The organism is Streptomyces sp. NPDC090032 (genome assembly GCF_044748025.1).
Classification (GTDB): Bacteria; Actinomycetota; Actinomycetes; order Streptomycetales; family Streptomycetaceae; genus Streptomyces.
This window is the reverse complement of the sequence record NZ_JBIVFF010000010.1, coordinates 260,263-316,760: the sequence shown is the minus strand read 5'-3', so window position 1 is coordinate 316,760 and position 56,498 is coordinate 260,263. Positions and strand designations below refer to the sequence as shown.

Here is a 56,498-nt window from a genome sequence, read left to right as displayed (position 1 = left end):
GACGCCCGACGCCAAGACCGTCGTCTTCAAGCTGAAGCACGCGGACGCCACGTTCCCGAGCAAGATCGCGTCCGGCGCCGGATCGATCGTCGATCACGCCGCGTACTCGATGGACGGCCTGCGCACGGACGGCAAGGCCGTCGGCTCCGGGCCCTACAAGCTGGACTCCTTCGACAAGAAGCAGGCCGTCTTCTCGGTCAACCCGGACTACAAGGGCACCGCGAAGGTCCAGAACTCCGGCATGACCATCAAGTTCTTCCACGGCGACCAGACCGGCCTGAAGAAGGCCCTCGTCGGCGGCAAGATCGACCTCGCCTACCGCGGACTCGCCGCCAAGGACATCGCCGGCATCGAGAACTCCACCTCGACGAGCCAGAGCATGGACGTCGTCGAGGGCACCAGCGCCGAGGTCCAGCACCTGGTCTTCAACATGAAGGACCCCGTCGCCGGACGCCTGTCCGTACGCAAGGCCATGGCGTACCTGATCGACCGCGACGCCCTGGTCGACGAGGTCTACCAGGACACCGCCACCCCGCTGTACTCGATCATCCCGGCGGGCATCAGCGGCCACAACACGGCCTTCTTCGACACCTACGGGGCCCACCCCTCGCCCGCGAAGGCCCGCGCCGCGCTGCGCGCCGACGGCATCACCGGCAAGGTGAAGATCACCCTCTGGTCGACGCCCTCGCGCTACGGCCCCGCCACCGACCAGGAACTGTCGGCCATCGCCAAGCAGCTCAACGCGAGCGGCCTGTTCGACGCCGACATGAAGTCCATCGAGTTCGGCCAGTACGAGAAGGACATCAAGACCGGCAAGTACGGCGTGTACGTGAAGGGCTGGGTCCCGGACTATCCGGACCCCGACAACTTCACCCAGCCGTTCTTCGGCGCCGGCAACGTGCTCGGGAACAACTACACCAACAGCACCATCACCGGGAAGATCATCCCGGAGACCGGGGCGCAGAGCGACCGCGCCTCCACCGACCGGGACTTCGAGCAGCTCCAGAACATCGTCGCCGACGAACTGCCGGTCCTGCCCGTCTGGCAGGCCAAGCAGTACGCCATCGCCCGCGACAGCGTCTACGGCCTGGAATCCTGCCTCGACGCGTCGACCGTGTTCCGCTTCTGGGAGATCAGCAAGGGCACCGCATAACAGACCGGTGGCCGCCCCCCTTCGCGGGAGGCGGCCACCGGACCGTTCCTTCAGACGCTCGGCCTCACTGGGCGCCGGGACGCACCAGACCACTCTCGTACGCGTACACCGCCGCCTGCACGCGGTCGCGCAGCCCCAGCTTCGTCAGCACATGGCCGACATGGGTCTTCACCGTCGTCTCACTGACGAACAGATCCGCCGCGATCTCCGCGTTCGACAGGCCGCGCGCCACGAGCTTCAGGACCTCGACCTCACGCTCGGTCAGTGTGTGCAGCGCGTCGGGCACCGGCTCGTCACCCGACGGCAGATGGTCCGCGTACTTGTCGAGCAGCCGCCGCGTGATGCTCGGCGCGAGCATCGCCTCGCCCGCCGCGACCACCCGGATCGCCTGCACCAGCTCATTGGCCGGAGCGTCCTTCAGCAGGAAGCCACTGGCGCCGGCGCGCAGTGCCTCCACCACGTACTCATCGAGGTCGAACGTGGTCAGGACGAGCACCTTCGCCGGGCCGTCCCGGCCGGGGCCGGTGATCTGCCGGGTCGCCTCGACACCGTCCATCCGCGGCATACGGATGTCCATCAACACCACATCGGGCTGCAGGGCACGGACCTGGTCGAGCGCCTGCAGGCCGTCTCCGGCCTCGCCGACGACCGCGATGTCCTGCTCGGCCTCCAGAATCATCCGGAACCCGGTACGGAGCAGCGGCTGGTCGTCGACCAGTAGGACGCGGATCGCCACGTAACTCTCCTTCGGTAGTCCGGCCCCATTCTGCCCTGCTAGCTGCTCTCCGACCCGGACACCCTGATCTGAAGCGGATACGGCGGGGGAGTCCCACCGAACTCCGGGCAAACCGCCTGATGGTCGCACCAACCACACAACTTCGTCGGCCGCGGCCGCCACTCACCCGTCTCCGTGGCCAGCTCGATCGCGTCCCACAGCGCGTGCAGCTTGCGCTCCACCCGCTCCAGGTCCTCCACCACCGGGTCGTACGTGAGCACGTCACCGCTGCCCAGATAGACCAGCTGGAGCCGCCGCGGCACCACGCCCTTCAGGCGCCACACCACCAGGGCGTAGAACTTCATCTGGAAGAGGGCGCCCTCCGCGTACTCGGGGCGGGGAGCCTTGCCCGTCTTGTAGTCGACGATCCGGACCTCGCCCGTCGGCGCGACGTCGACCCGGTCGATGATGCCGCGCAGCTTCAGGCCCGAGTCCAGCTGGGCCTCGACGAACAGCTCCCGCTCGGCGGGCTCCAGCCGCGTCGGATCCTCGAGCGTGAACCAGCGCTCGACGAGCTGCTCGGCCTCCCCGAGCCAGCGCGCCATCCGCTCGCCCTCGCCGTCGTCCGCGAACAGCTCGGCCAGCTCCGGCTTCACCTCACGCAGCCGGTCCCACTGGCCGGGGATGAGCGACTTGGCCCGCGGGGCCGTCCGCTCGCCCGCGGGCGCGTCGAACAGTCTCTCCAGCACCGCGTGCACCAGCGTGCCGCGGGTCGCCGCCTCGCTCGGCTTCTCGGGCAGCTTGTCGATCACCCGGAACCGGTAGAGCAACGGGCACTGCATGAAGTCGCTCGCGCGCGACGGCGAGAGCGACGCAGGGCGAGCGGCCGCGGTGGCCCCTTCGGTGCTGGTTTCCATGACGACAGACCATACGGGCCGCCACTGACAGTCAGCTACGAACGCGTCGCCGGCGTCCCGGGAACCGGGGCCCGGCGGCCCCGCAGGGGAGTCGACGAGGGCAACGCCACACCGGACGCATACCATCGACGGCAGACCCCCTCGCCCTGCATGATCGTGCAACGGCAGGAGCGAGGGATTTCTGACGAGGGGACCGAGGGATCACCGTGGACGAGAGCGGCCGGCCGCAGCCCGGCAGCGGTACGACGGACGACCACCAGGCCGCCCGCCCCGGCCCCACGCACCCAACACCCGTCAACGGCGCGGACCGCGCGAACTCCGTCCCACAGACCCCTCGGGATCCGGAAGACCCCCCGCACACGGAGCACCCCGAGCCCGCCACCCCGGCCGACGGCGACGACACCACCCCGCCCGACCAGGGCGACACCTCCGCCCCGGCCCCGGACACCACTCCAGGCCCGGACCCGGACACCACCCCCGGCCCGGACCCGTTCACCAAGGCCGGCACGGGCAGGGGCGATGACGCACCCCCGCCCGCTCAGGACCCCGGCCCCCAGGGCAACCCCCCAGCCGACCGAACCCCGGCGACCAGCGGCCGCCGCCCCACCAAGGCCCCCGAGCCCCGGGGCGGACTGCTCATGGGGCGCCCCTTCGGCGTCCCCGTCTACGTCGCGCCCAGCTGGTTCCTCGTCGCCGCCCTCATCACCTGGGTCTTCGGCGGCCAGCTCGACCACGTCCTGCCCGGACTCGGCGCCACCCGCTACCTCGTCTCCCTGTTCTTCGCGGTCGCGTTCTACGCCTCCGTACTCGTCCACGAACTCGCCCACACCGTCGCCGCCCTCCGATTCAAACTGCCGGTGCGCCGCATCCAACTGCAGTTCTTCGGCGGGGTGTCCGAGATCGAGAAGGAGTCCGAGACGCCGGGACGCGAGTTCGTCCTCGCCTTCGTCGGACCGCTGCTCTCCCTCGTCCTGGCCGGCGTCTTCTACCTCGGCATGCTGGTCGTGGAAGCCGGCACCGTGCCCGGCGTCCTGCTCGCGGGCCTGATGATCTCCAACCTCATCGTCGCCGCGTTCAACCTGCTGCCCGGCCTGCCCCTCGACGGCGGCCGCATGCTCCGCGCCGTCGTCTGGAAGATCACCGGCAAGCCCATGAGCGGCACCGTCGCCGCCGCCTGGGTCGGCCGCGCCCTCGCCATCACCGTCCTCATCGGACTGCCCCTGATCACCCAGTCCGGAGCCCTCGGCGAAGGCGCCGCGGACGTCAGCGGCATGGACACCGTCACCGACGCCCTGCTCGCAGCCATCCTCGCCGCGATCATCTGGACCGGCGCCGGCAACAGCCTCCGCATGGCCCGCCTGCGTGAACACCTCCCCGAACTGCGCGCCCGCACCCTGACCCGCCGCGCCGTCCCCGTCGAGAGCGCCACCCCCCTCTCCGAAGCACTGCGCCGCGCCAACGAGGCGGGAGCCCGCGCCCTCGTCATCGTCGATGCTGACGGAGAACCCAGATCCCTCGTCCGCGAGGCCGCCATCGTCGGCGTACCCGAACACCGCCGCCCCTGGGTCGCCGTCAGCGGACTCGCCCAGGACCTCACCGACGGCATGCGCGTCTCCGCGGAACTCGCCGGCGAGGAACTCCTCGACACCCTCCGCGCCACCCCCGCCACCGAGTACCTCGTCGTCGAGGAGAGCGGCGCCATCTACGGCGTCCTGTCCGCTGCCGACGTGGAGCGCGCCTTCGTCAAGGCCATGGCCCGCCCCTCCTGACCGCCCCGCGCCCCTGGTCCGCGGCCCCTCCGCGGACCGGTAGGCTGGTCACATGTCCGAACCGACCGGTGCCGCCCGCCGACGCGGGCCCTTCAAGGTCGGGGACCAGGTACAGCTGACCGACCCCAAGGGCCGCCACTACACGTTCACGCTCGAGGCCGGGAAGAACTTCCACACCCACAAGGGTTCCTTCCCCCACGACGAGCTGATCGGCGCTCCCGAGGGCAGCGTTGTCCGCACCACCGGAAACGTCGCCTACCTCGCGCTGCGCCCCCTGCTCCCCGACTACGTCCTGTCCATGCCCCGCGGCGCCGCCGTGGTCTACCCCAAGGACGCGGGGCAGATCCTGGCCTTCGCCGACATCTTCCCCGGCGCGCGCGTCGTCGAGGCAGGCGTCGGCTCCGGCTCGCTGAGCAGCTTCCTGCTGCGCGCCATCGGCGACGAGGGCATGCTGCACTCCTACGAGCGCCGCGAGGACTTCGCTGAGATCGCCACGCAGAACGTGGAGCGCTACTTCGGCGGCTCCCACCCCGCGTGGCAGCTCACCGTCGGGGACCTCCAGGACAACCTGAGCGACGCCGACGTGGACCGCGTCATCCTCGACATGCTCGCCCCCTGGGAGTGCCTCGAGGTCGTCTCCAAGGCCCTCGTCCCCGGCGGCATCCTCTGCTGCTACGTCGCCACCACCACCCAGCTCGCGCGGACCGTCGAGTCCATCCGCGAGATCGGCTGCTTCAACGAGCCGACGTCCTGGGAGTCGATGATCCGTAACTGGCACGTCGAGGGCCTGGCCGTCCGCCCGGACCACCGCATGATCGGCCACACCGGCTTCCTCCTCACCGCCCGCCGCCTCGCGGACGGCGTCGAGCCGCCCATGCGCCGCCGCCGCCCCGCCAAGGGCGCCTACGGCGAGGACTACTCGGGCCCCAACGCGGACGGCGGCAACCCCGGACGCTGACCCGAACACCCCGCACAACGCACAGGCGCCGCCGCCGAGTTCCCCGTCACACCGAGGGAACTCGGCGGCGGCGCCCGTTCGTTGACAAGCGGCGCGCACGATACGGCAAGACAGCGTGAGGAACCCGAGAATCAGCGGACCCTGACGTTCCCCCACACTGTGAGGTATGGCACGATGCTGGCCACCCCCACCGGCACAGCCCTCACAGGAGACACTCCTAGTGCAGCACCCCGCCGTCCCGGAACTGGCGCACACCACCACCCGCCCCATCCACTGGCTCGCGACCGCCGCGGCCGTATCGGCCGTCGTCGCGGCCTCCTCCTTCCTGCAGCCCGGCGCGGCCACCGCGGCCCAGCCGGGAACGCAGCCCGTAAGCACCAGAACCACCGCCGCACCGCCCGACCCAGCCGCCGTCCACTTCCCGCTCGACTGCGGCCCCGCCAAGATCCTCGTGGTGAAGAAGGCCACCGGCGACCTCGACGGTGACGGCAGGCCGGAAACCGTCGCCGTGGTCCGCTGCGACGCCGGCTCCGGCACCCCGCCCAACGGCGTCTACGTCCTCACCCAGCCCCAGGAGACCCGCGCCGAGCCGCGCATCGTCGCCACCCTCGTCGACCCCAAGGACCGGCTCACCGCCGACGACGTAGCGGTACGCGACGGGGCCGTCACCGCGACACTCCTCGGCTACTCCAGCCCGGCCGTCCCCAGTTGTTGCCCCGACACCCAGGACAAGGCCAAGTGGCAGTGGAAGGGCAATGCGTTCGTGCGCTCCACGCCCGCGGAGGCTCGCAGCATCTGACCCGCGACACACGAAAGGGGCCCGTGCCTGCCGGGAACGGCGGCACGGGCCCCTTTCGTTGGCCGATTCCCACGCCACGTCAGGTGACGCGCGGAAACCCAGCGGTCACTCCGCGTCAGGACCGTAAACCTCGACCCTGTCCGAAACGCGCCGTACATGAATGCAGTCGCCCGGACACTCCTTCGCGGAGTCCACCACGTCGTTCAACAGCGGCAGCGGCACCGGGGTGGTGGCCCCCTGCGCCTGCAACAGCTCGTCGTCCGCGCCCTTCACATACGCCAGACCGTCGATGTCCAGCTCGAAGACCTCCGGCGCGTACTGCACGCAGATCCCGTCGCCGGTACAGAGGTCCTGGTCGATCCACACCTCAAGGGCGACACCGCTGCCGGTGCCGGATCCGGCCTCCTGCTGCACGCTCATATCTCCTGCCGTTTCCTGCCTCGAACCGCCCCGCGTACCAGCAAGTCGGGCCAGCTCCGACGGGTGTTGAACACGTCGACCCTACAACCGGCCGCTTTCCGATGTTGTTGGGTGGGTATTCCCCTGGCGTGAGGGAGAGCGCAAGGGTGAAGATCGGACACACCCCCTTCGTCTTTGTGATCTAGGGGTTTCAATCGACACCCACCCAGGTAGGGTCTGGAAGCGTCCAGCTCCCCTTGGAGGAGGTGAGGACCGTGGCAGCCCACGACGACGACATGAACCGCGGCATCCGCCCGGGAAGAGGGTCCGATGACCCCGCCGGTCAGATTGCCTATCTTGAGCAGGAGATCGCCGTCCTGCGACGCAAGCTCGCCGACTCTCCGCGGCATACGAGGATTCTCGAAGAGCGGATCGTCGAGCTGCAGACCAACCTGGCCGGCGTGTCCGCACAGAACGAGCGGCTCGCCAACACGCTCAGGGAGGCCCGCGACCAGATCGTGGCCCTCAAGGAGGAAGTCGACCGGCTCGCACAGCCGCCGGCCGGCTTCGGAGTCTTCCTCATGGCGAACGAGGACGGTACCGCCGACATCTTCACCGGCGGCCGCAAGCTCCGGGTGAACGTGAGCCCCAGCGTGGAGCTCGAAGAGCTCAGGCGCGGCCAGGAACTGATGCTCAACGAAGCACTCAACGTGGTCGAGGCCATGGAGTACGAGAGCGTCGGCGACATCGTCACCCTCAAGGAGATCCTCGAGGACGGCGAGCGCGCCCTGGTGGTCGGGCACACCGATGAAGAACGCGTGGTCCGGCTCGCCGAACCACTCCTCGACATCACCATCCGCCCCGGCGACGCCCTCCTGCTCGAACCCCGATCCGGCTACGTCTACGAAGTCGTACCCAAGAGCGAAGTCGAAGAACTCGTCCTCGAAGAGGTCCCGGACATCGGCTACGAGCAGATCGGCGGCCTGGGCAACCAGATCGAGCTGATCCGCGACGCGGTCGAGCTCCCCTACCTCTACCCGGACCTGTTCAAGGAGCACGAGCTGCGGCCGCCCAAGGGCGTCCTGCTCTACGGACCTCCTGGCTGCGGCAAGACCCTGATCGCCAAGGCAGTGGCCAACTCCCTTGCCAAGAAGGTCGCGGAAGTGACCGGACAGGCCACGGGCAAGAGCTTCTTCCTCAACATCAAGGGCCCTGAGCTGCTCAACAAGTACGTCGGCGAGACCGAGCGGCAGATCCGCCTCGTCTTCCAGCGTGCACGTGAGAAGGCCAGCGAGGGCACCCCCGTCATCGTCTTCTTCGACGAGATGGAATCCCTCTTCCGCACCCGCGGATCCGGCGTCAGCTCGGACGTGGAGAACACCATCGTCCCCCAGCTGCTCGCCGAGATCGACGGCGTCGAGGGCCTGGAGAACGTGGTCGTGATCGGCGCCTCCAACCGCGAGGACATGATCGACCCCGCGATCCTGCGCCCCGGACGACTCGACGTGAAGATCAAGATCGAGCGCCCGGACGCCGAAGCGGCCAAGGACATCTTCGCCAAGTACCTGACCGCCCGCCTCCCCCTGCACTCCGACGACCTCGGCGAGCACGGCGGCGACCGTGCCAGTACGGTCCACGGGATGATCCAGACCGCCGTGGAGCAGATGTACGCCGAAAGCGAGGAGAACCGCTTCCTCGAGGTCACCTACGCCAACGGCGACAAGGAAGTCCTGTACTTCAAGGACTTCAACTCCGGCGCCATGATCGAGAACATCGTCGGACGCGCCAAGAAGGCAGCCATCAAGGCCTTCCTCGAACACAAACAGAAGGGCCTCAGGGTCTCCCACCTCCTCCAGGCTTGCGTGGACGAGTTCAAGGAGAACGAGGACCTGCCGAACACCACCAACCCGGACGACTGGGCCCGCATCTCCGGCAAGAAGGGCGAACGGATCGTCTACATCCGTACGCTCGTCACCGGAAAGCAGGGCGCGGACACCGGACGCTCCATCGACACGGTGGCCAACACCGGGCAGTACCTGTAAAAGACAGGGCGGCTGCGGGTGCCTCTACCGGGTACCCGCAGCCGACTGTTTTCCAGGCAACAATTCCGGCCGCCTTCCCGGATTCCAGGCAGCGGCCGACTCACAAGCACAGCAGCAGCAATGACGGTAATGATCTCCCCACCAGCGCATAGGCGTTCTAGGCTCTTCGGTACCGCCGAGTCGCGCAGCGCGGGGACGGGCACCGCACGCGCACCGGAGAACCAGCGGTACTTGAGCGCCGCCCCCGAACGGGGGCGCCGCCGGGCAAGGAGGGCCGCATGACCGTACGGCGAGTAATGGGCATCGAGACGGAGTACGGAATTTCCGTCCCCGGCCACCCCAACGCCAATGCCATGCTCACCTCATCCCAGATCGTCAACGCCTACGCGGCGGCGATGCACCGGGCGCGCCGCGCCCGCTGGGACTTCGAGGAGGAGAACCCGCTGCGGGACGCACGAGGCTTCGACCTCGCCCGCGAGGTCGCCGACTCCAGCCAGCTCACCGACGAGGACATCGGCCTGGCCAACGTCATCCTCACCAACGGTGCCCGCCTCTACGTCGACCACGCACACCCTGAATACAGCGCCCCCGAGGTCACCAACCCCCGGGACGCCGTCCTGTGGGACAAGGCCGGCGAACGCATCATGGCCGAGGCCGCCGAGCGAGCCGCCCAGCTCCCCGGCGCCCAGCCGATCCACCTCTACAAGAACAACACCGACAACAAGGGCGCCTCCTACGGCACGCACGAGAACTACCTGATGAAGCGGGAGACCCCCTTCTCGGACATCGTGCGCCACCTGACGCCCTTCTTCGTCTCCCGCCAGGTCGTCACCGGCGCCGGCCGCGTAGGCATCGGCCAGGACGGCCACGAACACGGCTTCCAGCTCAGCCAGCGCGCCGACTACTTCGAGGTCGAGGTCGGCCTGGAGACCACCCTCAAACGGCCCATCATCAACACCAGGGACGAGCCGCACGCCGACGCGGAGAAGTACCGCCGCCTGCACGTGATCATCGGCGACGCGAACCTCTCCGAGATCTCGACCTATCTCAAACTGGGCACGACAGCCCTGGTCCTCTCCATGATCGAGGACGGCTTCATCGCCGTCGACCTGGCCGTCGACCAACCCGTACGCACCCTCCACCAGGTCTCCCACGACCCCAGCCTGCAACACTTGATCACACTCCGTAGCGGCCGCACGCTCACCGCGGTGCAACTCCAGATGGAGTACTTCGAGCTGGCCAGGAAGTACGTCGAGGAACGCTACGGAGCGGATGCCGACGAACAGACCAAGGACGTCCTGACCCGCTGGGAGGACGTACTCGGCCGCCTGGAGAGCGACCCGATGAGCCTGGCCGGAGAGCTCGACTGGGTCGCCAAGCGGCAGCTCATGGAGGGCTACCGCCGCCGCGACAACCTCGACTGGGACGCCGCGCGCCTCCACCTCGTCGACCTCCAGTACGCCGACGTCAGGGCCGAGAAGGGCCTGTACAACCGTCTCGTGGCCCGCGGCCGGATGAAGCGGCTCCTGGACGAGTCGGAGGTCGAGAGGGCCCGTACGAAGCCGCCGGAGGACACCAGGGCCTATTTCCGCGGGCGCTGCCTGGAGCAGTACGCGGACGACGTCGCTGCGGCCTCCTGGGACTCGGTGATCTTCGACCTGCCCGGTCGTGACTCTCTGCAGCGCGTCCCAACCCTCGAACCCCTTCGCGGAACGCGTAATCACGTGAAGGAGCTGCTCGACCGGTGCCGCACGGCCGAAGATCTGGTCCGGGTGCTGTCCGGAGGCTGAAAAGCCGGCGGCAGGGGAATCACAGAGGTGGGCCTCGCACGTTGGACGAACTGCGGGGCCGATGTCGGACCCGGCTTGTAGGGTCTGATCAAGAACGTCGAACCGAGCGGGGTGAGGTAGATGGCGACCAAGGACACCGGCGGCGGACAGCAGAAGGCGACGCGTTCCACCGAGGAGGTCGAGGAGCAGGCGCAGGACGCGCAGGCTTCCGAGGACCTCAAGGAACGCCAGGAGAAGCTGAGCGACGACGTGGACTCCGTGCTGGACGAGATCGACGACGTCTTGGAGGAGAACGCCGAGGACTTCGTTCGGTCATTTGTTCAAAAAGGCGGAGAGTAGCCGCAAAATGTCGGGAATGGGTGTCGAGAAAGCCTGCTCGGCATGCCAGTGAGACCTTCCCGCCAGTGCATTCGCGTGCAACAGGTCGGGTCTCGGTGGTCTCCGGACCAGCTGTCGCGAATGCACGGCGGCGGCGTATCGGCGTCGTCAGCAGGATCGCGGTAAGCCGGACCGCAGGTCGGACGTAGGTCAGGCCGTGGAGCGAGTGGCATCGCAACGGGTCTGCCTCAGATGGCCTGTCGACGAGCTGTGAGCCCTGCTGAGCTGCGAAAGGGCGTGCCCGCTGCCTGAAGCGTGAATACGGCAGGACCGAAGCCGAACGTGACGAGATGATCGCCTCTCAAATGGGGATCTGCTGTATCTGCTGTATCTGTTCGGATGGTCCGGCTGAGCATGTGGATCACTGCCACGAGACGGGTAAGGTCCGTGGCGTACTGTGCTTCAGCTGCAACGCAGCCCTGGGGCAGTTGAAGGATCGGCCCGACGTCATAAGGCGGGCCGCCGACTACGTGGAAGGAATCGCGTGGAAGCCAACTCTCGTAGCACCGGGCGTCTACCAGCTGCCTTCCTGACGCCTGGATCGTCGTCCTTCGTGGACTTTCTGTCCGAGCATCAGCCCGAGATCCTGCCCGGGAACCGCCAACTTCCGGCCGTGAAGGGCGCGATCGAGGCGCCGCACGGCACGACGATCGTGTCCGTCACGTTCCCCGGCGGTGTGATCCTCGCCGGTGACCGCCGGGCCACCATGGGCAACATGATCGCTCAGCGCGACATCGAGAAGGTCTTCCCGGCTGACGAGTATTCGGCGGTGGGCATCGCCGGTACGGCCGGTCTGGCCGTGGAGATGGTGAAGCTCTTCCAGCTGGAGCTGGAGCACTTCGAGAAGGTGGAAGGCGCCCAGCTGTCGCTGGAGGGCAAGGCGAACCGGCTCTCGACCATGATCCGGTCGAACCTGGGCATGGCCATGCAGGGCCTGGCCGTGGTGCCGCTGTTCGCGGGGTACGACGTGGACCGCGGCAAGGGCCGCATCTTCTCGTACGACGTCACGGGCGGGCGGAGCGAGGAGCACGGGTACGCGTCGACCGGTTCCGGTTCGATCTTCGCGCGTGGGGCGATGAAGAAGCTCTACCGCGACGATCTGACGGAGTCGGAGGCGACGACGCTGGTCGTGCAGGCGCTCTACGACGCGGCGGACGACGACTCGGCGACCGGTGGTCCCGATGTGGCGCGCCGGATCTATCCGATCGTCACGGTGATCACGGACGACGGCTTCCGCAGGCTCACCGATGAGGAGGGTTCGGAGATCGCCCGTTCCATCCTGGAGCGCCGGCTGGAGCAGCCCGACGGCCCGCGGGCCGCGCTTCTCTGACTGGTCCGTATTCGCCGCAGACTTGAGTCACTGAGTCACTGACAGAAAGGGACGGTCAGCCGGTGTCGACGCCGTTCTATGTCTCACCCCAGCAGGCCATGGCCGACCGGGCGGAGTACGCCCGTAAGGGCATCGCCCGCGGTCGCAGCCTGGTTGTGCTGCAGTACGCCGATGGCATCGTGTTCGTCGGCGAGAACCCGTCCCGTGCGCTGCACAAGTTCAGCGAGATCTATGACCGGATCGGTTTCGCGGCCGCCGGTAAGTACAACGAGTACGAGAACCTGCGGATCGGTGGTGTGCGCTACGCCGATCTGCGGGGTTACACCTACGACCGTGATGATGTGACGGCGCGTGGCCTGGCGAATGTGTATGCGCAGACGCTGGGCACGATCTTCTCGAGCGCGGCCGAGAAGCCGTACGAGGTGGAGTTGGTGGTCGCCGAGGTCGGTGTGACCGCCGATGGTGACCAGATCTACCGGCTTCCGCACGACGGTTCGATCGTCGACGAGCACGGCTCGGTCGCGGTCGGGGGTAACGCGGAGCAGATCAGTACGTATCTGGATCAGCGTCACCGGGACGGGATGACTCTCGCGGAGGCGTTGAAGCTGGCGGTGCAGGCGTTGTCGCGGGATACCAACGGCAGTGAGCGGGAGATCCCCGCGGAGCGGCTCGAGGTGGCGGTTCTCGATCGCACGCGTCCGCAGCAGCGGAAGTTCAAGCGCATTGTGGGGCCGCAGTTGTCGCGGCTGCTCGAGGCTGGTGCGGGGACGTCCGCGGAGCCGGTGGAGAGTAGTGACGCGGAGTCCGACGACGAGGAGTGAGCAGGGTTTCCTGCTGAGGTGTCCGGCGCCCCGACCGTGGAAGCGGTTGGGGCGCCGTTCGTTGTGTCAGGCCGTGGGGGCGGCGGTGGAGCCGCGGACGACCAACTCGACGGGGAGTGCGGTGGTTTCCGGAGTTCGGCCGTCCAGGACGGCGAGGAGTGCGGCCATGCCGCGCTCGCCGAAGAGCTCCGCGGGGAGCCGGACTGTGGTGAGTTCGGGTTCGACGGCGGTGGCGAGGGAGAGGTCGTCGAAGCCGGTGACGGAGAGGTCGTCGGGGATGTGGAGGCCCAGCCTGCGGGCGGCCTTGTACGCGCCGGTGGCGAGTTTGTCGTCGTCGCAGACGATGGCGGTGGGGCGGGGGCCGGGGGCGGTCAGCGCGGCCTGTGCGGCGGTGCGGGCTGCTTCGACCGTGAGGGGTGAGCGGACGGTGCTCACGTGGGTTTCGGGGACGCGGGCCGTGCGTTCGGCGAGTTCTCGGGCGCGTACGTCGAAGGTCCAGGAGGGCACGGCGGAGGCGAGGTGCAGGAATCGGCGGTGGCCGAGGGCGAGCAGATGGTCTGTCACCTGGCGCATTCCGTCGGCGATGTCGAGGTTGACGGTGGCCGCGCCGGTGGCCGCGGTGTCGTCGGGGTCGCTGTCGAGCATGACGAGGGGGAGTCCGTCGCCGCGGATGGCGGTGACGGCGTCGGAGGCCATGGAGGAGGCGAGTACGCCGTCGAGGGCCGCGCGTGCGGAGTCGAAGGGGTCGCGGGCGGGGCCGATGCCTTCGGGGGAGGGGTAGAGCACGACGCCGAAGCCGTGTTCCGCGGCGATGCGAGCGGCGCCGGTGTAGACGCCGGCGAAGAACTCGTTGGTGAGGGCGGGGACCACGAGGAGGGCGGTGCGGGTGCGGCCGAGGCGCAGGTTGCGGGCGGCGAGGTTGGGACGGTAGCCGAGGTCGCGGGCGGCGGCGCGGACGCGTTCGGCGGTGGTCTCGGCGACGCGGCCGCGCCATTTGTCGCCGAGTACGAGGGAGACGGCGGCCTGGGAGACTCCGGCGGCGCGGGCGACGTCGCGGCTGGTGGGGCGCGCGGGGGTCGTGTCGTGTGACCCGGTCGTCACTCGTGCCTCCGTGGGGTGTGCGGCGGGTTTTCGGGTGGACCCGTGGTCTGCGGACATGGTACGTATGACCCTCGAAGTTATACGTAAAACCTAGGCGCCTCGGGGCGGCGAGAGGGCGGGCGATGGCCGCGGGATATGCGGAGATCCTCAAGGCGCGGCACGCGACGCGGCTGCTGGTGGGCACGCTGGTGGGGCGGCTGCCGAACGCGACGGCCGCCATCGCGATCGTGCTGTTCGTCCGCGCGGAGGGCGGCACGTACAGCCTGGCCGGGGCGCTCGCCGCGGTGTACGGCGTCGCCAACGCGGTGGGGCAGCCGCTGCTCGGCCGGCTCGTGGACCTGCGGGGACAGCCGAGGGTGCAGCTCCCGGCGGCGCTGGCGTCGGCACTCGCCATGACCGTCTTCGCCTTCGCCGGGACCGGGTCACCGGCGCTCGCGTACGTGGCGGTGGGCGCGGCCGGACTGTTCACTCCGCCGCTGGAGGGCGGACTGCGCGCGCTGTGGCCGAATGTGCTGCCGCGCGAGGACCAGGTGCACACCGCGTACGCGATGGACGCCGTGGCGCAGGAAGTCATGTTCACCGTCGGGCCACTGCTCGTCACTGTGTGCGTGTCCTTGTGGTCGGCGCAGGCCGCGCTCGTCGTTCTGAACGTCGTCGGTGTGCTCGGCGCGTTGTCGGTGGTGGTGTCGAAGCCGTCGCGCGCGTGGCGCTCGGCGCCGCGTGAGGCGCACTGGCTGGGCGCCCTGCGCTCGCCGGGGCTCCTCGCGCTCCTCGGGGCTTTCCTGTTCATCGGGACGGCGCTGGGCTCGATCACGGTGGCGGGCGTCTCGTACGCGGACGGGCACGGCGGCGACGTGACGTACGGCTGGCTGATGGCGGCGCTGGGGCTCGGCGCGCTGGCCGGTGGCTCCGTGTACGGGGCGCGGCAGTGGGCCGGCGTTCCCGAGCGGCGGCTGCGGTGGCTGGTGGCCCTGCTGGCCGTCTTCTACCTGCCGCTGGTGCTGATGCCGGGTGTGGTGGCGATGACGGCGCTGACGGCGCTCGCGGGGGTGTTCCTGGCCCCGGCGATCGCGTGCGCGTTCATCATCGTGGACCGGCATGCTCCGCGGGGCACGGTGACGGAGGCGTTCTCGTGGCTCGTGACGACGTTCACGGTGGGTACGTCGGTCGGTACCGCCGTGGCCGGACCGGTGGTCGAGTGGGGCGGCACGGTGTGGGGCTTCGCTGTTCCTGGTGTGGCCGGGGTGGCCGCGCTGCTCGTGCTCCTCGCCACCGGAAGGGTCCTCGCAGCTCCCCGTGGCGCCGGGCGTGTCGCGGGCTCATCGGAAAATGATCGAAACGGTGCTGTCGAACCCGGTTTCAGTACAGGGCATCAGGCGTAATGTTCACTCATGGACCGCCGCATTTTCGGGCTGGAGAACGAGTACGGCGTCACATGTACGTTTAGGGGACAGCGCCGCCTGTCTCCTGACGAGGTGGCGCGGTACCTCTTCCGCCGTGTCGTGTCATGGGGCCGCAGCAGCAATGTCTTTCTGCGGAACGGCGCCCGCCTCTATCTCGATGTCGGGTCACATCCGGAATACGCAACTCCCGAATGTGACAACGTGACCGAGTTGGTCACGCACGACAAAGCGGGCGAGCGCATTCTGGAAGGCCTGCTCGTCGACGCCGAACGCCGCCTGCACGAGGAGGGAATCGCGGGCGACGTCTATCTCTTCAAGAACAACACCGACTCGGCGGGAAACTCCTACGGCTGCCACGAGAACTATCTGGTGGCCCGTCACGGGGAGTTCTCGCGACTCGCGGACATCCTCATTCCGTTCCTGGTCACACGGCAACTGCTGTGTGGCGCGGGCAAGGTGCTGCAGACTCCGCGCGGTGCCGTGTACTGCGTGAGCCAGCGTGCCGAGCACATCTGGGAGGGCGTGTCCTCCGCGACCACGCGTTCCCGCCCCATCATCAACACCCGCGACGAACCGCACGCGGACGCCGAGCGCTACCGGCGCCTGCACGTCATCGTCGGCGACTCGAACATGTCCGAGACGACGATGCTCCTCAAGGTGGGCGCCACCGACCTGGTGCTCCGCATGATCGAGGCGGGCACGGTCATGCGTGACCTCACCCTGGAGAACCCGATCCGGGCCATCCGCGAGGTCAGCCACGACATCACCGGCCGGCGCAAGGTGCGTCTGGCCAGCGGCCGCGAGGCATCCGCCCTCGAGGTGCAGCGCGAGTACTACGAGAAGGCCGTGGACTTCTGCGAGCGCCGCGGGATCCGCACCGGCACCGTCGAGCAGGTCCTCGAACTGTGGGGCCGGGTTCTCGACTCGATCGAGGCAGAGGACCTCGACCGGATCGGCACCGAGATCGACTGGGTGATGAAGTACCAGCTCATCGAGCGGTACCGGGCCAAGCACAACATGACCATGTCGCATCCGCGGGTCGCGCAGATAGACCTCGCGTATCACGACATCCACCGCCGCAGGGGCCTCTACTACCTTCTGGAGAGGAAGGGACAGGCGGCCCGCATCTGCAACGACCTCAAGATCTTCGAGGGCAAGTCGGTGCCGCCGCAGACCACGCGTGCGAGGCTGCGGGGTGACTTCATCCGCAGGGCACAGGAACAGCGCCGTGACTTCACGGTCGACTGGGTGCACCTGAAGCTGAACGACCAGGCGCAGCGCACTGTGCTGTGCAAGGACCCCTTCCGGTCCGTGGACGACCGGGTGGAGAAGCTGATCGCCGGAATGTAGGACGACCGGCTCACCGTCGACCAAAGGCCCCGTACATGATCCGTGTACGGGGCCTTCGGTGTGCGTGCGGTACCTCGGGTAAGGGACGTGAGGGCCTACAGTGGCTGGACCGTACTCACGTAACCCGCAACCTGAGGATCACTGTGCGACGCCGACTTGCTGCTCTGCTCATCGTCCCGGCTCTGGCGCTGACCGCGACGGCGTGCGGGGGTGATGACAACAAGAAGAGCGACACGGACAAGTCGGATTCGGCGTCCCCCTCGCCCAAGGCCGAGGCGGCCGCGCCCAAGCCCGTCGACTCGGCGTCGCCCATGCCGGAGATCAGCGGCGCCTACGGCAAGCAGGCCCAGATCACCGTGCCGAAGGCGGAGCCGAGCGGCAAGTTCGTCGTGCACACGCTGTCGCAGGGTGACGGCGCGGTGGTCAAGAAGGACGACCTGGTGTCGATGAACTTCACCGGCAAGGTCTGGAAGAGCGGCAAGGACCTCGGCAGCTCCTACCAGTCGGGCGGCACCCCGCAGCTGATCACCGCGGGTTCCAAGTCCGTCATCCCGGCGTTCGCGGACGCCCTGGTCGGCCAGAAGGAGGGCAGCCGCGTCCTCGTCGTCGCACCGCCCGCCGCCGGCTTCGGCAGCCAGGGCAACCAGCAGGCCGGTGTCACCGGCACCGACACGCTCGTGTTCGCGATCGACGTCGGCAAGGTCACTCCGAAGATGGTGACGGGCACGCAGGCGTCCATCCCGTCGGACCTGCCGCAGATCAAGGCTGACAAGCCGGAGCCCGCGGCGATCTCCGTGCCGAAGAACGACCCGCCGAAGAAGCTGGTCGACCAGGTCCTGATCCAGGGCAAGGGCGCCGAGGTCAAGAGCGGCAAGACGGTCACCATGCAGTACAGCGGTGCCGCCTGGAAGATCAACGAGGGCAAGCCGAAGGCGACGCTCTTCGACTCCTCGTGGAACACCGGCCAGCCCTTCACCACGGTGATCGGCCAGGGCCAGGTCATCCCGGGCTGGGACAAGGGCCTCGTCGGCAAGCACGTGGGTGACCGCGTCCTCCTGGTGATCCCCGCCGACCAGGCGTACGGCAAGGAGGCCAAGGGCGACACGCTCCCGGCCAACTCGACGCTCGTGTTCGTCGTCGACATCCTGGCCACGTCCTGACCCCTGCGGGATGCAAGACTGTCCGGGTTGCCCAACCGTTTAGCAGCAGGAGCAAGAGACGTGAGCATCGAGAAGCCCGAGATCGACTTCCCCGAGGGTCAGCCGCCGGCGGACCTGGAGATCAAGGAGATCTGGGAGGGTGACGGCGCCGTCGCCAAGGCCGGCGACTACGTCAAGGTCCACTACGTGGGCGTGGCCTTCTCCACCGGTGAAGAGTTCGACGCCTCCTGGAACCGCGGCAACCCGCTGGAGTTCCAGCTCGGCGCCGGCCAGGTCATCACCGGCTGGGACACGGGTATCCAGGGCATGAAGGTCGGCGGCCGCCGCCGGCTGACCATCCCCGCCCACCTCGCCTACGGCGACCGTGGCGCGGGCGGCGGCGTGATCGCCCCCGGCGAGACGCTGATCTTCGTCTGCGACCTGGTCGCGGTCTGATCGTCAGCGACGCGGTCGCCGTCTGATCAGGCTGCGACCGCAAGCGGTCGACCGAAGGGCCCATGCCTCCTGGCATGGGCCCTTCGGTCTCCCTCCGCCACTCCCCACCGGATCCCTTTGGGATGCACCCCTTGGCCTCGGCTTTTGCCACGACACCCCGGAGCGGTACGGTCGACGTTCGGATGGGGGAGAGCCCGGGGGCTCTCGAAGAGAGGACGTAGGGCGTCGATGGCCATTGCCAAGGCCGAGCGGCTGATGAATCTGGCGCTGTGTCTGCTGGGGACCAGGCGCCCGCTCAGCAAGCGTGAGCTGCGCGGTTCCATCGAGGCCTACCTGGAAGCCGGTTCCGACGACAGCTTCAACCGGATGTTCGAGCGGGACAAGGACGACCTGCGCGAGCTCGGTCTGGTCATCGCGACCGTGGAGAACCTCGACGGGGAGGTCGGCTACCTCGCCCGCCGTGACAGCAACCGGCTGCCCCCCGTCACGCTCGACGCCGAGGAGGCCGCCGCGCTCGGCCTGGCCGCGAAGGTCTGGCAGCAGGCCCGCCTGGCCGGTGCTGCCAGCGGGGCCCTGCAGAAGCTGCGGGCCGCGGGCCTTCCCGAGGACGTCGACCCGTACGAGGCGCACTCCGCCCTCGAACCCCGCATCCCGGCGCACGAGGCGTCGTTCGAGCCGCTGATGCTGGCCTGCCGCGACCGCCGGCCCGTCGTCTTCGACTACCGCAAGGCCACCGCCGCGCGGCCCGAGCAGCGGCACGTCGAGCCGTGGGCGCTCGAGTGCTGGCGCGGCCACTGGTATCTCGCCGGCTGGGACCGCGACCGCGGCGCCGAGCGCGTCTTCCGGCTCTCCCGCATCACCGGCAAGGTCCGCTCCCGCGCGGCCCGCTTCACCGCAGAGGTGCCCGACGTCGTGACCGTTCGCGAGACCGTCGCGAGCTGGGCCGGCGAGACCGCCGACCGCACGGCCCTCATCAGGCTGCGCTCCGGTTCCGGCTATCCGCTGCGCGCCAAGGCATCGGCCGTACGCGATCTCGGCGACGGCTGGGACGAGCTGGAGATTCCGTACGGGCACGGGCTCGACGCCTGGCTGGTCGAGTTCGGGCCCGACGTGGTCGTCCTCGAACCCGCCGAGCTGCGGGCCGAGGTCGTCGACCGGCTGCGCGCCGTGGCCAAGGGCTGAGGGGAACGAGGACCAATGGCCACGAACGCCATCGACCAGACCCGGCGGATGCTGTCCCTCGTGACGTATCTGCGGGAGCGCCCCGGAGCGCGCGTGGAGGATGTCGCCCGCGCCTTCGGGATCACCGAGGACGAGCTGATCTCGGACCTCGACATCCTGCCGCTGTGCGGGACGAGCTTCCGCGGGGGCGACCTCCTCGACATCGACACGGACGGCGACCGCATCTGGTGGCACAACCCGGACGACGTCGCCGCGCCCCTGCGGCTCGCCGCCGACGAGGCGACGGCGCTGCTCGTCGCCGCCCGCGCCGTGTCCACACTGCCCGGACTGAGGGAGAGCGACCGGCTCGCGCTCCTTCGGGCCACCGCGAAGCTGGAGGCCGCGGCCGGAGAGGCGGCCGGCGCGAGCGCCCGGCTCTCGGTGACCTTCGAGTCCGAGGGCGGCGTCTTCGCCGACGTCGACCGGGCCATCTCGGAGCGGCGCCGGCTGTGGATCCGCTACTACTCTCCGGCCCGCGACGAACTCACCGAGCGCGAGATCGACCCGATCCGCCTGGTGAGCGTCGGCCACACCTACGTGGAGGCCTGGTGCCGGCGCTCCGAGGCGCGCCGTACCTTCCGGCTCGACCGGGTCGCCGAGATCCGGATCCTGGACGAGCCGTCCGCGCCGCCGGAGATCGAACTGCGGGACCTGTCCGAAGGGCTCGTGCAGCCCGCGGCCGAGGACCCCGAGGTCGTGGTCGAGGTCGGTCCTGGCGGACGCTGGGTCGCCGAGTACTACCCGCACGACAGCGCCGAGGAGTTGGCGGACGGCGGCCTGCGGATCACGCTGCGCACGCCGGACCCGTCGTCGCTGCGCCGGCTGGCGCTCCGGCTCGGCCGCGACGGGCGCATCGTCTCGCCGCTCGGGCTCGCCGAGAGTGCGCGGCAGGCCGCGGGGGAGGCGCTGGCCGCGTACGACGGGCAGGGGTAGGGCCGTTGGCCGCGGGCGGGTGGGTGATGACCCTCACGCGCATGGCCCGGTGAGAAAGGTGGGCGTGCCGTTGACCGCGGTGCGGCCCGGGGGTGCCAGAAGTTCGGGAAGTTCAGAAGAGTCTCTGAAGAGTCTGGGATGGTCGAAATGGGTGGATTGTCCGCAGTGGTGGGTCCGGTGCTGTTCAAGGCCGCCTGCCCCGACTGCCGTGCACGCTTCGAACTCTCCGCGCAGGCCCTGCGCCTGGCGATCGGCGCCACCCGCCGCACCACGTTCTACTCGTTCACCTGCCCCGAGTGCGGCTCCGCCGTGCGCAAGCCGGCCGGGGAGCGCATCATCGAACTCCTCACCGGTGGAGGGGTGAACACGCTCCGCCTCCACCAGACCGTCTAGGCTCGGCGCATGTTCTGGGCGATGCTGGCGATTGCTGTGGGGTTCGTGGGGCTTGCCGTGCTCGGCGTACTCGCGGTCAAGGTCTTTGTCGAGGCGCAGCGCCTCGGGCGCCAAGTCGCCGACACCACGCAGCGGATCAACCGTGCGGCGGAGGACCTGGAGCGGGCGGCGACCGCCACGGCCCGCACGAGCCGCGAACTCCTTTAATCGCACGACCCGCCGAATGTGACGGGGGCGACAGGATGGTAAGCGCTTTACCCCTGTGCCCTGTCCGGTCGCAGGGGCGGGCGGGTACGCTGCCAGACGCGGCCCGAAGAGCGAGGCGCGGCCCGCAACTGGGAGTACGCAGAGGGATTGCCCCCTGTTCACCCCCACGGGATACGATCGCTGCCAGCACGGTGGTCGGACACCAGTCCGACCTGTACCGGCAGCCCCGCCCCTGCCGCCTCGGTGAGAAGGTAAACGCTTATGTTCGGAAAGATCGGCGCCCCTGAGATCATTCTGATCCTCGTCGTCATCGTCCTGCTGTTCGGCGCGAAGAAGCTTCCCGACATGGCGCGCTCGCTGGGCAAGTCGGCCCGCATCCTCAAGAGCGAGGCCAAGGCGATGAAGTCCGACGGTCAGCAGACCGCGCCCACGGACCCGCCGAAGAACGATGAGCAGCCCCCGGCTCAGCGCACCATCAAGGCCGCTCCCGGCGATGTGACAGGCGCTCGCCCGGTCACCGAGCCGACCGACCAGACTTCGCAGCGCTGATCCCGGGCCGCCCCGCGAAGGCGGCCTGTCGCACGAGATGAGGACGTGGGTTGCCTAAGTCTGCCCGCAAGACGGAGAAGGATCCCGAGGGGCGGATGCCGCTCGCGGAACACCTGCGTGAGCTACGCAACCGGCTCACGAAGGCCCTGCTGGCCATCGTCGTCGTCACGATCGTCGCCGCCTTCTTCTACAAGGACATCATCGAGTTCTTCACCAATCCGGTGCTCGACTCGGTGGGCTGCAAGTCGAGCTTCGCCGAGCTCGCCGAGCAGGCGAACAAGGGACAGCACGACGAGACGTGCGCGCGGATCGTGCTCAACGGTCTGCTGACGCCCTTCACGCTCGCGCTGAAGATCTCGCTGATGGCGGGTGTCGTGCTCGCCTCGCCGGTCTGGCTCTACCAGCTGTGGGGCTTCGTCGCGCCCGGCCTGCACAAGCACGAGAAGAAGTACGCGACCGCCTTTGTCGCGACCGGCTTCCCCCTGTTCCTGTGCGGCGCCTTCTTCGCGTACAAGACCCTCCCCACGATGGCGAGGGTGTTGCTCGACTTCTCGCCCGGCGGTGTCGACAACCAGCTGCCGCTGGACGATCTGCTCGACCTGATCACGCGCATGGTGATCGTCTTCGGGCTCTCGTTCGAGCTGCCGCTGCTCCTCGTGATGCTCAACCTCACCGGGGTGATCACGGGCAAGCGGATGATCGGCTGGTGGCGCGGCATGATCATGGGCATCACGGTCTTCGCGGCCGTGGCCACGCCCAGCACCGACCCGCTGAGCATGCTGGCGCTCGCCGGACCGATCTGGGTCCTGTACTTCGCGGCCGCCGGCTTCTCCCTGCTCAACGACCGCCGCAAGGCCAAGGACCGCGAGGACCTGGACGACGACGAGGCCTCGGACCTGGACCTCACGCCCGAGCCCGTCTCGGCCGGCAGTGCGCTGCCCGAGCAGGCCAGTTCGGACCATGACCGGGTCAACGGTTATGACGACGTGACCTGACAGGGCGGCACGATCTTGTAAGGTCCGCCCGTGACCAGCGAGATCACCCTCTTCGTCAATCCCACCGCGGGACGCGGCCGGGGCGCCCACGCGGCGCAGCCGGCCGCTTCCGCGTTGCGGGCGGCCGGCTTCTCCGTACGTACGGTCGTGGGGGAGGACGCCGATGACGCCCTCACACGCGCGCGTGCCGCGGTCCACGACGGCACCGGAGCGCTCATAGCCGTCGGCGGTGACGGCATGGCCAACCTCGCGCTCCAGGCCGTCGCGGGCACCCGCACCCCGCTCGGCGTGATCGCCGTCGGCACCGGCAACGACTTCGCCCGCTCCCTCGGACTGCCCGTACGGGACCCGGCTGCCGCAGGCGCCCTCGTCGCCGATGCGCTCAAGGGGGCGCAGATCCGCGAACTCGACCTGGGGCGGGCCGGCGGCCACTGGTTCGGCACCGTCCTGGCCTCGGGTTTCGACTCCCGGGTCAATGACCGGGGCAACCGGATGCGCTGGCCGAACGGACGCTTCAAGTACGACCTCGCGATCGTCGCCGAGCTCGCCGCGTTCAAGCCGATCCCGTACCGCATCACCCTGGACGACGGACCTCCGCTGGAGGTCGAGGCCACGCTCGTCGCCGTGGGGAACGGGACGTCGTACGGCGGTGGCATGAAGATCTGTGCCGACGCCGACATGACCGACGGGCTCTTCGACATCACGGTCGTCGGAGACTGCTCGCGGGCGACGCTGCTCAAGGTCTTCCCGCGCGTCTACAAGGGGACCCACCTCGGCCACCCCAAGGTCACCGTCCACCGCGCGAAGAAGATCGAACTGGCCGCGGAAAAGATCACCGGATACGCCGACGGGGAACCGCTCGGAGCGCTGCCCATGACCGCCGAGTGCGTGCCGGGAGCCGTGCGAATCCTGGGCCCCTGACCTCCGGAAGGGGCCGATCACGATAAAGATCGTCCGTTGTCAGTGGTGGCCGGTAGTCTCGAAAGCACGATGACAGAGGACCTCTCACCGGCCGAGCGGTACGCGGCAGCACGTAAGCGCGCTGCCGAGCAGGCCACCGCGCTCGCCCCCTTCCGCGAGATGTACGACTTCGGTCTCGACCCCTTCCAGATCGAGGCGTGTCAGGCTCTCGAGTCGGGCAAGGGCGTCCTGGTGGCCGCGCCCACCGGCTCCGGCAAGACGATCGTCGGCGAGTTCGCCGTCCACCTGGCCCTCCAGCAGGGCAAGAAGTGCTTCTACACGACCCCCATCAAGGCGCTGTCGAACCAGAAGTACGCCGACCTCGCCAAGCGGTACGGCGCCGACAAGGTCGGCCTCCTGACCGGCGACAACAGCGTGAACGCGGACGCTCCGGTGGTCGTCATGACCACCGAGGTCCTGCGGAACATGCTGTATGCGGGCTCGCAGACCCTCCTCGGCCTCGGCTATGTGGTCATGGACGAGGTGCACTACCTCTCCGACCGCTTTCGCGGCGCCGTCTGGGAAGAGGTGATCATCCACCTCCCGGAGTCCGTCACTCTGGTCTCCCTCTCGGCGACCGTGTCGAACGCGGAGGAGTTCGGCGACTGGCTCGACACCGTGCGCGGCGACACCGAGGTGATCGTCTCCGAGCACCGGCCCGTGCCCCTGTTCCAGCACGTGCTCGCCGGGCGCCGGATGTACGACCTCTTCGAGGAGGGCGAGGGCCACAAGAAGGCCGTCAATCCGGACCTGACGCGCATGGCCCGCATGGAGGCCAGCCGCTCGTACAACCCGCGCGACCGCCGCAAGGGCAAGATGGTGCGCGAGGCGGACCGCGAGCGCGAGCGCAGACAGCGCTCCCGGATCTGGACGCCGGGCCGCCCCGAGGTCATCGAGCGCCTCGACAGCGAGGGGCTGCTGCCGGCGATCACGTTCATCTTCAGCCGTGCCGCCTGCGAGGCAGCCGTACAGCAGTGCCTGTACGCGGGCCTGCGGCTCAACGACGACGAGGCGCGCGCCCGCGTCCGCGAGATCGTCGAGGAGCGCACGGCGGCGATCCCCGACGAGGACCTGCACGTCCTCGGCTACTTCGAGTGGCTCGAAGGCCTGGAGCGCGGCATCGCCGCCCACCACGCGGGCATGCTGCCGACGTTCAAGGAAGTGGTCGAGGAGCTGTTCGTCCGCGGCCTCGTGAAGGCCGTCTTCGCGACGGAGACCCTCGCCCTCGGCATCAACATGCCGGCCAGGTCCGTCATCCTGGAGAAGCTCGTCAAGTGGAACGGCGAGCAGCACGCCGACATCACGCCCGGCGAGTACACCCAGCTCACCGGCCGGGCGGGCCGGCGCGGCATCGACGTCGAGGGCCACGCGGTCGTCCTGTGGCAGCGCGGCTTCAGCCCCGAGCACCTGGCGGGACTCGCGGGCACGCGCACGTACCCGCTGCGCTCCAGCTTCAAGCCGTCGTACAACATGGCGGTGAATCTGGTCGAGCAGTTCGGCCGGCACCGCTCGCGCGAGCTGCTCGAGACGTCCTTCGCACAGTTCCAGGCGGACAAGTCGGTCGTCGGGATCTCCCGCCAGGTCCAGCGCAACGAGGAGGGCCTTGAGGGCTACAAGTCCTCCATGACCTGCCACTTGGGCGACTTCGAGGAGTACGCGCGGCTGCGCCGCGAGCTCAAGGACCGCGAGACGGAGCTCGCCAAGCAGGGCGCGTCCCAGCGGCGCGCCGCGGCGGCCGCCGCCCTGGAGAAGCTCAAGCCGGGCGACGTCATCCACGTCCCCTCCGGCAAGTTCGCCGGGCTCGCGCTCGTCCTCGACCCCGGCATCCCGGCCGGCCGGTCGAACGGACACCGTGGCTTCGAGCAGCACGACGGGCCGCGCCCGCTGGTCCTGACCGCCGAGCGCCAGGTCAAGCGGCTCGCGTCGATCGACTTCCCGGTGCCCGTCGAGGCGCTGGACCGGATGCGGATCCCCAAGTCGTTCAACGCGCGCTCGCCGCAGTCGCGGCGGGACCTCGCGTCCGCGCTGCGCACCAAAGCCGGCCACATCGTGCCCGACCGGCACCGCAAGAACCGCGCGGCGGCGGCCGACGACCGGGAGATCACGCGGCTGCGCGCCGAACTGCGCGCCCACCCCTGTCACGGCTGCGACGAGCGCGAGGACCACGCCCGCTGGGCCGAGCGCTACTACCGGCTGCGACGCGACACACAGCAGCTGGAGCGCCGCATCGAGGGCCGGACGAACACCATCGCCCGCACCTTCGACCGCATCGTGGCCCTGCTGACCGAGATGGACTACCTGCGCGGCGACGAGGTCACGCAGAACGGCAAGCGCCTCGCGCGGCTCTACGGTGAGCTCGATCTGCTCGCCAGTGAGTGCCTGCGCGAAGGGGTCTGGGAAGGCCTCAGTCCGGCCGAACTGGCCGCGTGCGTCTCGGCGTTGGTGTTCGAGGCCCGCGCCGCCGACGACGCGCTCGCGCCCAAGCTGCCGTCCGGCAAGGCCAAGGCGGCGCTCGGCGAGATGGTCCGCATCTGGGGCCGGCTCGACGCCCTGGAGGAAGAGTTCAAGATCAGCCAGACCGAGGGCGTCGGCCAGCGTGAACCCGATCTGGGCTTCGCCTGGGCCGCGCACCAGTGGGCGTCCGGCAAGGGGCTCGACGAGGTCCTGCGCGAGGCGGACATGCCTGCCGGTGACTTCGTGCGGTGGTGCAAGCAGGTCATCGACGTGCTCGGCCAGATCTCGGCCGCGGCGCCGTCCGTCGCCGGTGCGGGAGACGGGAACACGGTCGCCAAGAACGCGCGCAAGGCGGTGGACGCGTTGCGGCGCGGTGTGGTGGCGTACTCGTCCGTCGGATAGGTGGCCGAGGGACAGGTGGATGATCGGGCGGGTAGCGGCCGGCGGTGACGGGTCGCTACCGCTACGGTTCCCCGCGCTCCTGAAGGTGCGCGGGGACGCGAGCCGCACACGACGTCGCGCCGTCCGCGCCGTCCGTGGTGTCCGTGCCGTCCGCGCCGTCCGTGGCGTCCGCGCCGCCAGCGTCCAACTCATGGACGCCTAAGTGCAGTTGGCGCCATCACTGACCGCGGCGTGCGCTCGCCAAGGGTGAACTCTCCCCGCTTGCCGATCTGTTCTCCGAGCTGACCGAAGACGTCATTCTCGGGCACCGCCGCGATCCCGATCGCTCCGTACCGGTCGCCGTCCCGGTCTTCCCCGGGTGACCACGGATGCCGCCCCGCGCCTCGCGGGCCTCTGACCTCACATACGGCACGCGTCGAGGGCCCAACAGCCCTGCCGTGACGGGGATTTCGCACGGGCGGACGTGATCACTCCATGTGTGCGAACCGCCGCTGAGCGTGCAAATGGAGCCGAGTGTATTCCTCCCGTCCGGCCATTTCAGGTGCTTGCGGAATATGACACAGCGGTGATCCCACGGGACTAAGCTCGCCCGCAGCGCACCGAGTTGGCACATATTCGTGCGTTTGTTCCCAATCTTGCAGATGATTCGAGTTCGTCCCCCCACGCGTACGTCAGCACGTCTCCCCCCGTAACGCACATTTCCCCCGATCCGACCGTTCAGAGGGCATACATGGTGAGTGTTCAATCGCCTCCCGGTGGCCGAGAAGTCCCCTACACACGCGTGCTGTTGCTGCCCGCCGTGGCCATGGCCGCGGCGACCGGAGCCGCCGTCGCGGTGGTGGCGCAGCCCGCGCGGCTCGCCGTCGCCCTGTGCGGCGGCCTCGCCACCCTTCTGCTGATCCTCGTGGCCGCCGAGGCCCTGCGCCGCGGCCGCACGATCAAGGGGGAACGCGCTCAGTCCGCCCGGCACATCGCGCACCTGGAACGCAGCCTCGCCGCCCGTGACGACGAGGCCCAGTGGATGGCCCGGTACCTGCTGCCCGAGTCCCTGTACCGGCTGCGCTCCGGTGACACGGCCTACGAGGCCGTCAAGGTCGTCGTCGAGAGCGACCCCGCGCACGCCCAACTCCCCGACGCACAGCGTAGGTTGATGGCCGAGGTGCTCGACCTCATCGACCGCGAGGAGTCCATGCGCGACGCCGCGCAGCGCGCCTTCGTCTCCATCGCGCGCCGCGTCCAGTCCATCGTGCACAAGCAGAACGCCGAACTGCGCGAGATGGAGGAGGACCACGGCCGCAACCCCGAGGTCTTCGACGACCTCCTGCGCATCGACCACGGCACCGCGCTGATCGGCCGCCTCGCCGACTCCATCACCGTCCTCGGTGGCGCCCGCCCCGGCCGTCAGTGGCCCCGGCCCGTGCCGCTCTACAGCGTGCTGCGCGGCGCCATGTCGCGCATCCTCGAATACCCGCGCATCGAACTGCACTCGATCGCCAAGATCGCCATCCGCGGCATCTCCGTCGAGCCGCTCATCCACGCGCTGGCCGAACTCATGGACAACGCGACGCGCTACTCGCCGCCGCAGACCAAGGTGCACGTCACCGCGGTCGAGGTGCAGACCGGCATCGCCATCGAGATCGAGGACGGCGGCGTCAGCCTCAGCGAGGAGGCCCGCGCCCGCGCCGAGGAGATGCTCGCCCGCGCCAAGGCCGGTGTCGACCTCAACGACCTCGGCGAGAACCCCCGCCTCGGCATGGCCGTCGTCGGCCGGCTCTCGCAGATGTACGACATGCAGGTCGGGCTGCGTCAGTCCGCGTACGGCGGTGTCCGCGCCGTCCTCATCGTGCCGCGAATCATGATCACGAGCGACCCCGCGCCCGGCCTCGCGCACGGTATCGGCGCCTCCGGTGTGCCCCGCGTCAACAACGACGGCGAGCCCATCGTGGAGGAGCCCCGCAAGAAGAAGCTGCGCCGCCCCACCACGGGCCCCCGTCCCTCCGCGCCGCTGGTGGCCGCCATGGAGGACGACGTCCCCGTCGTCACCGAGTGGCGCGCCAACGGACTGCCGCAGCGCCGCAGGAAGGTCGACACGAAGGTCATCGACCAGCAGATCATCGTGACGCCCAGGGCGCCCGAGCCCGGCAGCGGTGCGGCGCCCCGCGCGGACCAGCCCCCGCAGTGGACCCCCATCCCGGTGCCGGCCTCCGAGGCCGAGCCCGAGAAGCCGGACCAGCCCGAACCCGGCCTGTGGGTCGAGGCGTTCATGAACGGGCTCAAGGGTGACGGGCAGGGCGACGCGTCGGGCGAGACCGGCGAGGCCAATCAGCAGGTCGACGAGGGAGACCGCCAGTGATCCAGCAAAAGGCAAACTTCGACTGGATGCTCAAGGAGCTCGCCGACGGCGTGCCCCAGACCCGGCAGGTCGTGGTGCTCTCCGCCGACGGCCTGCGCATCGCCCGCTACGGCGGAGACCCCGACGCCGCCGACCGCATCGCCGCCGCCTGCGCCGGGCTCCAGAGCCTGGCCACCGCCGTGGCCAGCGAGATCCCGGACAGCGACGGCCGCATGAGCATGGTCATCATCGAGGTCAGCGGAGGCTTCTTCTACCTCATGGCCGCGGGCAAGGGCGCGTACCTCGCGGTCCTGGCCGACGCCCACGTGGACGCCGGACTCATCAGCAACCGCATGCGTGACCTCGTCGTACGCATCGGCGCACACCTCACGAGTCCGCCCAGGCGCAACGGGCAGACCGTATGACACATCCCCCGCAACCCTCCCGGGAGCAGCCGCCGCAGCGCGAGCGTCGCCCGGCGGACGGCAAGGGCGCCAATCCCGAACGCCTGTACACCATCACGAGCGGTGGCGAGGGGGCCGAGCGCGCGCCGCTCGACCTGGTGACCCTGATCGTCGCGCGCGCGGACCCCCCGCCCGCGGCACCGCCTGAACAGGCAGCCCTGTTACGGCTGTGCAAGTCACCTCTGTCCACGGCCGAGATCTCGGCCTACCTCAGTCTGCCGTTCAGCGTGGTCACCGTGCTGCTCGGCGAACTCCTCGCGGCCGAACTGGTCCAGGCACGGGCCCCGGTCATCCGCGGCGCCGTCGCCGACCGTTCCCTCCTCGAAGCGGTGATGCATGGACTTCAAAAGCTCTGACACGCTCCGGGACGGCCCCCGCACTCCGGGGCCCCTGAGCGAGGACCACCTGCCCGACACGGTCACGGCCGCCGTGAAGGTCGTCATCGTGGGCGGATTCGGCGTGGGCAAGACCACGATGGTGGGATCCGTCAGCGAGATCAGGCCCCTCACCACCGAAGAGACCATGACCCAGGCGGGCATCGGCGTCGACGACAACTACGGCTCCGAGACGAAGACCGCCACCACGGTCGCCATGGACTTCGGACGCATCAGCATCACGGACGAACTGGTGCTCTACCTCTTCGGCACCCCGGGCCAGGAGCGCTTCTGGTTCCTGTGGAACGGCCTCTTCGAGGGCGCGCTCGGCGCCGTCGTACTCATCGACACCCGCCGCCTCGAAGTCAGCTTCGACGTGATCGGGCGCCTGGAGGAGCGCGGCGTGCCGTTCGTCATCGCCAACAACGCCTTCCCCGACGGCCCGCGCTTCCCTCCCGAAGAGCTGCGCCAGGCTCTCGACCTCGATCCGGAGGTCCCGATCCTGGAGTGCGACGCCCGGCGCCGGGCCTCCAGCAGGGATGTCCTGATGACGCTCATGCGCTATCTGCACGAACTGGCGCTCGCCCGTATCTGACCCGGCCGGAGCCTGCCCCCTCTGTCTGCTTCGACACAGCCTTTTCCACACAGCCTTTTCCACACCCACCGGAGCGATCACCGTGACGACTCCCTCCCACTCACACGCCGGCACGGACGAGGCCGCGCTCAGCCCGCCGCCCGGCTGCCCCGCCCACTCCATGGGCCCCGGCGGTCTGCGCCGGCTCTACGGCCCCGAGGCGGACGACGACATCGCGGCCGTGTACGAGAAACTGCGCGCCGAACACGGCCCCGTCGCCCCCGTCCTGATCCACGAGGACGTGCCGATGTGGGCGGTCCTCGGGCACAGCGAGAACCTGCACATGGTCCGCTCGACCTCGCAGTTCAACCGCGACGCGCGCCACTGGAACGCCGTCCTCGACGGCAGTGTCACCCCCACCAACCCCCTCGCGCCGGTCTTCAGCTGGCAGCCCATCTGCAGCTTCGCCGAGGGCGCCGACCACCAGCGGCTGCGCGGGGCGGTCACCGGGGCGATCGGCACCATCGAGTCCCGGGGTCTGCGGCGCTTCATCAACCGTGCCTCGAACGAGCTGGTCAACAAGATCTGCGAGACGGGCGAGGCCGAGGTCGTCAGCCAGTTCGCCGAGCACCTGCCGATGATGGTGATGTGCCGGATCTTCGGCATGCCCGAGGAGTACAACGAGCGGATGGTGCAGGCCGCCCGCGACATGATCAAGGGCACCGAGACCGCCATCGCCAGCAACGAATACATCATGGGCGTCCTCACCAGGCTCACCGCCCGCCGCCGGGCCCACCCCGAGGCCGACTTCACCAGTCACCTCATCGCCCAGCCCGCCGCCCTCGGCGACGACGAGGTCGCCCAGCACCTGCGCCTGGTCCTGATCGCCGCGTACGAGGCCACGGCCAACCTCATCGCGAACGTGCTGCGCGTGGTCCTCACCGACCCCCGCTTCCGCGCCAGGCTCAACGGCGGCCAGATGACCGTGCCCGAGGCGGTCGAGCAGTCCCTGTGGGACGAGCCGCCGTTCAGCGCCATGGTCGGCTACTTCGCCAAGGAGGACACCGAGCTCGGCGGCCGGCACATCCGCCGGGGCGACGGCCTGATCTTCGGCATCGCGCCCGGAAACGTCGACCCTGTCGTACGCCCCGACCTGGCCGCCAACATGCAGGGCAACCGCTCGCACCTGGCCTTCGGCGGCGGACCGCACGAGTGCCCCGGACAGGACATCGGCCGCGCCATCGCCGACATCGGGGTCGACGCGCTCCTGATGCGCCTTCCCGATGTCGAACTCTCCGTGGACGAGCACGAGTTGCGCTGGCGGTCCTCGATCCTCTCGCGGCACCTGGTGGAACTGCCGGTGAAGTTCGAGCCGCGCCCGCCGCAGGACATCGTCGCCAAGCCCGGCATCCGGCCGGTCTCGGAGCAGCGCGACGACTGGCAGGTGTCGACGCACGCTCCGCCGGCCCCGCGGCCCGCCTCCGTTCCCGCCGCCGACCCGGAACCGCAGCAGCCGCCCACCGCGTTCCCGGAGCCGGCCGCTCCGCCGCAGGGCGCCTGGCGGCGCTTCCTGCGCTGGTGGCGCGGCTACTGACCGGGCCGCACCCAGGGCCTCTCGTTCGGACCCCGGGCGCTACGAGGAGTGGGCGGACGCCGTCGGCCCGCCGCCCGCCCACTCCTCGTATGCCGACCAGGCCGCAAGCGCCCGTTCGCTCTCGAAGCGGTGCTCCTTGCCCGTCACCGGATCCCTGAACTCCAGGGTCCGCGCGAGGAGTTGGAGCGGGCGGCGGAAGTCGTCCGGCGCCACCGCGTCGGCGACCACGGGGTAGATGGGGTCGCCGAGGATCGGCAGGCCGAGCGCGTTCATATGGACCCGCAGCTGGTGGGTGCGGCCGGTGTGGGGGAGCAGCCGGTAGCGGCCCAGCCCGCCGCGTTGCTCGACGAGTTCGATCCGGCTCCGGGCGTTCGGCTCGCCGCCCGGCACCTCGCGCGCGGCGAGCACCCCGCGCTCCTTCTCGATCCGACTGCGCACGGTCCTCGGCAGCGTGATTCCGGGGTCGTACGCGGCCACCGCCTCGTACGCCTTGCGCACCAGCTTGTCGCCGAAGAGCGTCTGGTAAGCGCCGCGTTCCTCGGGCCGGACGACGAACAGGACGAGGCCCGCGGTGAGCCGGTCGAGCCGGTGCGCCGGACCGAGCGCGGGCAGGTCCAACTCCCGTCGCAGGCGCGCCAGCGCGGTCTCGGTGACATGGCTGCCGCGTGGCGTCGTGGCCAGGAAGTGCGGCTTGTCGGCGACGACGATGTGCTCGTCCCGGTACGCGATCCGGATCGGGAACGGCACCGGCACCTCGGGCGCGAGATCGCGGTGGAACCACACCCAGGCGCCCGGCGCGTACGGCGAGTCGGGCGCCACCGCGGCCCCGTCCGCGCCCACGATCCGCCCCTCGCGCAGCATCGCGTCGATCACCCCGGGCCCGGCCGCGAGCCGTTCCACGAGATGGTCGCGCACCGTGCTCCAGGCGCCGTCGAGCGGCAGCATGACCCGGAAGGGGTCGATGCCGTCGCGCTGCGGCAGCGGGGAGGGCGGAATGCGCCGCTTACGTCTCATCGCGGCACAGCCTACGGGCGGCCGGCGGTCCCCAAAAATCGCGGACGGGGCGGGCCGCCAGGGGCAGGATGGGGCGCATGCCGATGACGATTTCGCAGGTCCTGGCCACAGGCACGCTCGCCCGTGGCCCCCAGCCGACCATCGAGGCCGAGGGCGGCCTTGTCCTGCGGCCCTGGAGGGACGAGGACGTGCCGGCTGTCTACGCGGCGTTCCGCGACCCGACGATCCAGCACTGGCACGCGCGGATCGCGGATTCCGAGGACGAGGCGCGCGGCTGGATGACGGAGTGGCGGGACGCCTGGGAAGGCGAGCAGCGGGCCGGCTGGGCGGTCGCCGCGGCGGACACCGGCGAGGTGGTGGGCCGCGCGGGGCTGCGCACCGTGTCGCTGCACGAGGGGCTGGCCGAGGTCGCGTACTGGGTCCTGCCCGCGGCCCGGGGCGCCGGGGTCGCGCCGCGCGCCGTCGCCGCGCTGTCCCGCTGGGCGCTCGACGAGATCGGCTTCCACCGCCTCGAACTCCAGCACGCCGTCGGCAACATGGCGTCCTGCCGGGTCGCCCTCAAGTCGGGATTCGCCCTGGAGGGCACGAAGCGCAGTGCTCTTCTGCACGCGGACGGCTGGCACGACTGCCACCTCCACGCGCGCGTACAGGGCGACGGCCGTCCGGGGGCGTGACGCGGTCGTGAGGTCGCTTCGGGGCGCGCAGTCCTCACCTCTTGCACACCCGCTCTTGCGCACCCACCTCATTCGCGATACATCGTGTATTGACCCTGGCGAGCCTATCGCGATATGTTCGGCTACGGATATTCGGGTACGAGGTGAAGCGCTTCCTGGCGAGGGGCGCGAGGAGCGGGGTGAGGTCCATGGCCACGAAGCGGCGCAAGCTGGGTAATCCGCTGGCCCTCGCGGTGATGGTGCTGCTCATGGAGAAGCCCATGCATCCGTACGAGATCGCGCAGACCCTGCGCCGGCGTGGCAAGGACACCACGACGAAGATCAACTACGGCTCGCTCTACACGGTCGTCCAGAACCTGGAGAAGCACGGCTTCGTCGAGGTCGCGGACGTGCAGCGGCAGGGGAACCGGCCGGAGCGCACGCTCTACGGGATCACCGACGACGGCCGGGAGGAAGCGCTCGAATGGCTCTCCGACCTGCTCGCGGTGCCCGCGCGTGAGTACCCGATCTTCGAGACGGCGCTCTCCCTCATGGGGGTCATACACCCCGACGAGGTGACGCGACTGCTCGAGGAGCGGCTCGCCTCGCTCGACGTCCAGGCGGCGAGCACGCGCGGCGGACTCATGAAGCTGTACGAGTCGCTGCCGCGGATCTTCCTCGTGGAGACCGAGTACCAGCTGCACATGGTCGAGGCGCAGGCCGAGTGGATCCGTGGCTTCCTGCGGGAGGTCAAGCAGGGCACGCTCGACGGCGTCGAACAGTGGCGGACCTTCCAGGAGACCGGCGAAATCCCGCCGGAATTCGCGGAGTTGGAGGACACCCGCCCCGACCGGTGACCCGGGCGCAGGGCGCCTCGACCGGTGCCCCCACCGTAGGACGCCCCGACCGGTGATTCCGTCGTAGGAAGAGAAGAGAGAGGCCGAGAGAGAAGCAAGCCGAGAGAGACAAACAGACCCCGGCAGGACTGTTGGAGCAGTCCCGCCAGGGTCTCGAACCCCGGACCGACCCACCGTGCGGCGAGCCAGGCGATCGAGGTGCGGCACACCCAGGATAGCCCGGCGCTCTTCACGTGGATCGGCCGTCGTCCGCTCACACCCGCGAGCGGATCAACCGTCGTCCGCTCACGCAGGAGAGCCGTCGTCATGAGTACCCGTGCGCCCGCAGTGCAGGCGCGTCAACTCGTCAAGACCTATCCCGGCGATGTCACCGCGCTCAGCGGCATGGACATCAGCGTGGAACCCGGCACCGTTTTCGGCCTGCTCGGCCCGAACGGCGCAGGCAAGTCCACCACCGTCAAGATCCTCACCACCCTCGCCCGCCCCGACTCCGGGACCGCCACCGTCGCGGGCCACGACGTGCTGCGGCACCCCGACCGCGTGCGCCGCGCCATCGGGGTCGTCGCCCAGAAGTCCGGCGCCGACCCCGTCGCCACCGGCCGCGAGAACCTTCAGCTCCAGGGCCGGCTGTACGGCCTGCGCGGAGCGGACCTGAACCGTCGCGTCACCGAACTCCTCGACCGCTTCCGCCTCTCCGACGCCGCCGGACGCCAGGTCAAGGGCTACTCGGGCGGCATGCAGCGCCGCCTCGACGTGGCGCTCGGCCTCGTCCACCGGCCCGAGGTGCTCTTCCTCGACGAACCGACCACCGGCCTCGACCCGGAGGCCCGCACCGCCATGTGGGACGAGATCGCTCGCCTCGCCGGCGACGAGGGCCTGTCCATCCTGCTCACCACGCACTACCTCGAAGAGGCCGACCGGCTCGCCGAACGCATCGCCGTGGTCGACCGCGGCCATGTCGTCGTCGAGGGCACCCCCGACGGCCTCAAGGGCGAACTGCGCGGGGACGCCGTCCACTTGGAGCTGCGCGCCCCCGTCCAGGACGCCGGACGCACGCTCCTGGAGGGCACGCTCGCCGCGCTGCCCGGTGTGCGCGAGACCCAGTTCGACGGCCGGCGCGTCAGCGTCCGCGCCGACGACGGGGCCGCCGCGGTACCCGTCCTGCTCGCCGCGCTGGAGCGGGCCGGCGTCGCGGTCACCGCCGCCACCGTCGCCCGCCCCTCGCTCGACGACGTCTATCTCCGCTACGCAGGCCGTCGCTACTCCGAGGCGCAGGCCGCCACCCTGGACGAGTCCGCCGCCGACACCCTCGCCCCCGCCGGAGGCGCCCGATGAGTACCGCGATCCCGCAGACCTGGTACATGACACAGCGTCAGCTCATGGTGTTCCTGCGCCAGCCCGCGTATCTGCTGATCACCCTGATCCAGCCGGTGGTGTGGCTGTTCCTGTTCGGCAACCTGTTCAAGAAGGTCGTCGAGCTGGGCGGATTCGGGACCACAACCTATCTCGACTACCTCATCCCCGGCGTCGTGGTGATGAGCGCGCTCAGCTCCAACATGTGGGCGGGCATGGCGACGCTCGACGAGATCCAGCGAGGCACGCTCAACCGCTTCCTCACCACACCGGTGAGCCGTGGAGCACTGATGAACGGGAACGTGGTGAGCAACGGTCTGGTCACCGCGCTCCAGTCGGTCGTGATCGTGCTGCTCGGGCTCCTCGGCGGGGCCGAACTGCCCGGCGGGGCGGGCGGAGTGCTGATCCTGGTCGTTGCCGCGGTGCTCCTCGGCACGGTGTTCGGGGCGCTGTCGAACGCGCTGGGCATGCTGGTCAGGGAGCGGGAGTCGATCATCGGGATCAACACGTTCCTGCTGCTCCCGCTGACCTTCCTGTCCTCGGCGTTCATGGCACCGTCGCAGATGCCGCCGTGGATGCGGCACATAGCCGACTTCAACCCGCTCAACTGGGCGATGGTCGCAGGCCGTTCGGCGATGTCCGCCCACCCGGACCCGGGTGACGTGCTGACCCGCGGCGGGGCGCTCCTCGTGCTGGCCGTCGCCGCGGTGTGGCTGTCGACCCGCACCTTCCGCTCGTACCAGCGCTCCGTCTGAGCACCACGCCGTAGCTCTGGGCACGCGTGGCTCTGGGCGCGCGTAGCTCTGAGCGCCGCGCCGCAGCGGGGCGGGAGGTGGCCCTACGCCGTCTCCTGCTCCGCCTCCACCTGCGCGTTCCACTCCCGCTTCGAGGCCTGCCAGCCGTCCTCGTTGTGACCGAGGCGCCAGTACCCGGAGATCGAGAGGTCCTCGCGCGGGATCTCGCGCTCGGTGCGCAGATGGCGGCGCAGCTCCTTCACGAAGCCCGCCTCGCCGTGCACGAAGGCGTGCACCCGGCCGGCCGGGAACGCGAGCCCGCGTACGGCCTCCACCAGCGCCTCGCCCACCGGCCGGTCGCCGCGGTGCAGCCAGACGACCTGCGCGGCGGAGTCGATCTTCTGCTCCTCGGTGGCGTCGGAGACCTCCACGAAGGCGTGGGCCACGGCATCCTCGGGCAGCGCCTCCAGGGCGGCGGCGATGGCGGGCAGGGCGCTCTCGTCGCCGGCGAGCAGATGCCAGTCTGCGCCGGTGTCCGGGGCGTAGGCGCCGCCGGGGCCGGCCAGATGCACGCTCGCGCCGGGCTGTACGTCCCGCGCCCACGGACCGGCGATCCCCTCGTCACCGTGGACCACGAAGTCGAGCGTCAGCTCGCGCGCCACCGGGTCCCAGGCGCGCACGGTGTACGTACGCGTGACGGGCCACTGTTCGCGCGGCAGCTCCTCGCGGATCCGGCCGAGGTCGAAGGGCTCGGGGTAGGTGACGCCCGCGAGCGGGAACTGCAGCTTCACGTAGTGGTCGGTGCAACCGCCCGCGGCGAAGGCGGCGAGGCCGTCCCCGCCGAGGACCACGCGCTGCATGTGCGGGGTGAGCCGCTCGGTGCGCAGGACCTCGCCCCGGTGTGCCGTCGGCTTCCTGCGTTCCGGACGTTCCGCCATGGCGGCCTCCCCTGAAGATCACTGGCTACTTAGGTTTACCTAAGTTAACACTCAGCGCTCGAGGGTGGTGAGCAGTCGCTGCAAAGATCCGCCCAAGCCCCAGCGCTCCGCGAGCTTGTCGAGCGCCGCGGGATCGCGCGCCTCGCGCGGCAGCGCCGTGTCCACGACCGGCAGGGGCACGTCCCCGGCGACCCGCACGACCGTCGGCGCCACCGCGATGTACGGCCGCGACTCGTCCAGGCGCTTGCGCTGCGAAGGTGTCAGCTTCGACTTCGGGTCGTCGACGGCGGCCATGATCCCGGCCAGGTCCCCGAACTGCGCGAGCAGCTTCGCGGCCGTCTTCTCGCCGATGCCGGGCACGCCCGGCAGGCCGTCGCTCGGGTCGCCGCGCAGCAGCGCCAGATCCACGTACCCGGAGCCGTCCACGCCGTACTTCTCGCGCAGCAGGGCCTCGTCGGTGATCTGCAGGGTGCCGACGCCCTTGAGGGGGTACAGGACGCGGCGCTCGCGGCCGTCGTCGACGAGCTGGAAGAGGTCCCGGTCGCCGGTGACGATGTCGACCGGACCGGTGGCCCGGCCGGTGAACGTACCGATGACGTCGTCCGCCTCGTACCCCTCGACGCCCACGCGCGCGATGCCCAGCGCGTCCAGCACGTCCTCGATGATCGGGACCTGGGGGGAGAGGGTGTCGGGGATCTCTTCCTCGTCCGGGCCGGTCTCGGTCTCCTCCGCGACGCGATGCGCCTTGTACGAGGGGATCAGGTCGACCCGCCACTGGGGGCGCCAGTCCGCGTCCATGCAGGCCACGAGCGAGTCGGGGTGGTGGTCGTGCACGAGTCGGGTGATGAATTCGAGCAGGCCGCGCACCGCGTTGACCGGCGTCCCGTCCGGGGCCTTCACGGAGTCGGGGACCCCGAAATAGGCCCGGAAGTACAGGGACGCGGTATCGAGCAGCATCAGGCGATCGGTTCGCTGGGTCACGCCCCACATCCTGCCGCAACGCACTGACAGTCACCGCCGCTCGCGGATGTGGCGGTTCCGGGTCCGGAAGTGAACGCAATGTGAACTGGAACACTCTTGCGTTTGATCTGTATAAGCAAGGGCAGGCGCGCCCCCGGAGCGAACCCGGTCACTCATTCAACCAATGGATGGTTTTCCGGTCTGCGAGCGGACCTCGCATCGCTCCACGGCCCGCCGGCGGGGGAGGCGGGCCGTGATCGTTCTACCCGAGAGGTGTATGTGTCCAGGCTGCAAGCCGAAGACCTGTACAAGGTGTTCGGCAGACGACCCGATGAAGCGGTGGAGAAACTCCGCCACGGAGCAGACCGTGAGGAACTGCGCGCCGGCGGCACCACCGCCGCCGTGATCGACGCTTCCTTCACCGTCGAGCCGGGCCAGATCTTCGTCGTGATGGGTCTGTCGGGCTCCGGCAAGTCCACGCTTCTGCGCATGCTGAACGGACTGCTCGAGCCCACGGCTGGGCACGTCCGCTTCGACGGCCAGGATCTGACCGCGCTCAGTCCCCGCGAGCTGCGTGCCGTGCGCTCCAAGAAGATCAGCATGGTCTTCCAGCACTTCGCGCTCTTCCCGCACCGCAGCGTGCTCGAGAACGCGGCGTACGGCCTCGAGGTCCAGGGCATTCCGCGCAAGGAGCGCGAGAAGCGCGCCGTCGAGGCGCTGCGCCTGGCCGGCCTCGCCGGCTGGGAGAAGTCCTGGCCCGACGAGCTCTCCGGCGGTATGCAGCAGCGCGTGGGCCTGGCCCGCGCGCTCGCCACCGACGCGGACCTGCTCCTCATGGACGAGTCGTTCAGCGCGCTCGACCCGCTGATCCGCCGCGACATGCAGGACCAGCTCCTCGAGCTCCAGAAGACCCTGAAGAAGACCATCGTCTTCATCACCCACGACCTGAACGAGGCCATGCGCCTGGGCGACCGCATCGCCGTCATGCGCGACGGCCGCATCGTCCAGATCGGCAGTGCCGAGGACATCCTCGTCACGCCGGCCAACGACTACGTCGCCTCGTTCATCCAGGACGTGGACCGCTCCCGCGTGCTGACCGCGGGCGCCATCATGACCGCTCCCGGCAAGGAGTACGACCCCGCCGACGCGCCCGCGACGGTCACCGAGGACACCCCGGTCATCGAGCTGTTCACGCCGTGTTCCACGGACGGCGTCGCCGTCGCGGTGACCGACAAGAGCGGCAAGCTCATAGGCGTGGTCACGCGTGAACGGCTCCTCGCCGTGCTCGGCGAGCCGATGAAGCCCGACGCGCAGACCTCCATGACCAAGACTCCGCAGGACGCCGTCCCGACGCCGCGTGGCGAGGGCGACGAGCCGGTGAAGAAGGTGAGCACCGGTGCCTAGGATTCCTTTCGGTGACTGGGTCAACGATGTCGTCGAGTGGCTGCTCAGCAACGCCGCATGGCTCTTCGACTTCTTCAAGAACGTCTTCAACGGTGCCTACGACGGCATCAACTGGGTCCTCCAGGCCCCACAGCCGCTGATCCTCGCGGGCATCTTCGCGGTCGTCGCCTTCTGGCTGCGCGGCACGGTGGCCGGTGTCCTGACCTTCGTGGGATTCGCGTTCATCGACTCCCTCGAACTGTGGGACCACGCGATGATGACGCTGTCGCTCGTCCTCGTGGCGACGATCATCGCGCTGGTCATCTCGGTGCCGGTCGGCATCTGGGCGGCGCGCTCGAACCGGGTCAGCGCCGTCGTGCGCCCGGTCCTGGACTTCATGCAGACGCTGCCCGCGATGATCTACCTCATCCCGGCCATCCTGTTCTTCGGCTCGGGCGCCCCCGCGGGCATCGTCGCGACCCTGATCTTCGCCCTGGCCCCCGGCGTCCGCATGACGGAGCTGGGCATCCGCCAGGTCGACAAGGAGCTGGTCGAGGCCGCCGACGCGTTCGGTGACACCCCGCGCAACACGCTGTTCCGCGTCCAGCTGCCGCTCGCACTCCCGTCGATCATGGCCGGTGTCAACCAGGTCATCATGCTCGGCCTGTCCATGGCCGCCATCGCGGGCATGGTCGGCTCCGAGGGCCTCGGCGCCGACGTGAACGAGGCGATCGGCCAGCTGAACGTCGGCCTCGGCTCCGAGTCGGGCGTCGCCATCGTGATCCTCGCGATCTACCTCGACCGCATGACCAGCGCGCTGGGCACCCAGGCGTCCCCGATGGGCCGCCGCGCGCTCGCCAAGGTCCGCGCCGCGCACGGCCTCACGGTCTGGAACTACCGCCCGCGCCCCGAGATCGCGGTCGTCGGCGTCGTCATCCTCGCGCTCGTCGCGGGCGGCATGGGCATCTTCGGCGGCTCGAAGAGCGACAACCCCGTCACCGACGCGTCCAACGTCGGCCAGGGCAAGAAGATCTCCATCGGCTACATCCCGTGGGACGAGGGCGTCGCCTCCACCTTCCTCTGGAAGGAGATCCTGGAGCAGCGCGGCTTCGAGGTGCAGGCCAAGCAGCTGGACGCGGGTCCGCTCTACACGTCGCTGGCCTCCGGCCAGATCGACTTCGAGACCGACTCCTGGCTGCCGACCACCCACGCGCAGTACTGGAAGAAGTACGGCAAGCAGCTCGACGACCTCGGCTCCTGGTACGACCAGACGTCCCTGGAGCTGTCGGTGCCGGCCTACATGAAGGGCATCGACTCGCTCGAGGACCTCAAGGGCCAGGCCTCGAAGTTCGACGGCAAGATCACCGGCATCGAGGCGAGCGCCGGCGAGATGAGCCTGCTCAAGAGCAAGGTGCTCAAGGAGTACGGCCTCGACAAGGAGTACAAGGTCGTCGACAGCTCCACGCCGGCGATGCTGGCGCAGCTGAAGCGCGCGTACGCCAAGAAGCAGCCGATCGTCACGACGCTCTGGTCTCCGCACTGGGCGTACAACGACTACAAGCTGAAGAAGCTCAAGGACCCGAAGGGTGCCTGGGGCAAGGGCGACGGCGTGCACACGCTGTCCCGCAAGGGCTTCGCCGCCGACAACCCCCAGGTCGGCAAGTGGCTCAAAAACTTCAAGATGACCGAGAAGCAGCTCACGAGTCTTGAGGCCGAGATCAACAAGGCCGGCAAGGGCAAGCAGCAGGACGCCGTCAAGACGTGGCTGAAGGCGAACCCCGGCTTCGTCGACAAGCTGGCCCCGGTCCAGAAGTCGTCGACGGCCGGCGGCAAGGGCGAGGCCGCCCGTCCGGTGAACGTCGCCTGGTTCCCCTGGGACGAGGACGTCGCGGTCACCTACCTGTGGAAGCGGGTCCTCGGCGACCGCGGATACAAGCTCAACCTCAAGCAGATGGACGTCGGCCCGGTCTACACGGGTCTCGGCTCCGGCGACCTGGACGTCAACTTCGACGCCTGGCTGCCCTATGCCCAGAAGAACTACTGGGACAAGCACAAGGACAACCTGACGGACCTGGGCTCCTGGTACAGCCCGACGTCGCTCGAGGTCGCCGTGCCGTCCTACGTGAAGGGCGTCAAGTCCCTGGAGGACCTCAAGGGCAAGGGCTCCACCTTCGACGGCAAGATCATCGGCATCGAGCCGGGCACCGGCGAGATGAACCTGCTGAAGAAGAACGTCCTGCCGGGCTACGGCCTCGACAAGGAGTACAAGGTCGTCGACGGCTCCACGCCCGCGATGCTCGCCGAGCTGAAGCGCGCGTACGCCAAGAAGCAGCCGGTCGCCGTCGTGCTCTGGTCCCCGCACTGGGCCTACAGCGAGTACAAGCTCAACAAGCTGACCGACTCCAAGAAGCTCTTCGGCGAGGGCAACACGATCCGCACCATCGCCAACAAGAGCTTCCCCTCGAAGTACCCGCAGCTCACGAAGTGGTTCAAGAACTTCAAGATGAGCGAGAGCGAGCTGGGGAGTCTCGAGGCGGAGATCAAGAAGCGTGGTCAGGGCCATGAGGAAGAGGCCGTGGACGCGTGGCTGAAGACGCACGCGGGCGTCGCGGACCGGATGGCTCCGCAGTAGTTCCCGAGTACGCGAAGTAGTACCCGAAGCGCGTGGGCGGCCGGTGTTCAGCACCGGCCGCCCACGCGCTTTCCGCCGCTCACATGAAACCGTCCGGCGAACCTGCGTAGGGTGCAAGGGACCGACAGGTGTCGACGCGCGGGAGGGAGCCGGTGCGATGGACGAACACAAGGAGACTCTTCGGGTGGGCGCGGCCGTGCGGCGCAGGCGCCGGGCCCAGGAGCTCACCCTTGCCACCGTGGCCGAGCGCAGCGGCCTGTCCGTCCCGTTCCTGAGCCAGATCGAGAACGAACGCGCCCGGCCGAGCCGGCGCTCCCTGGAGAAGGTCGCCGACGCGCTCGGCACCACGGCGGTCGAGCTCCTTGCCGCCGCCGACCCCGCCCACACAGTGGACCTGGTACGCGCGGACGACACCACGGTCGCAGAGGACGCGTCCTCCGACGCCGTCGTGCGCTCCCTCGTCCGCGGTCACCACCAGCTGCACGCCGAGGAGTTCATCGGCGACCACGACCAGGGCCGCGAGTTCCAGCTCCGCAACGACGTGCTCATGTACGTCACCGAAGGGGCCGTCGAGGTCGAGGCCGAGGGCCGGGCCTATCGCCTGGGCCGCGGTGACAGCCTGTACCTGACCGGTGGCGTACGGCACCGTTGGCGGGCCACCGGCGCGGACGCGCGCGTGCTCGTCGTCGCGGTCGCCGAACACATCGAGGCGCTCGACGAACCCGGACGGTGACCGTGCCCCGCGCCCCGCGCGTCGTCTCCCTCGTCCCCTCGCTGACCGAGGCCATCGCCGTCACCCTGCCCGGAGTGCTCGTCGGCGCCACGGACTGGTGCACGCACCCTGCGGACCTCGGCAGCGGCCTGGTGCGGATCGGCGGCACGAAGAACCCCGACGTCGCACGGATCACCGCTCTCGCCCCCGATCTGGTGATCGCCAACGAGGAGGAGAACCGCGCGCCCGACCTCGCGGCCCTGCGTGCCGCGGGACTCGACGTCCTCGTCACCGAGATCCGAGATCTGCCGGGCGCACTGCGCGAGCTGGAGCGGGTCCTTCGGGCCTGCGGCTCTCCCCGCCCGCCCCGCTGGCTGGACCAGGCCGCGGCGGCCTGGGACGGCCTCGAGTCGCCGGCCCGGCGGCTGCGCGCGGCGGTGCCGGTGTGGCGGCGTCCCTGGATGGTCCTCGGGAGGGACACCTTCGCCGGTGATCTGCTCGCGCGGCTCGGCGTGGACAACGTGTACGCGGACCACGGCGAGCGCTACCCGCGCCTGGCGGCCGACGAACTGCGCTCGGCGGACATCGACCTGGTGGTGCTGCCCGACGAGCCCTACCGCTTCACGCGCGACGACGGACCCGAGCAGTTCCCGGTGCCCGCCGCGCTCGTCAGCGGGCGCCATCTCACCTGGTACGGGCCGTCGTTGGCGCAGGCGCCGGAGGTGCTGGGCGCGGCGCTGCGAGCAGCACATCCGCAGACGTAGCCGCGTACGGCCGTCTCAAGCGCCAAGCACCTCGTCGGCGCTGCGGGGCTCCGTGCGCGGCTGTTTGTTGAGCTTGTGGCGCTCGATGGAGGATTGCCGGTAGACCTCCTTGCGGGCCCGCATGATGTTGCCCAGAGGCGCGTGCTCGGCGGTCACCCGCCAGGGCGTGAAGGACAGTGAGTCCATCTTCTCCAGGTTCTCCGGGCCGGAGATGTCCTGCTGCGGCAGGCGCAGCTTGGCCACGGTGACGGGCGGAGAGAGCTGCTCGGGCCACTCCACGGTGGTGTCCTCCACCGGCATGCGCTCCAGGTCGGTGCAGAGCTGAACCTGGATGTCGAAGACGTAGGGCCGCTCCTGCAATTCGGCTTCCAGAGCCGGCCGGAAGACTTCCGCCGCCGAGGTCGGGTCGATGTCGCGCCGGACCACCGCGGCGGCGAAGGACGGCTCGGGGGTGATGCGCACCTTGGCGATGTAGTCCCCGTGCCGGACCGCGCCCATCGTCCAGTAGCTCGACAGCAGCAGGTTGGCCGGAGGGGTCTTCGACAGGCGCAGGAAGGCCAGGAACTCGTCCCACGCCCAGTTGTCCTGGTCCAGCGTTCCCTTACCGGTCACGAACTCGGTGAAAAAGCGATGTGCGCCGGGTCGGCCCTGGGAGAAGTAGGCCGGCGCGTTGAGGAACAGCTTCTGGATGAACAGGTAGTGCTCGACCGTGTTGCAGAAGAAGATCGGTCCGTTGATGTTGGCGTAGTCGAAGGTGCCCGTGTCCGGTTCGTCTTCCAGCAGGGTCGGGCCGGGAATGTCGAACATCTTCAGCGCCAGTCCGGTGGCGGCACCCAGTCGCGCGTCGGCTCCGGCGTGAGGCGAACCGTTGGAGAAGCGGATGAGCGCATCGTGGGTTCCCGGAGTTGCGTAGATGCCTTGGGCGTACTCGGGCGGAAGCCCGTCCAGGATCTCCACTTCGCCCCGGACCAGCCCGTAGCCCTTGGCATGGGCGTCGCGGAGGGCCCGGCCGGTGCCACCGGCCGTGACCGACTCGGCGATGTAGCTCTCGGTCTTTTCGATCACCGTCCGGACGTTGTGATCGAAGTGCGGATCGTCGTCTTCGACGTCCGGCGTGTAGCGGACGAACTGTGCTGCCATGACGTCGACCTCTCCTCAGCGACCGTGGTGGGGCCTCAGGGGGCAGGAATTGTCCTCGGTCCTCATGTCGTCCTCATTGCGCCTCAGTCCTCCAGCTCCGCGAGCCAGCGCAGGGCGCTCAGACCCGGTACGAAGCAGTACTCGCCGCCCCGGGTGACCACGAAGCTGGGCAGGTTCTGCAGGCGCCGCCGGACCGGCTTCTCCGGGATGGTGACGCGGCCGGTTCCGCCGTGATGCCCGGCCACCGGGTCCTTCTCGCCGGGGTAGCCGATGAAGTTGCCGTCGTTGACCCACTCGGCCTTGATGAACTCGAACTGCCGCTCCAGATGGGCCCCGAGGAAGACTCCGACCAGGCCCCGCTCGGCGCCGTCGTCCTCCAGCACGCCCTCGGGAAGTGGCGGGCCGTAGGTGGTGCCGCGGCGGATGAGGCGGTGCATCCGGGCGTCGCCGATGATCGTGGAATCGCGAGGGTTGGTGCGCCGGATGTGCGCACCGGCGGGGCAGCGGAAGCCGCGATCGTCGTTCTCCCGGTACAGGAAGTTGTTGACGCGGTGCGGATCGGCCGCCAGCTCCGGGTCGTCGTGCTCCGGTGCCAGCGTCAGTGGCGCCCCGCTGGGCCATCGCCCGATCATCTTCGCCGCCAGCAGTGCCTCCTCCTCGGCGCCGGAGGAGTTCGCGCGCAGGTACTGCCGCCAGGCCGCCACGTTGGTGTGGATCTTGCGCACGGCCGCGTAGGTCCCGTTGCGTCCCAGCACGTCCGGGCTGGGCATGGGCGGCAGATTGCCGGTTTCGTCGGGGTAGCCGAGGATGAACTCGCCGGCCTTGATGGGGGCTTCCTGAGGGTTGGAGCCGGGCAGTCCGACGCCCTCGATGTTCGGATGGCTGATGCCGTCGCGGAAGCCGAGGGTGGTGCGCCCGGTCGGGAGCTGGTGGACCTCCTGCTGCCAGACGACCTGGACGCCGGGGGTGTCCTCGTAGGCGACGCGGGCCCGCTCCAGCTCCTGGTCCAGCTGCGCCGCATCGGAGGACAGGGCGCTCAACGCGATATGGACATCGCCCGTTCCGAACGGTGCCTCCCAGTGGGCCGGGGCACTCTCGCCCACGTCACCGATCAGCTCCGCCCGGGCGGCCATGCCCTCACGAAACGCCCGCGGAAAGCTGTCCAGCGACTCCTGAGGGACCCCCAGGGCCTCCAGGCCCTGGTAGGTGAACGCCACGGCCACCCAGGCATCCTGGCTCCGGTCCACACCGGGCAGACCACCCGAGGTCACCGGAAGCAGCCGCCGCAGCAGGGCGCGCCCGGCGTGGCGGTCGTCCACGCGCAGGAAGACGAACTTCCCCTCGTACGGCACGGGCCGCGGACGCAGCGCCCCGCTCTGGACATCGTCGATCTCGACGCGCACGCTGTCCGCGCTGCCGCTTGCCGTCGTGCTCATGTACTCGCCGCCGTGTCCATGCTCGCTTGTGCCTCCATGTCGGCCTCAGCCAGGCCGGCCCTGCAGCAGCCGGCCCGCGCCCGCCCACGCGGTCCAACGATGTCGGGTCGGCTGTGAGGGTCGGTCGTGTCCGGGCTCTCAGGCCGAGGCTTCCTCCAGCAGCTTCTGGAAGGTCGGCGTGCCCACCAGCTCCGCGTTGGCCGGGTTGTCCAGCATCGCCCGGAATTCGGCGGTGTCCAGCACCGCCTGGAACGCGTCGTCCACGCGGTGGTCCTTGTAGATCTGCTGAACGGTCAGGTCGGGATAGGCGCTGACGAAGACTCCCGCGGGCTCCTGCTGGGAGACGAACCAGTCCTTCACCCCTGGGTCGGTGACGCCGGGGAACCCTTCGCAGTGCGAGAAGACCTTGTCGAAGCGGGCCCCGACGACCGTCTGGGCGAAGTCGTCGATGTACGTGTCCCAGGAGCCGTCGAAGACACTGGCGAACATGAACCGGGTGTCGTTGTCGAAGATCACGTGCCGTGCGTCATGCAGGGTCCCGATCTGGCGTACCGCCGCATGGACGTTCTCTGCTGCCGCCGCGTCGGCCATCGCGGCGAGATCCTCACGCAGCGCATCGGCATGACCGGGCTTGATCTTGGTGAAGACGGTGAACTCGCTGCACACCCCGTCCGACCTGCCCGGGCGTTCGGGGTGAGCCGACTGGGTTGCACCTGTCGTCGCAGTCATCGTGAGATTCTCCTGCCTCGGATCGGTCCGAGGGTCACCAAGCGTCCGGACATGAGGCGCCGTCGCCCTCACATCTCAATCCTCACGGTGGACGCGCTGCCTCGCATCTTTGCCCCGAGGACAGATCCTGCCCGGCGCAGGAAGATGGAAGGGGGTGTGCTTCACCTCCACCGGAGGCAACGATGGGCGCAGTTCTCGGCGACCTGTTGGGTTTTGCGGCCGCTGTCGCGATCAGTCCGCTCCCGATCATCGCCATCATCCTCATACTCGCCACGCCTCGGGGGCGGCTCAACGGCCCCCTCTTCACCATCGGCTGGATTCTGGGACTCGCGGCACTGGGCGCGGTGATGCTGGCGATCTCCTCCCCCGCAGATGCCTCCGCCCACAGTCACCCGGCCACCTGGGTGGGAGCCCTCAAGCTCGCTCTGGGCGTGTTCCTCGTCCTCTTCGGCGCCCGGATGTGGCACCGGCGCCCGAGAGATCCCTCGCAGGCCAAGCTGCCGAAATGGATGGGCGCGATAGACCGCCTCACGCCGGTCAAGGTCTTCGGACTCGGACTGGGCCTGGCCGCGCTCAACGCCAAGAACGCCCCGCTGACCATCGCAGCGGCCGCCTCCATCGGCTCGGCCGGACTGCCGGTCGGGCAGCAGATCGCATCGCTGGCGATCTTCGTCCTGATCGCCACCCTCGGCCTGCTCGCCCCGTTGGGAGTCTTCCTGCTCGGGGGAGAGCGAGCCAAGAACACGCTGGGCAACTGGAAAGACTGGGCTGCTCAGCACAACGTCGCCGTGATGGCCGTCCTGTTCTTCGTGCTCGGGCTGAAACTGCTCGGAGACGGCATCGCCATCCTCACCTGACAGGCGCCGCGAGCAGCTCCGCGCTGATCAGGCCGCGGACCGTGGGCACGGCGGCGACGGCCCAGGCGCAGACGAGCACGGCGTACAGGACGACCGCGAGCGCGTCGTACACCGCGAGCCCCGTGTGCTTCGCGAGGCCCTCCGCGCCGGTGACACAGGTGCCGACGGGGAACGTGAACGCCCACCACGTCATCGAGAACCGCATGCCGCGACGGCGCGCCCGCACCACGAGCGCCGCCGCGAGCGCCAGCCACAGCAGCGCGAATCCCATCACGGGGACGCCGTACAGGACGGCGAAGACGCCGAACCCCTGGGCGTACGGGGCCGGCAGGACGCCCGGCGCGGTGTCCGCGAACTTGTTGACGGCGGTCGTCGACTGGCCGAGGGGGCCGAGCACCAGGAACACGGCCGGCGTGAGCATCAGCGGCAGCGGGCCCGCCGTCACCAGGCGCGCGAAGATCAGCGGCAGCATCAGCGCGGTCGCGAGCAGGCTGAGTCCGAACATGGCGAAACAGGCGATGAGCAGCGTCTGCTGCCACTGGCCCGGCGGGAGATGTGGCACCAGGAGCGGGCCGACGGCCGCGGACACCATGGGCGCCACCACCGGCAGCAGCCACACGGGGGACGCCTGGCCGGGCTCGATCCGGTGCCTGGCCACCATCAGGTACGGGACCGTCACCGCCGCGGCGAGCCCGAGCACCGTCCCGGCCGTGAACAGCACCGCATCCAGGGCGACGGCCGCCTGCGTCCCGATCCAGTCCCGGCCGACGAGGATCGTGCCGCCGCCGACGGCGACCAGCGCCATCGCGAGACAGCCGTAGAACGGGGCCACGGCCGGGTCGAGCAGCTGCTCCTTCGCACGGTCGCTGTGATGCGTCCAGTGCAGGGCCCGGGCCGTCAGGAGGGCGACGAGCGCCACGAGGGACAGCGCCCACATCGCGGTGATCACGGTACGCAGGCCGGGCACGTGCACGGGCAGCGTGGCGCCCGCGTTCGCGATGATCGCGGTGCCCATCACGGACGCGTACCAGTTGGGGCCGAGCCGGCGCAGGGCAGGACACCGCGGGGACGGGGTGCGGGATGCCGTGAGTGGCTGGGTGGCGGTGACCATGACTCCACGGTCGTGCCGGGCCGCCGACCCCACCAGGGACCATGCCCCTATGAGGGCATAAGCTGGATTTATGAGTGGCGATACGGCGGGTGCGGCGGACGGTTCGACGGCGGTGGCGGGGCTCGCCCACCGGGTCCCCGACCTCGGCGCCCTGGAACTCCTCCTCGCCGTGGCGCGGCTCGGCAGCCTGGGCCGGGCCGCCCGCGAGACCGGCATCACGCAGCCGGCGGCCAGCAGCCGCATCCGCTCCATGGAACGCCAGCTCGGAGTCGCCCTGGTCGACCGGTCGCCGCGCGGCTCCCGGCTCACCGACGCGGGCGCGCTCGTCACGGACTGGGCGCGGCGGATCGTCGAGGCGGCGGCGGCCTTCGACGCGGGCGCGCAGGCGTTGCGTGACCGCCGTGACTCGCGGCTGCGGGTCGCCGCGAGCATGACGATCGCCGAGTACCTGCTGCCGAACTGGCTGCTCGCGCTGCGCGCGGAGCGCCCCGACACGGCGGTGTCGCTGCACGCGGGCAACTCGGCGGCCGTCGTGGAGCGCCTCCTGTCCGGCGACGCGGACCTCGGCTTCGTCGAGGGCCTCGCGGTGCCCGCTGGCTTGGACGCCACCGTCATCGCCCACGACCGGCTCATCGTGGTCACCGCCCCCGGACACCCGTGGGCCCGGCGCAGGAAGCCGCTGTCGGCGGGCGAACTGGCGGCGACGCCGCTCATCCTGCGCGAGCGCGGCTCGGGCACCCGCCAGGTCCTCGACGCGGCCCTCGGCGGCCTGGCCCGCCCCCTCATCGAGCTGTCGTCGACGACGGCGGTGAAGGCGGCCGCGGTGAGCGGCGCGGGCCCCTCCGTCCTGAGCGAGCTCGCCGTCACCGAAGAGCTCGCCGCGCGCAGGCTCGTCGAGATCCCGCTCGAAGGCGTACGGCTGCGCAGGGACCTGCGCGCGGTCTGGCCGACCGGGCACCGGCCCGTGGGGCCGGCCAGGGAACTGCTCGCGCTCACCCGCGGGCCGGCCTGAGCGCTGCGCGGAGCGTCAGGAGCCGCCCCGTGCCGCCGCGCGTACCAGGCCCTTCATGACACGCTCGTCCTCGCCCATCTCGGGGTGCCACTGGACGCCGAGCACCCAGGTGAGGCCCTGGAGTTCGACCGCCTCGACCGTCTCGTCCGCCGCGTGCGCCGACGCGACCAGACCCCGGCCGAGACGGTCGACCGCCTGATGGTGGTAGGTCGGCACGTCCGACTCCTCGGACACCAGCTCGCCGTACCGCGTCCCGGGCACGGGCGTCACCGCGTGCGTGCCGAAGACGCCGATGTCCTTGACGTGCCCCTCGATGTGCTGGGTGAGTGTGCCGCCGAGAGCCACGTTCAGGAGCTGCATGCCCCGGCAGATGCCGAGCAGCGGCTTGCCGGACGCCAACGCGGCGCGGATCAGGGCGAGTTCCCACGCGTCCCGCTCGACCGCGGGCGGACCGGTGCGGTCCTCGCGCTCGGCGCCGTACCGGCCCGGCTCCACGTCGGGCCCGCCCGCGACGACGAGACCGTCGAGCCGCGCGACCACCGAGGGCGCGTACTTGGGGTCGTCCGGCGGAACCATCGCGGCGAGTCCGCCCGCGGACTGCACGAGCCGCGGGTACCCGGCGGGCAGCAGTGCGGCGGGCAGCTCCCACACGCCCCAGCTCGCCTTCGCCTCCCAGTAGGTGCTGACCCCGATCAGCGGCCTGCCCATCATGTGCCCGTGCTCCCTCGCCATGGTCAGTCCCGTTCCAGTTCGGCCTCTGCCGCCGCGAGCGCCGCGAACTCCTCCTCGGGGGCCCGCGCCACCAGATGCCTGCGGCTGTAGGCCCCGAAGTACCCGATCGCCACCGCGTACACCCCGAGCGCGATCAGCGCCGCCGTGACGTCCACCAGGAAGGTGGCGACCAGCGCCGCGCACGCGAGGACCAGCGCCACGGAGGACGTGAGCACGCCGCCCGGAGTGCGGTACGGCCGCTCGAGGCCCGGTTCCCGGCGCCGCAGCACGATGTGCGACAGGGACATCAGAGCGTACGAGATCGTCGCGCCGAACACCGCGACGTTCAGCATGCGGGCACCGTCGCCCGTCGCGGCCGCCAGTGCGAAGCCGATGGCACCCGGCACGAGCAGGCCGAGGTAGGGCGCCTTGCGCCGGCTGGTGAGGGACAGGAAGCGGGGGAGGTAGCCCGCGCGGGAGAGTGCGAACAGCTGGCGCGAGCCCGCGTAGATGAGGGAGAAGAACGACGCGACCAGGCCCGCGAGGCCCGCGTAGTTCACGACGCGGCTCAGCGCGGTCGCCTCTCCGCCGGGCTGGAGCGCCTCGACGAGCGGGTTGCCCGCCTCCTGGATCGCCGCCGAGCCGCGCGCCCCGGAGGAAGCGAGGAACGTCAGGACGGCGAGCACGACGAGGATCGCCATGGACCAGCGGATGGCGCGCGGCAGGGTGCGCGCCGGGTCCTTCGTCTCCTCGGCCGCGAGCGGCACGCCCTCCACACCGAGGAAGAACCACATGCCGAACGGGAACGCCGCCCAGATCCCCAACAGGCCCATGGGAAGCCAGGAGTTGGCGCCGAACGCGCCCGTGTCCACGGGGATGTCGTTGAGCTTCGACGCGTCGAAGTCGGTGAACGCGGCGACCGCGAAGACGAGCAGTGCCGCGACCGCGATGCCGGTGACCACGAAGCTGAAGCGCAGCGCCTCGCCCACGCCCCACAGGTGGATGCCGATGAAGATGAGGAAGCAGGCCAGATGAACCGGCCAGCCGGAGGTCAGGCCGAACAGGCCGAGCGACTCGACGTAGTCGCCGATGAAGATGGAGATGGCGGCCGGCGCGAGGACGTACTCGATGAGGATCGCCGTGCCGGTGAGGAAGCCGCCCCAGGGGCCGAGGGCGCGGCGGGCGAAGCCGTAGCCGCCGCCCGCCGTGGGCAGCACCGAGGACAGCTCGGCGAGCGAGAAGACCATGCACGCGTACATGACGCCCATCAGGGCCATCGCGATGCCGAGGCCGCCGAAGCCGCCCTGCGCCAGGCCGAAGTTCCAGCCCGAGTAGTCGCCGGAGACGACGTACGCGACGCCGAGTCCGGTCAGGAGCAGCCAGCCCGCGCTGCCGCGGCGCAGCGTTCTGCGCTCCAGATAGTCGTCCCCTGTATCACCGGTGGGGCGGGTGTTCTGGGTGTCCAAGGTCATGGCGCGGGCTCCCCGTCGTACGGTGGATGCTCAATGGAGTGGATCCATACCTTTGCGGGGAGCGCGCGAAGAAATCAAGACCCCTGCGTTACGCGCCGGTTAATCACGGGCTCAGGTCAAGAAGCCCCGCAGGAGGGCGGCCGTGCCGGCGCAGTGCTCGCGCATCATCTCCCGCGCCCCGTCCGCGTCCCCGTCGAGCACCGCCTCCACGAGGGCCGTGTGCTGGCGCTGCGAATGCTCCAGGTTCCGTACCAACAGCGGGATGCAGTCGAGGAGGTCGTTCACCTTCGCGCGCACCGCCGCGTACTGCGCCGCGAGCGAGGGGGACCCGCACAGCTCGGCGAGCGTGAGGTGCAGCAGCGTGTCGAGGCGGCGGTAGTCGGCGAGCGGGGCGTCGTGCGTGCGCGCGAGTGCCGCGCGCAGCCGCTCGCCCTGCCCGTCCGTGAGGCCGTGTGCGGCGCACAGGCCCGCGGCCCCGACCTCCAGGACCTCGCGGAAGCGCAGCGCGTCCTCGACGTCGACGTCCTTGAGGCGGCGCCGCAGCTCCTCCTCGCCCGGCGCGTCCGTGCGCGCCACCACGAACGTGCCACCGTAGCGCCCGCGCCGCGACTCCACCAGGCCCTGGTCCTGGAGCACCTTCAGGACCTCGCGCAGCGTCACCCTGCTGATCCCCAGCCGGTCCGCCAACTCCCGCTCGGACGGAAGGCGTTCACCCCCCGGGACCAGGCCGAGCCGGACGACCTGGAGGATCTGCTCCAGGGCCTCCTCGAATCCGTTGCCCGCCCGCACCGGCCGCAGCACCGGCGTGAGCCGGTCGTCGCCATCGGTGTGCGACATATGGCCGTACCCCCTTCCCAAGCAATGGTTCTCCGCAATACCTTATGGCTTCCGGCTGACCGAAGAAGCCCGAAGGAGGCCTTCCCGTGGCAGACCGCACAGCCCCGCTCGGCGTCGAGGAGCTCACGTCCCTCGTCGAGAGTGGAGAGATCGACACTGTCGTCCTGGCCTTCCCCGATATGCAAGGGCGGCTGCAGGGCAAGCGGTTCGCCGCCCGCTTCTTCCTCGACGAGGTCCTCGCCCACGGCACGGAGGGCTGCAACTACCTCCTCGCCGTCGACACCGAGATGAACACGGTCGACGGCTACGAGATGTCCTCATGGGACCGCGGCTACGGCGACTTCGCCATGCACGCCGACCTCTCCACCCTGCGCCGCGTCCCCTGGAACGAAGGCACCGCGATGCTCGTCGCGGACCTCGCCTGGAACGACGGCTCGCCCGTCGTGGCCGCGCCCCGGCAGATCCTGCGCCGCCAGCTCGACCGGCTCGCCGAACTCGGCTACACCGCCCACGTCGGCACCGAGCTCGAGTTCATCGTCTTCAAGGACACCTACGAGCAGGCCTGGGACGCGGGCTACAAGAACCTCACGCCGGTCAACCAGTACAACATCGACTACTCGGTCCTCGGCACCGGACGCATCGAGCCGCTGCTGCGCCGCATCCGCAACGACATGGCGGCGGCCGGCCTCGTCGTCGAGTCCGCCAAGGGCGAGTGCAACCCTGGCCAGCACGAGATCGTGTTCCGCTACGACGAGGCCCTCGTCACCTGCGACCAGCACGCCATCTACAAGACGGGCGCCAAGGAGATCGCGGCCCAGGAGGGCGTCTCGCTCACCTTCATGGCCAAGTTCAACGAGCGCGAGGGCAACTCCTGCCACATCCACCTCTCGCTCCAGGATGCCGACGGCACCAACGTCATGGCGGGGACCTCCGGCGACCCCGGCGGGATGTCGCCGGTGATGCGGCACTTCCTCGCGGGCCAGCTCGCCGCCCTGCGTGACTTCTCGCTGCTCTACGCGCCCAACATCAACTCGTACAAGCGGTTCCAGCCTGGCTCCTTCGCGCCGACCGCCGCCGCGTGGGGATACGACAACCGCACCTGTGCGCTCCGCGTCGTCGGCCACGGCCGCTCGATGCGTTTCGAGAACCGGCTGCCCGGCGGCGACGTGAACCCGCACCTCGCGGTCGCCGGACTCGTGGCCGCGGGCCTGTACGGCATCGAGCAGCAGCTCGAACTGCCCGAGGAGTGCACCGGCAACGCCTACACCGGCGAGTACGAACACGTCCCCACGACGCTGCGCGAAGCCGCCGAGCTGTGGGAGACCAGCCCCATCGCCAAGGCCGCGTTCGGCGACGAGGTCGTCGCGCACTACCGCAACATGGCGCGGGTCGAACTCGACGCGTTCGACGCCGCCGTCACCGACTGGGAACTCCGCCGGTCGTTCGAAAGGCTCTAGGGCGAAAGGCTTTAGCGTGCACGACATCCTCAACCCGGCGACCGAAGAAGTCATCGCCACCATCCACGCGACCTCCCGCGACGAGGTCGACGCCGCGGTCCTGCGGGCCCACCGGGCACAGCGCGGGTGGGCGGCCGCCGCCCCCGCCGACCGGGCCCGCCTCCTGCGCCGCTTCGCCGCCGTCGTCGACGAGCACGTCGAGGAACTCGCCCGCCTGGAGGTGCGCGAGGCCGGGCACACCATCGGCAACGCCCGCTGGGAGGCCGGCAACGTCCGCGACCTGCTCGACTACGCGGCCGGGGGAGTGGAGCGTCTCACCGGCCGGCAGATCCCCGTCGCCGGCGGCCTCGACATCACGATCCTCGAACCCCTCGGCGTCGTCGGCGTCATCGCGCCCTGGAACTTCCCCATGCCGATCGCCGCCTGGGGCACGGCCCCGGCGCTCGCCGCCGGGAACGCGGTGATCCTCAAGCCCGCAGAGACGACCCCGCTCACCGTGCTCCGCCTCGCCGAACTCGCCCTGGAAGCAGGGCTCCCCGAGCACCTCTTCCAGGTCCTTCCCGGCGCGGGAGACGTGGCGGGAGCCGCCCTCGTCGAGCACCCCGGCATCGCCAAGATCGTGTTCACCGGCTCCACCCGCGTCGGCAAACAGATCATGGCCACGTGCGCGGACCAGGTGAAGCGCGTGACCCTCGAACTCGGCGGCAAGAGCCCGAACATCGTCTTCGCCGACGCCGACATCGAGGCCGCCGCCGCAGCGACCCCCATGTCGTTCCTCGACAACGCCGGCCAGGACTGCTGCGCCCGCACCCGCATCCTCGTACAGCGGTCCGTGTACGACCGGTTCCTCGGCCTGCTCGCGCCCGCGATCGAAGCCGTCGTCGTCGGCGACCCCGCGGACGAGAAGACCCAGATGGGCCCCCTCATCTCCAAGTCCCAGCTGGAACAGGTCCGTTCGTACGTCGACGGGTCAGCGGCCTCGCTGCGGGGCAGCGCCCCCGAGGGCGCCGGATTCTGGTTCCCGCCGACCGTCCTCACCGAGACGGCACCCGACGAGCCCGCCGCCACCGAGGAGGTCTTCGGGCCCGTCGCCGTGGTCCTCCCCTTCGACGACGAGGCCGACGCGATCCGGCTCGCCAACGCCACCGAATACGGGCTCTCCGGATCCCTGTGGACCCGGGACGTCGGGCGCACCCTGCGCGTCGCCGGGGCGGTCCGTGCCGGGAACCTGTCCGTCAACTCCCACTCCAGCGTCCGCTACTCGACCCCGTTCGGCGGCTACAAGCAGTCCGGCGTCGGCCGAGAACTGGGCCCCGACGCCCTCACCGCCTTCACCGAAACCAAGAACGTCTTCATCAGCACGGAGGGTCCCGCACAGTGACAGAGAACATCTGCCGCCGCCTCACCGGCCGCACCGCCGTCATCACCGGAGCCGGCAGCGGCATCGGCCTCGCCACCGCCCGCCGCCTCGCCTCCGAGGGGGCGAACGTGGTCTGCGCCGACATCGACGCGAGCGCCGGCAAGAAGGCCGCCGAAGACGTCGGCGGCCTCTTCGTCCAGGTCGACGTCACCGACGCCGAACAGGTCGAGGCCCTCTTCAAGACCGCGTTCGACACCTACGGCTCGGTCGACATCGCCTTCAACAACGCCGGGATCTCGCCCCCCGACGACGACTCCATCCTGGAGACGGGCCTGGAGGCCTGGAAGCGCGTCCAGGAGGTCAACCTCACCTCCGTCTACCTGTGCTGCAAGGCCGCCATCCCC

Annotated in this window: 54 protein-coding genes (2 of these 54 only partly in view); 40 read left to right on the top strand and 14 right to left on the bottom strand. The window is 69.8% G+C overall.

Features of this window, described 5'->3' with window-relative positions; translation table 11 throughout:
• Positions 1-1,153, top strand: the 3' portion of a protein-coding gene (locus ACIPWY_RS25935; RefSeq protein WP_362905826.1) for an ABC transporter substrate-binding protein. It extends 437 nt beyond the left edge of the window; the window shows 1,153 of its 1,590 coding nt (coding positions 438-1,590); the start codon falls outside the window, past its left edge; its stop codon occupies positions 1,151-1,153.
• A 64-nt stretch (positions 1,154-1,217) separates the two neighbouring features.
• Here ACIPWY_RS25935 and ACIPWY_RS25930 read toward each other — a convergent pair whose 3' ends face one another.
• Both ACIPWY_RS25930 and ACIPWY_RS25925 read right to left on the bottom strand, forming a co-directional pair.
• On the bottom strand, positions 1,218-1,889 hold the full coding sequence (locus ACIPWY_RS25930) for a response regulator transcription factor (protein WP_362905828.1): 672 nt from the start codon (positions 1,887-1,889) through the stop codon (positions 1,218-1,220).
• 38 nt (positions 1,890-1,927) lie between these two features.
• Positions 1,928-2,785, bottom strand: a complete 858-nt coding sequence (locus tag ACIPWY_RS25925; RefSeq protein WP_362905830.1) for a RecB family exonuclease — start codon at positions 2,783-2,785, stop codon at positions 1,928-1,930.
• A 206-nt stretch (positions 2,786-2,991) separates the two neighbouring features.
• Between ACIPWY_RS25925 and ACIPWY_RS25920 the strand changes: the two genes are divergently transcribed.
• From ACIPWY_RS25920 to ACIPWY_RS25910, 3 genes are all read left to right on the top strand, one after another.
• Complete coding sequence (locus ACIPWY_RS25920) at positions 2,992-4,554, top strand: site-2 protease family protein (protein WP_401535194.1); 1,563 nt, start codon at positions 2,992-2,994, stop codon at positions 4,552-4,554.
• Between the two features lie 52 nt (positions 4,555-4,606).
• Entirely contained in the window at positions 4,607-5,512 is a 906-nt protein-coding gene (locus ACIPWY_RS25915) for a tRNA (adenine-N1)-methyltransferase (RefSeq protein ID WP_362905834.1), read from the top strand.
• Positions 5,513-5,732: 220 nt separating this feature from the next.
• Entirely contained in the window at positions 5,733-6,311 is a 579-nt protein-coding gene (locus ACIPWY_RS25910; RefSeq protein WP_393703919.1) for a hypothetical protein, read from the top strand.
• Positions 6,312-6,416: 105 nt separating this feature from the next.
• On the opposite strand, the gene ACIPWY_RS25905 is transcribed toward ACIPWY_RS25910, so the two are convergent.
• Entirely contained in the window at positions 6,417-6,731 is a 315-nt protein-coding gene (locus ACIPWY_RS25905; RefSeq protein ID WP_362905838.1) for a ferredoxin, read from the bottom strand.
• Positions 6,732-6,985: 254 nt separating this feature from the next.
• Here ACIPWY_RS25905 and arc point away from each other — a divergent pair, with 254 nt between their 5' ends.
• The 6 genes from arc to prcA all read left to right on the top strand — a co-directional run bounded on the left by arc (position 6,986) and on the right by prcA (position 13,071).
• Entirely contained in the window at positions 6,986-8,752 is a 1,767-nt protein-coding gene (gene arc / locus ACIPWY_RS25900) for a proteasome ATPase (protein WP_362905840.1), read from the top strand.
• 278 nt (positions 8,753-9,030) lie between these two features.
• The gene (gene dop / locus ACIPWY_RS25895) at positions 9,031-10,542 is read left to right on the top strand and encodes a depupylase/deamidase Dop (RefSeq protein WP_362905842.1); all 1,512 of its coding nucleotides are present in this window, start codon (positions 9,031-9,033) and stop codon (positions 10,540-10,542) included.
• A gap of 120 nt (positions 10,543-10,662) precedes the next feature.
• Complete coding sequence (locus ACIPWY_RS25890) at positions 10,663-10,881, top strand: ubiquitin-like protein Pup (RefSeq protein WP_011027899.1); 219 nt, start codon at positions 10,663-10,665, stop codon at positions 10,879-10,881.
• A 329-nt stretch (positions 10,882-11,210) separates the two neighbouring features.
• The gene (locus ACIPWY_RS25885; RefSeq protein ID WP_401535186.1) at positions 11,211-11,453 is read left to right on the top strand and encodes an endonuclease VII domain-containing protein; all 243 of its coding nucleotides are present in this window, start codon (positions 11,211-11,213) and stop codon (positions 11,451-11,453) included.
• Positions 11,405-12,250 (top strand): proteasome subunit beta, encoded by an 846-nt coding sequence (prcB, locus tag ACIPWY_RS25880; protein ID WP_362905844.1) that lies wholly within the window; start codon positions 11,405-11,407, stop codon positions 12,248-12,250. The genes ACIPWY_RS25885 and prcB overlap by 49 nt, the downstream gene beginning before the upstream one ends.
• A gap of 62 nt (positions 12,251-12,312) precedes the next feature.
• Positions 12,313-13,071 (top strand): proteasome subunit alpha, encoded by a 759-nt coding sequence (gene prcA, locus ACIPWY_RS25875; protein WP_362905846.1) that lies wholly within the window; start codon positions 12,313-12,315, stop codon positions 13,069-13,071.
• Between the two features lie 66 nt (positions 13,072-13,137).
• On the opposite strand, the gene ACIPWY_RS25870 is transcribed toward prcA, so the two are convergent.
• Positions 13,138-14,229 carry a LacI family DNA-binding transcriptional regulator gene (locus tag ACIPWY_RS25870; protein WP_362905848.1) on the bottom strand — a complete coding sequence of 364 codons (1,092 nt, stop codon included), beginning with the start codon at positions 14,227-14,229 and terminating at the stop codon, positions 13,138-13,140.
• 65 nt (positions 14,230-14,294) lie between these two features.
• Between ACIPWY_RS25870 and ACIPWY_RS25865 the strand changes: the two genes are divergently transcribed.
• The 17 genes from ACIPWY_RS25865 (at position 14,295) to ACIPWY_RS25785 (ending at position 31,972) form a co-directional block, all read left to right on the top strand.
• Positions 14,295-15,554 (top strand): MFS transporter, encoded by a 1,260-nt coding sequence (locus tag ACIPWY_RS25865; RefSeq protein WP_362905850.1) that lies wholly within the window; start codon positions 14,295-14,297, stop codon positions 15,552-15,554.
• A 9-nt stretch (positions 15,555-15,563) separates the two neighbouring features.
• Entirely contained in the window at positions 15,564-16,925 is a 1,362-nt protein-coding gene (gene pafA, locus ACIPWY_RS25860) for a Pup--protein ligase (RefSeq protein WP_019066118.1), read from the top strand.
• A 143-nt stretch (positions 16,926-17,068) separates the two neighbouring features.
• Complete coding sequence (locus tag ACIPWY_RS25855) at positions 17,069-18,085, top strand: FKBP-type peptidyl-prolyl cis-trans isomerase (RefSeq protein ID WP_393703925.1); 1,017 nt, start codon at positions 17,069-17,071, stop codon at positions 18,083-18,085.
• Between the two features lie 60 nt (positions 18,086-18,145).
• Positions 18,146-18,520 carry an FKBP-type peptidyl-prolyl cis-trans isomerase gene (locus tag ACIPWY_RS25850; RefSeq protein ID WP_362905853.1) on the top strand — a complete coding sequence of 125 codons (375 nt, stop codon included), beginning with the start codon at positions 18,146-18,148 and terminating at the stop codon, positions 18,518-18,520.
• A 228-nt stretch (positions 18,521-18,748) separates the two neighbouring features.
• Positions 18,749-19,702, top strand: coding sequence for a WYL domain-containing protein (locus tag ACIPWY_RS25845; RefSeq protein ID WP_362905855.1), 954 nt, complete (start codon positions 18,749-18,751; stop codon positions 19,700-19,702).
• Positions 19,703-19,717: 15 nt separating this feature from the next.
• Positions 19,718-20,674 carry a YafY family protein gene (locus tag ACIPWY_RS25840; RefSeq protein ID WP_227293754.1) on the top strand — a complete coding sequence of 319 codons (957 nt, stop codon included), beginning with the start codon at positions 19,718-19,720 and terminating at the stop codon, positions 20,672-20,674.
• 147 nt (positions 20,675-20,821) lie between these two features.
• Entirely contained in the window at positions 20,822-21,067 is a 246-nt protein-coding gene (locus tag ACIPWY_RS25835) for a hypothetical protein (protein WP_393703928.1), read from the top strand.
• Positions 21,068-21,076: 9 nt separating this feature from the next.
• Positions 21,077-21,274, top strand: a complete 198-nt coding sequence (locus ACIPWY_RS25830) for a hypothetical protein (RefSeq protein ID WP_393703930.1) — start codon at positions 21,077-21,079, stop codon at positions 21,272-21,274.
• Between the two features lie 261 nt (positions 21,275-21,535).
• A complete protein-coding gene (gene tatA / locus ACIPWY_RS25825) occupies positions 21,536-21,823 on the top strand; it encodes a Sec-independent protein translocase subunit TatA (protein WP_362905861.1) in 288 nt (95 codons plus the stop codon).
• A 50-nt stretch (positions 21,824-21,873) separates the two neighbouring features.
• On the top strand, positions 21,874-22,818 hold the full coding sequence (tatC, locus tag ACIPWY_RS25820; RefSeq protein WP_362905863.1) for a twin-arginine translocase subunit TatC: 945 nt from the start codon (positions 21,874-21,876) through the stop codon (positions 22,816-22,818).
• Between the two features lie 30 nt (positions 22,819-22,848).
• Entirely contained in the window at positions 22,849-23,739 is an 891-nt protein-coding gene (locus ACIPWY_RS25815) for a diacylglycerol kinase (RefSeq protein ID WP_401535174.1), read from the top strand.
• A gap of 69 nt (positions 23,740-23,808) precedes the next feature.
• Positions 23,809-26,634, top strand: a complete 2,826-nt coding sequence (locus ACIPWY_RS25810) for a DEAD/DEAH box helicase (RefSeq protein ID WP_383887882.1) — start codon at positions 23,809-23,811, stop codon at positions 26,632-26,634.
• A 730-nt stretch (positions 26,635-27,364) separates the two neighbouring features.
• On the top strand, positions 27,365-28,987 hold the full coding sequence (locus ACIPWY_RS25805; protein WP_362905869.1) for an ATP-binding protein: 1,623 nt from the start codon (positions 27,365-27,367) through the stop codon (positions 28,985-28,987).
• Positions 28,984-29,391 carry a roadblock/LC7 domain-containing protein gene (locus tag ACIPWY_RS25800; RefSeq protein WP_362905871.1) on the top strand — a complete coding sequence of 136 codons (408 nt, stop codon included), beginning with the start codon at positions 28,984-28,986 and terminating at the stop codon, positions 29,389-29,391. The genes ACIPWY_RS25805 and ACIPWY_RS25800 overlap by 4 nt, the downstream gene beginning before the upstream one ends.
• Entirely contained in the window at positions 29,388-29,786 is a 399-nt protein-coding gene (locus ACIPWY_RS25795) for a DUF742 domain-containing protein (protein WP_362905873.1), read from the top strand. Before ACIPWY_RS25800 ends, ACIPWY_RS25795 begins: the two co-directional genes overlap by 4 nt.
• A complete protein-coding gene (locus ACIPWY_RS25790; RefSeq protein ID WP_362905875.1) occupies positions 29,767-30,399 on the top strand; it encodes an ATP/GTP-binding protein in 633 nt (210 codons plus the stop codon). Before ACIPWY_RS25795 ends, ACIPWY_RS25790 begins: the two co-directional genes overlap by 20 nt.
• A gap of 82 nt (positions 30,400-30,481) precedes the next feature.
• Entirely contained in the window at positions 30,482-31,972 is a 1,491-nt protein-coding gene (locus tag ACIPWY_RS25785) for a cytochrome P450 (RefSeq protein ID WP_393703934.1), read from the top strand.
• Positions 31,973-32,011: 39 nt separating this feature from the next.
• Here the strand turns inward: ACIPWY_RS25785 and ACIPWY_RS25780 are convergent, their stop codons facing one another.
• On the bottom strand, positions 32,012-32,986 hold the full coding sequence (locus tag ACIPWY_RS25780) for an RluA family pseudouridine synthase (RefSeq protein WP_393703936.1): 975 nt from the start codon (positions 32,984-32,986) through the stop codon (positions 32,012-32,014).
• Between the two features lie 77 nt (positions 32,987-33,063).
• On the opposite strand from ACIPWY_RS25780, the gene ACIPWY_RS25775 reads away from it, so the two are divergent.
• From ACIPWY_RS25775 to ACIPWY_RS25760, 4 genes are all read left to right on the top strand, one after another.
• Positions 33,064-33,660, top strand: coding sequence for a GNAT family N-acetyltransferase (locus ACIPWY_RS25775; protein WP_362905879.1), 597 nt, complete (start codon positions 33,064-33,066; stop codon positions 33,658-33,660).
• 188 nt (positions 33,661-33,848) lie between these two features.
• Entirely contained in the window at positions 33,849-34,496 is a 648-nt protein-coding gene (locus ACIPWY_RS25770; RefSeq protein ID WP_362905881.1) for a PadR family transcriptional regulator, read from the top strand.
• 306 nt (positions 34,497-34,802) lie between these two features.
• On the top strand, positions 34,803-35,831 hold the full coding sequence (locus ACIPWY_RS25765) for an ATP-binding cassette domain-containing protein (protein WP_393703939.1): 1,029 nt from the start codon (positions 34,803-34,805) through the stop codon (positions 35,829-35,831).
• Positions 35,828-36,604 (top strand): ABC transporter permease, encoded by a 777-nt coding sequence (locus ACIPWY_RS25760; RefSeq protein ID WP_362905885.1) that lies wholly within the window; start codon positions 35,828-35,830, stop codon positions 36,602-36,604. Before ACIPWY_RS25765 ends, ACIPWY_RS25760 begins: the two co-directional genes overlap by 4 nt.
• Before the next feature lie 83 nt (positions 36,605-36,687).
• On the opposite strand, the gene ACIPWY_RS25755 is transcribed toward ACIPWY_RS25760, so the two are convergent.
• Together ACIPWY_RS25755 and ACIPWY_RS25750 are read right to left on the bottom strand one after the other, a co-directional pair.
• Complete coding sequence (locus tag ACIPWY_RS25755) at positions 36,688-37,521, bottom strand: siderophore-interacting protein (protein WP_393703942.1); 834 nt, start codon at positions 37,519-37,521, stop codon at positions 36,688-36,690.
• 51 nt (positions 37,522-37,572) lie between these two features.
• A complete protein-coding gene (locus tag ACIPWY_RS25750; protein ID WP_393703944.1) occupies positions 37,573-38,511 on the bottom strand; it encodes a 5'-3' exonuclease H3TH domain-containing protein in 939 nt (312 codons plus the stop codon).
• A 249-nt stretch (positions 38,512-38,760) separates the two neighbouring features.
• Between ACIPWY_RS25750 and ACIPWY_RS25745 the strand changes: the two genes are divergently transcribed.
• The 4 genes from ACIPWY_RS25745 to ACIPWY_RS25730 all read left to right on the top strand — a co-directional run bounded on the left by ACIPWY_RS25745 (position 38,761) and on the right by ACIPWY_RS25730 (position 43,972).
• The gene (locus ACIPWY_RS25745; protein WP_393703946.1) at positions 38,761-39,885 is read left to right on the top strand and encodes a glycine betaine/L-proline ABC transporter ATP-binding protein; all 1,125 of its coding nucleotides are present in this window, start codon (positions 38,761-38,763) and stop codon (positions 39,883-39,885) included.
• Positions 39,878-42,496 (top strand): ABC transporter permease/substrate binding protein, encoded by a 2,619-nt coding sequence (locus tag ACIPWY_RS25740; protein WP_362905891.1) that lies wholly within the window; start codon positions 39,878-39,880, stop codon positions 42,494-42,496. Before ACIPWY_RS25745 ends, ACIPWY_RS25740 begins: the two co-directional genes overlap by 8 nt.
• 157 nt (positions 42,497-42,653) lie before the next feature.
• Entirely contained in the window at positions 42,654-43,229 is a 576-nt protein-coding gene (locus ACIPWY_RS25735) for an XRE family transcriptional regulator (RefSeq protein WP_362905893.1), read from the top strand.
• Positions 43,226-43,972 (top strand): helical backbone metal receptor, encoded by a 747-nt coding sequence (locus tag ACIPWY_RS25730; RefSeq protein WP_393703949.1) that lies wholly within the window; start codon positions 43,226-43,228, stop codon positions 43,970-43,972. The genes ACIPWY_RS25735 and ACIPWY_RS25730 overlap by 4 nt, the downstream gene beginning before the upstream one ends.
• A gap of 15 nt (positions 43,973-43,987) precedes the next feature.
• Here ACIPWY_RS25730 and ACIPWY_RS25725 read toward each other — a convergent pair whose 3' ends face one another.
• The 3 genes from ACIPWY_RS25725 to ACIPWY_RS25715 all read right to left on the bottom strand — a co-directional run bounded on the left by ACIPWY_RS25725 (position 43,988) and on the right by ACIPWY_RS25715 (position 47,277).
• Positions 43,988-45,112 carry a catalase family protein gene (locus tag ACIPWY_RS25725; protein ID WP_393703951.1) on the bottom strand — a complete coding sequence of 375 codons (1,125 nt, stop codon included), beginning with the start codon at positions 45,110-45,112 and terminating at the stop codon, positions 43,988-43,990.
• Positions 45,113-45,195: 83 nt separating this feature from the next.
• Complete coding sequence (locus tag ACIPWY_RS25720) at positions 45,196-46,548, bottom strand: Dyp-type peroxidase (RefSeq protein ID WP_393703953.1); 1,353 nt, start codon at positions 46,546-46,548, stop codon at positions 45,196-45,198.
• Positions 46,549-46,686: 138 nt separating this feature from the next.
• Positions 46,687-47,277 carry a hypothetical protein gene (locus ACIPWY_RS25715; RefSeq protein WP_362905899.1) on the bottom strand — a complete coding sequence of 197 codons (591 nt, stop codon included), beginning with the start codon at positions 47,275-47,277 and terminating at the stop codon, positions 46,687-46,689.
• Positions 47,278-47,459: 182 nt separating this feature from the next.
• On the opposite strand from ACIPWY_RS25715, the gene ACIPWY_RS25710 reads away from it, so the two are divergent.
• A complete protein-coding gene (locus tag ACIPWY_RS25710) occupies positions 47,460-48,134 on the top strand; it encodes a GAP family protein (protein WP_362905901.1) in 675 nt (224 codons plus the stop codon).
• Here ACIPWY_RS25710 and ACIPWY_RS25705 read toward each other — a convergent pair.
• Positions 48,127-49,245, bottom strand: coding sequence for a TDT family transporter (locus ACIPWY_RS25705; RefSeq protein WP_393703956.1), 1,119 nt, complete (start codon positions 49,243-49,245; stop codon positions 48,127-48,129). The genes ACIPWY_RS25710 and ACIPWY_RS25705 overlap by 8 nt on opposite strands.
• A gap of 70 nt (positions 49,246-49,315) precedes the next feature.
• On the opposite strand from ACIPWY_RS25705, the gene ACIPWY_RS25700 reads away from it, so the two are divergent.
• A complete protein-coding gene (locus ACIPWY_RS25700) occupies positions 49,316-50,257 on the top strand; it encodes a LysR family transcriptional regulator (protein ID WP_362905906.1) in 942 nt (313 codons plus the stop codon).
• Between the two features lie 15 nt (positions 50,258-50,272).
• Here the strand turns inward: ACIPWY_RS25700 and ACIPWY_RS25695 are convergent, their stop codons facing one another.
• The 3 genes from ACIPWY_RS25695 to ACIPWY_RS25685 all read right to left on the bottom strand — a co-directional run bounded on the left by ACIPWY_RS25695 (position 50,273) and on the right by ACIPWY_RS25685 (position 53,277).
• The gene (locus tag ACIPWY_RS25695; protein ID WP_362906100.1) at positions 50,273-50,965 is read right to left on the bottom strand and encodes a gamma-glutamyl-gamma-aminobutyrate hydrolase family protein; all 693 of its coding nucleotides are present in this window, start codon (positions 50,963-50,965) and stop codon (positions 50,273-50,275) included.
• A gap of 26 nt (positions 50,966-50,991) precedes the next feature.
• A complete protein-coding gene (eat, locus tag ACIPWY_RS25690) occupies positions 50,992-52,440 on the bottom strand; it encodes an ethanolamine permease (RefSeq protein ID WP_362905909.1) in 1,449 nt (482 codons plus the stop codon).
• Positions 52,441-52,551: 111 nt separating this feature from the next.
• The gene (locus ACIPWY_RS25685; RefSeq protein ID WP_383887838.1) at positions 52,552-53,277 is read right to left on the bottom strand and encodes a FadR/GntR family transcriptional regulator; all 726 of its coding nucleotides are present in this window, start codon (positions 53,275-53,277) and stop codon (positions 52,552-52,554) included.
• 86 nt (positions 53,278-53,363) lie between these two features.
• Between ACIPWY_RS25685 and ACIPWY_RS25680 the strand changes: the two genes are divergently transcribed.
• The 3 genes in view from ACIPWY_RS25680 to ACIPWY_RS25670 are tightly spaced (at most 16 nt apart) and all read left to right on the top strand, a layout consistent with a single transcriptional unit that may run on beyond the window.
• Positions 53,364-54,734, top strand: coding sequence for a glutamine synthetase family protein (locus ACIPWY_RS25680; RefSeq protein WP_362905913.1), 1,371 nt, complete (start codon positions 53,364-53,366; stop codon positions 54,732-54,734).
• A gap of 16 nt (positions 54,735-54,750) precedes the next feature.
• Positions 54,751-56,115 carry an aldehyde dehydrogenase family protein gene (locus tag ACIPWY_RS25675; RefSeq protein WP_393703961.1) on the top strand — a complete coding sequence of 455 codons (1,365 nt, stop codon included), beginning with the start codon at positions 54,751-54,753 and terminating at the stop codon, positions 56,113-56,115.
• Positions 56,112-56,498 carry the 5' end (the start) of a 3-oxoacyl-ACP reductase gene (locus tag ACIPWY_RS25670; RefSeq protein WP_362905916.1) on the top strand. Its footprint extends 393 nt past the window's final position, so the window shows 387 of its 780 coding nt (coding positions 1-387); the start codon lies at positions 56,112-56,114; the stop codon falls past the right edge of the window. The genes ACIPWY_RS25675 and ACIPWY_RS25670 overlap by 4 nt, the downstream gene beginning before the upstream one ends.

Bases quoted from the DNA above. Each gene is read 5' to 3' on its own strand.
- ACIPWY_RS25925 (WP_362905830.1), bottom strand. From the start codon at position 2,785: ATGGAAACCAGCACCGAAGGGGCCACCGCGGCCGCTCGCCCTGCGTCG.
- ACIPWY_RS25915 (WP_362905834.1), top strand. From the start codon at position 4,607: ATGTCCGAACCGACCGGTGCCGCCCGCCGACGCGGGCCCTTCAAGGTC.
- ACIPWY_RS25905 (WP_362905838.1), bottom strand. From the start codon at position 6,731: ATGAGCGTGCAGCAGGAGGCCGGATCCGGCACCGGCAGCGGTGTCGCC.
- dop (WP_362905842.1), top strand. From the start codon at position 9,031: ATGACCGTACGGCGAGTAATGGGCATCGAGACGGAGTACGGAATTTCC.
- ACIPWY_RS25890 (WP_011027899.1), top strand. From the start codon at position 10,663: ATGGCGACCAAGGACACCGGCGGCGGACAGCAGAAGGCGACGCGTTCC.
- ACIPWY_RS25885 (WP_401535186.1), top strand. From the start codon at position 11,211: ATGATCGCCTCTCAAATGGGGATCTGCTGTATCTGCTGTATCTGTTCG.
- ACIPWY_RS25870 (WP_362905848.1), bottom strand. From the start codon at position 14,229: ATGTCCGCAGACCACGGGTCCACCCGAAAACCCGCCGCACACCCCACG.
- ACIPWY_RS25865 (WP_362905850.1), top strand. From the start codon at position 14,295: ATGGCCGCGGGATATGCGGAGATCCTCAAGGCGCGGCACGCGACGCGG.
- pafA (WP_019066118.1), top strand. From the start codon at position 15,564: ATGGACCGCCGCATTTTCGGGCTGGAGAACGAGTACGGCGTCACATGT.
- ACIPWY_RS25845 (WP_362905855.1), top strand. From the start codon at position 18,749: ATGGCCATTGCCAAGGCCGAGCGGCTGATGAATCTGGCGCTGTGTCTG.
- ACIPWY_RS25840 (WP_227293754.1), top strand. From the start codon at position 19,718: ATGGCCACGAACGCCATCGACCAGACCCGGCGGATGCTGTCCCTCGTG.
- ACIPWY_RS25835 (WP_393703928.1), top strand. From the start codon at position 20,822: ATGGGTGGATTGTCCGCAGTGGTGGGTCCGGTGCTGTTCAAGGCCGCC.
- ACIPWY_RS25830 (WP_393703930.1), top strand. From the start codon at position 21,077: ATGTTCTGGGCGATGCTGGCGATTGCTGTGGGGTTCGTGGGGCTTGCC.
- tatA (WP_362905861.1), top strand. From the start codon at position 21,536: ATGTTCGGAAAGATCGGCGCCCCTGAGATCATTCTGATCCTCGTCGTC.
- ACIPWY_RS25810 (WP_383887882.1), top strand. From the start codon at position 23,809: ATGACAGAGGACCTCTCACCGGCCGAGCGGTACGCGGCAGCACGTAAG.
- ACIPWY_RS25805 (WP_362905869.1), top strand. From the start codon at position 27,365: ATGGTGAGTGTTCAATCGCCTCCCGGTGGCCGAGAAGTCCCCTACACA.
- ACIPWY_RS25795 (WP_362905873.1), top strand. From the start codon at position 29,388: ATGACACATCCCCCGCAACCCTCCCGGGAGCAGCCGCCGCAGCGCGAG.
- ACIPWY_RS25790 (WP_362905875.1), top strand. From the start codon at position 29,767: ATGGACTTCAAAAGCTCTGACACGCTCCGGGACGGCCCCCGCACTCCG.
- ACIPWY_RS25780 (WP_393703936.1), bottom strand. From the start codon at position 32,986: ATGAGACGTAAGCGGCGCATTCCGCCCTCCCCGCTGCCGCAGCGCGAC.
- ACIPWY_RS25775 (WP_362905879.1), top strand. From the start codon at position 33,064: ATGCCGATGACGATTTCGCAGGTCCTGGCCACAGGCACGCTCGCCCGT.
- ACIPWY_RS25770 (WP_362905881.1), top strand. From the start codon at position 33,849: ATGGCCACGAAGCGGCGCAAGCTGGGTAATCCGCTGGCCCTCGCGGTG.
- ACIPWY_RS25765 (WP_393703939.1), top strand. From the start codon at position 34,803: ATGAGTACCCGTGCGCCCGCAGTGCAGGCGCGTCAACTCGTCAAGACC.
- ACIPWY_RS25760 (WP_362905885.1), top strand. From the start codon at position 35,828: ATGAGTACCGCGATCCCGCAGACCTGGTACATGACACAGCGTCAGCTC.
- ACIPWY_RS25755 (WP_393703942.1), bottom strand. From the start codon at position 37,521: ATGGCGGAACGTCCGGAACGCAGGAAGCCGACGGCACACCGGGGCGAG.
- ACIPWY_RS25750 (WP_393703944.1), bottom strand. From the start codon at position 38,511: ATGTGGGGCGTGACCCAGCGAACCGATCGCCTGATGCTGCTCGATACC.
- ACIPWY_RS25735 (WP_362905893.1), top strand. From the start codon at position 42,654: ATGGACGAACACAAGGAGACTCTTCGGGTGGGCGCGGCCGTGCGGCGC.
- ACIPWY_RS25725 (WP_393703951.1), bottom strand. From the start codon at position 45,112: ATGGCAGCACAGTTCGTCCGCTACACGCCGGACGTCGAAGACGACGAT.
- ACIPWY_RS25720 (WP_393703953.1), bottom strand. From the start codon at position 46,548: ATGAGCACGACGGCAAGCGGCAGCGCGGACAGCGTGCGCGTCGAGATC.
- ACIPWY_RS25715 (WP_362905899.1), bottom strand. From the start codon at position 47,277: ATGACTGCGACGACAGGTGCAACCCAGTCGGCTCACCCCGAACGCCCG.
- ACIPWY_RS25710 (WP_362905901.1), top strand. From the start codon at position 47,460: ATGGGCGCAGTTCTCGGCGACCTGTTGGGTTTTGCGGCCGCTGTCGCG.
- ACIPWY_RS25705 (WP_393703956.1), bottom strand. From the start codon at position 49,245: ATGGTCACCGCCACCCAGCCACTCACGGCATCCCGCACCCCGTCCCCG.
- ACIPWY_RS25700 (WP_362905906.1), top strand. From the start codon at position 49,316: ATGAGTGGCGATACGGCGGGTGCGGCGGACGGTTCGACGGCGGTGGCG.
- ACIPWY_RS25695 (WP_362906100.1), bottom strand. From the start codon at position 50,965: ATGGGCAGGCCGCTGATCGGGGTCAGCACCTACTGGGAGGCGAAGGCG.
- eat (WP_362905909.1), bottom strand. From the start codon at position 52,440: ATGACCTTGGACACCCAGAACACCCGCCCCACCGGTGATACAGGGGAC.
- ACIPWY_RS25685 (WP_383887838.1), bottom strand. From the start codon at position 53,277: ATGTCGCACACCGATGGCGACGACCGGCTCACGCCGGTGCTGCGGCCG.